At 61.5% G+C, this 56,894-nt stretch carries 55 protein-coding genes and 1 pseudogene (2 of these 56 cut by a window edge); 32 read left to right on the top strand and 24 right to left on the bottom strand.

Annotated features, from left to right (window positions below; all coding sequences use genetic code 11):
- Positions 1–452: the 3' portion of a tRNA uridine-5-carboxymethylaminomethyl(34) synthesis GTPase MnmE gene (mnmE, locus tag DU490_RS01635; RefSeq protein WP_114572597.1), read on the top strand. The gene continues 919 nt to the left of window position 1, outside the view; 452 of the gene's 1,371 nt are visible here — the last part of the coding sequence; its start codon lies beyond the left edge, outside the window; it ends in the stop codon at positions 450–452.
- A gap of 11 nt (positions 453–463) precedes the next feature.
- Here the strand turns inward: mnmE and DU490_RS01630 are convergent, their stop codons facing one another.
- The 4 genes from DU490_RS01630 to rdgB all read right to left on the bottom strand — a co-directional run bounded on the left by DU490_RS01630 (position 464) and on the right by rdgB (position 4,028).
- On the bottom strand, positions 464–1,327 hold the full coding sequence (locus DU490_RS01630) for a 23S rRNA (adenine(2030)-N(6))-methyltransferase RlmJ (protein ID WP_114572596.1): 864 nt from the start codon (positions 1,325–1,327) through the stop codon (positions 464–466).
- A gap of 176 nt (positions 1,328–1,503) precedes the next feature.
- Positions 1,504–2,184 (bottom strand): OmpA family protein, encoded by a 681-nt coding sequence (locus DU490_RS01625; RefSeq protein WP_114572595.1) that lies wholly within the window; start codon positions 2,182–2,184, stop codon positions 1,504–1,506.
- Between the two features lie 27 nt (positions 2,185–2,211).
- Positions 2,212–3,417, bottom strand: a complete 1,206-nt coding sequence (hemW, locus tag DU490_RS01620; protein WP_114572594.1) for a radical SAM family heme chaperone HemW — start codon at positions 3,415–3,417, stop codon at positions 2,212–2,214.
- Positions 3,417–4,028, bottom strand: a complete 612-nt coding sequence (gene rdgB, locus DU490_RS01615) for an RdgB/HAM1 family non-canonical purine NTP pyrophosphatase (protein ID WP_181869923.1) — start codon at positions 4,026–4,028, stop codon at positions 3,417–3,419. The genes hemW and rdgB overlap by 1 nt, the downstream gene beginning before the upstream one ends.
- 706 nt (positions 4,029–4,734) lie before the next feature.
- Between rdgB and DU490_RS01610 the strand changes: the two genes are divergently transcribed.
- On the top strand, positions 4,735–5,406 hold the full coding sequence (locus tag DU490_RS01610) for a response regulator transcription factor (RefSeq protein WP_114572592.1): 672 nt from the start codon (positions 4,735–4,737) through the stop codon (positions 5,404–5,406).
- A 382-nt stretch (positions 5,407–5,788) separates the two neighbouring features.
- On the opposite strand, the gene hemL is transcribed toward DU490_RS01610, so the two are convergent.
- The 4 genes and pseudogenes from hemL to DU490_RS01595 form a co-directional block, all read right to left on the bottom strand.
- Positions 5,789–7,078, bottom strand: a complete 1,290-nt coding sequence (gene hemL, locus DU490_RS17280; RefSeq protein WP_220270436.1) for a glutamate-1-semialdehyde 2,1-aminomutase — start codon at positions 7,076–7,078, stop codon at positions 5,789–5,791.
- A 252-nt stretch (positions 7,079–7,330) separates the two neighbouring features.
- Positions 7,331–8,125, bottom strand: a pseudogene (locus DU490_RS17275) (hydroxymethylpyrimidine/phosphomethylpyrimidine kinase); the annotation flags it as partial.
- 1 nt (position 8,126) lies between these two features.
- Complete coding sequence (gene hemJ, locus DU490_RS01600) at positions 8,127–8,558, bottom strand: protoporphyrinogen oxidase HemJ (protein WP_114572590.1); 432 nt, start codon at positions 8,556–8,558, stop codon at positions 8,127–8,129.
- A 68-nt stretch (positions 8,559–8,626) separates the two neighbouring features.
- Entirely contained in the window at positions 8,627–10,384 is a 1,758-nt protein-coding gene (locus DU490_RS01595) for a chloride channel protein (protein WP_258801107.1), read from the bottom strand.
- A 149-nt stretch (positions 10,385–10,533) separates the two neighbouring features.
- Between DU490_RS01595 and argC the strand changes: the two genes are divergently transcribed.
- The 16 genes from argC to mgtE all read left to right on the top strand — a co-directional run bounded on the left by argC (position 10,534) and on the right by mgtE (position 26,169).
- A complete protein-coding gene (argC, locus tag DU490_RS01590; protein ID WP_114572588.1) occupies positions 10,534–11,568 on the top strand; it encodes an N-acetyl-gamma-glutamyl-phosphate reductase in 1,035 nt (344 codons plus the stop codon).
- 443 nt (positions 11,569–12,011) lie between these two features.
- Positions 12,012–12,365 (top strand): iron-sulfur cluster insertion protein ErpA, encoded by a 354-nt coding sequence (erpA, locus tag DU490_RS01585; protein ID WP_114572587.1) that lies wholly within the window; start codon positions 12,012–12,014, stop codon positions 12,363–12,365.
- A gap of 699 nt (positions 12,366–13,064) precedes the next feature.
- Complete coding sequence (mnmG, locus tag DU490_RS01580) at positions 13,065–14,960, top strand: tRNA uridine-5-carboxymethylaminomethyl(34) synthesis enzyme MnmG (protein ID WP_114572586.1); 1,896 nt, start codon at positions 13,065–13,067, stop codon at positions 14,958–14,960.
- Positions 14,957–15,622, top strand: coding sequence for a 16S rRNA (guanine(527)-N(7))-methyltransferase RsmG (gene rsmG, locus DU490_RS01575; RefSeq protein ID WP_114572585.1), 666 nt, complete (start codon positions 14,957–14,959; stop codon positions 15,620–15,622). Before mnmG ends, rsmG begins: the two co-directional genes overlap by 4 nt.
- A gap of 28 nt (positions 15,623–15,650) precedes the next feature.
- Positions 15,651–16,421 carry a ParA family protein gene (locus DU490_RS01570; RefSeq protein ID WP_114572584.1) on the top strand — a complete coding sequence of 257 codons (771 nt, stop codon included), beginning with the start codon at positions 15,651–15,653 and terminating at the stop codon, positions 16,419–16,421.
- Between the two features lie 52 nt (positions 16,422–16,473).
- Positions 16,474–17,388 (top strand): ParB/RepB/Spo0J family partition protein, encoded by a 915-nt coding sequence (locus DU490_RS01565; RefSeq protein ID WP_114572583.1) that lies wholly within the window; start codon positions 16,474–16,476, stop codon positions 17,386–17,388.
- A gap of 207 nt (positions 17,389–17,595) precedes the next feature.
- A complete protein-coding gene (locus DU490_RS01560; protein ID WP_114572582.1) occupies positions 17,596–18,000 on the top strand; it encodes an ATP synthase subunit I in 405 nt (134 codons plus the stop codon).
- A gap of 12 nt (positions 18,001–18,012) precedes the next feature.
- The gene (gene atpB, locus DU490_RS01555; RefSeq protein WP_114572581.1) at positions 18,013–18,840 is read left to right on the top strand and encodes a F0F1 ATP synthase subunit A; all 828 of its coding nucleotides are present in this window, start codon (positions 18,013–18,015) and stop codon (positions 18,838–18,840) included.
- Positions 18,841–18,905: 65 nt separating this feature from the next.
- A complete protein-coding gene (gene atpE / locus DU490_RS01550; RefSeq protein WP_010625958.1) occupies positions 18,906–19,133 on the top strand; it encodes a F0F1 ATP synthase subunit C in 228 nt (75 codons plus the stop codon).
- A 73-nt stretch (positions 19,134–19,206) separates the two neighbouring features.
- Complete coding sequence (locus DU490_RS01545) at positions 19,207–19,677, top strand: F0F1 ATP synthase subunit B (protein ID WP_043518308.1); 471 nt, start codon at positions 19,207–19,209, stop codon at positions 19,675–19,677.
- Positions 19,678–19,689: 12 nt separating this feature from the next.
- On the top strand, positions 19,690–20,226 hold the full coding sequence (locus DU490_RS01540; RefSeq protein WP_114572580.1) for a F0F1 ATP synthase subunit delta: 537 nt from the start codon (positions 19,690–19,692) through the stop codon (positions 20,224–20,226).
- Positions 20,227–20,242: 16 nt separating this feature from the next.
- Positions 20,243–21,787 carry a F0F1 ATP synthase subunit alpha gene (gene atpA / locus DU490_RS01535; RefSeq protein WP_114572579.1) on the top strand — a complete coding sequence of 515 codons (1,545 nt, stop codon included), beginning with the start codon at positions 20,243–20,245 and terminating at the stop codon, positions 21,785–21,787.
- 69 nt (positions 21,788–21,856) lie between these two features.
- Entirely contained in the window at positions 21,857–22,738 is an 882-nt protein-coding gene (gene atpG, locus DU490_RS01530; RefSeq protein WP_114572578.1) for a F0F1 ATP synthase subunit gamma, read from the top strand.
- A gap of 65 nt (positions 22,739–22,803) precedes the next feature.
- Positions 22,804–24,180: a F0F1 ATP synthase subunit beta gene (gene atpD / locus DU490_RS01525; RefSeq protein ID WP_114572577.1), complete on the top strand. Its 1,377-nt coding sequence runs from the start codon at positions 22,804–22,806 to the stop codon at positions 24,178–24,180.
- A 25-nt stretch (positions 24,181–24,205) separates the two neighbouring features.
- Positions 24,206–24,634: a F0F1 ATP synthase subunit epsilon gene (locus DU490_RS01520; RefSeq protein WP_114572576.1), complete on the top strand. Its 429-nt coding sequence runs from the start codon at positions 24,206–24,208 to the stop codon at positions 24,632–24,634.
- Between the two features lie 161 nt (positions 24,635–24,795).
- Positions 24,796–26,169: a magnesium transporter gene (mgtE, locus tag DU490_RS01515; RefSeq protein WP_114572575.1), complete on the top strand. Its 1,374-nt coding sequence runs from the start codon at positions 24,796–24,798 to the stop codon at positions 26,167–26,169.
- A 17-nt stretch (positions 26,170–26,186) separates the two neighbouring features.
- Here mgtE and DU490_RS17385 read toward each other — a convergent pair whose 3' ends face one another.
- A complete protein-coding gene (locus tag DU490_RS17385; RefSeq protein ID WP_258801105.1) occupies positions 26,187–26,309 on the bottom strand; it encodes a hypothetical protein in 123 nt (40 codons plus the stop codon).
- A gap of 163 nt (positions 26,310–26,472) precedes the next feature.
- On the opposite strand from DU490_RS17385, the gene DU490_RS01510 reads away from it, so the two are divergent.
- The 4 genes from DU490_RS01510 to glmS all read left to right on the top strand — a co-directional run bounded on the left by DU490_RS01510 (position 26,473) and on the right by glmS (position 31,669).
- Positions 26,473–27,270: an undecaprenyl-diphosphate phosphatase gene (locus tag DU490_RS01510; protein ID WP_114572574.1), complete on the top strand. Its 798-nt coding sequence runs from the start codon at positions 26,473–26,475 to the stop codon at positions 27,268–27,270.
- A 44-nt stretch (positions 27,271–27,314) separates the two neighbouring features.
- Positions 27,315–28,379 carry an FAD:protein FMN transferase gene (locus DU490_RS01505; protein ID WP_114572573.1) on the top strand — a complete coding sequence of 355 codons (1,065 nt, stop codon included), beginning with the start codon at positions 27,315–27,317 and terminating at the stop codon, positions 28,377–28,379.
- Between the two features lie 79 nt (positions 28,380–28,458).
- Entirely contained in the window at positions 28,459–29,826 is a 1,368-nt protein-coding gene (gene glmU, locus DU490_RS01500; RefSeq protein WP_114572572.1) for a bifunctional UDP-N-acetylglucosamine diphosphorylase/glucosamine-1-phosphate N-acetyltransferase GlmU, read from the top strand.
- Positions 29,827–29,836: 10 nt separating this feature from the next.
- Positions 29,837–31,669, top strand: coding sequence for a glutamine--fructose-6-phosphate transaminase (isomerizing) (gene glmS / locus DU490_RS01495; protein WP_114572571.1), 1,833 nt, complete (start codon positions 29,837–29,839; stop codon positions 31,667–31,669).
- A 31-nt stretch (positions 31,670–31,700) separates the two neighbouring features.
- Here glmS and DU490_RS01490 read toward each other — a convergent pair whose 3' ends face one another.
- A complete protein-coding gene (locus DU490_RS01490; RefSeq protein WP_258801133.1) occupies positions 31,701–31,979 on the bottom strand; it encodes a phosphatase PAP2 family protein in 279 nt (92 codons plus the stop codon).
- A 646-nt stretch (positions 31,980–32,625) separates the two neighbouring features.
- Positions 32,626–32,826, bottom strand: coding sequence for a PA3496 family putative envelope integrity protein (locus DU490_RS01480; RefSeq protein WP_114572569.1), 201 nt, complete (start codon positions 32,824–32,826; stop codon positions 32,626–32,628).
- Positions 32,827–33,038: 212 nt separating this feature from the next.
- Between DU490_RS01480 and hexR the strand changes: the two genes are divergently transcribed.
- The 3 genes from hexR to DU490_RS01465 all read left to right on the top strand — a co-directional run bounded on the left by hexR (position 33,039) and on the right by DU490_RS01465 (position 37,644).
- Positions 33,039–33,902 (top strand): transcriptional regulator HexR, encoded by an 864-nt coding sequence (gene hexR, locus DU490_RS01475; protein ID WP_114572568.1) that lies wholly within the window; start codon positions 33,039–33,041, stop codon positions 33,900–33,902.
- Positions 33,903–34,177: 275 nt separating this feature from the next.
- Positions 34,178–36,385, top strand: coding sequence for a DNA helicase II (gene uvrD / locus DU490_RS01470; protein ID WP_114572567.1), 2,208 nt, complete (start codon positions 34,178–34,180; stop codon positions 36,383–36,385).
- Between the two features lie 158 nt (positions 36,386–36,543).
- Complete coding sequence (locus DU490_RS01465; protein ID WP_114572566.1) at positions 36,544–37,644, top strand: TRAP transporter substrate-binding protein; 1,101 nt, start codon at positions 36,544–36,546, stop codon at positions 37,642–37,644.
- A gap of 72 nt (positions 37,645–37,716) precedes the next feature.
- Here the strand turns inward: DU490_RS01465 and DU490_RS01460 are convergent, their stop codons facing one another.
- Positions 37,717–38,124, bottom strand: coding sequence for an acyl-CoA thioesterase (locus DU490_RS01460; protein WP_114572565.1), 408 nt, complete (start codon positions 38,122–38,124; stop codon positions 37,717–37,719).
- Between the two features lie 173 nt (positions 38,125–38,297).
- Here DU490_RS01460 and cysZ point away from each other — a divergent pair, with 173 nt between their 5' ends.
- Positions 38,298–39,020: a sulfate transporter CysZ gene (cysZ, locus tag DU490_RS01455; protein ID WP_114572564.1), complete on the top strand. Its 723-nt coding sequence runs from the start codon at positions 38,298–38,300 to the stop codon at positions 39,018–39,020.
- A 132-nt stretch (positions 39,021–39,152) separates the two neighbouring features.
- On the opposite strand, the gene DU490_RS01450 is transcribed toward cysZ, so the two are convergent.
- From DU490_RS01450 to DU490_RS01440, 3 genes are all read right to left on the bottom strand, one after another.
- Positions 39,153–40,523, bottom strand: coding sequence for an aminotransferase class III-fold pyridoxal phosphate-dependent enzyme (locus DU490_RS01450; RefSeq protein WP_114572563.1), 1,371 nt, complete (start codon positions 40,521–40,523; stop codon positions 39,153–39,155).
- 144 nt (positions 40,524–40,667) lie between these two features.
- Positions 40,668–41,561: a 4-hydroxybenzoate octaprenyltransferase gene (ubiA, locus tag DU490_RS01445; protein WP_114572562.1), complete on the bottom strand. Its 894-nt coding sequence runs from the start codon at positions 41,559–41,561 to the stop codon at positions 40,668–40,670.
- Between the two features lie 29 nt (positions 41,562–41,590).
- Positions 41,591–42,157 carry a chorismate lyase gene (locus tag DU490_RS01440; RefSeq protein ID WP_258801104.1) on the bottom strand — a complete coding sequence of 189 codons (567 nt, stop codon included), beginning with the start codon at positions 42,155–42,157 and terminating at the stop codon, positions 41,591–41,593.
- Between the two features lie 113 nt (positions 42,158–42,270).
- Between DU490_RS01440 and DU490_RS01435 the strand changes: the two genes are divergently transcribed.
- The 3 genes from DU490_RS01435 to DU490_RS01425 all read left to right on the top strand — a co-directional run bounded on the left by DU490_RS01435 (position 42,271) and on the right by DU490_RS01425 (position 44,362).
- Positions 42,271–43,431 (top strand): FAD-dependent oxidoreductase, encoded by a 1,161-nt coding sequence (locus tag DU490_RS01435; RefSeq protein WP_114572561.1) that lies wholly within the window; start codon positions 42,271–42,273, stop codon positions 43,429–43,431.
- Between the two features lie 211 nt (positions 43,432–43,642).
- Positions 43,643–43,921: an HU family DNA-binding protein gene (locus DU490_RS01430; RefSeq protein ID WP_010625919.1), complete on the top strand. Its 279-nt coding sequence runs from the start codon at positions 43,643–43,645 to the stop codon at positions 43,919–43,921.
- Between the two features lie 84 nt (positions 43,922–44,005).
- Positions 44,006–44,362, top strand: a complete 357-nt coding sequence (locus DU490_RS01425; protein WP_114572560.1) for a hypothetical protein — start codon at positions 44,006–44,008, stop codon at positions 44,360–44,362.
- A gap of 95 nt (positions 44,363–44,457) precedes the next feature.
- Here DU490_RS01425 and recG read toward each other — a convergent pair whose 3' ends face one another.
- Both recG and DU490_RS01415 read right to left on the bottom strand, forming a co-directional pair.
- On the bottom strand, positions 44,458–46,551 hold the full coding sequence (gene recG, locus DU490_RS01420) for an ATP-dependent DNA helicase RecG (protein WP_114572559.1): 2,094 nt from the start codon (positions 46,549–46,551) through the stop codon (positions 44,458–44,460).
- On the bottom strand, positions 46,548–47,468 hold the full coding sequence (locus DU490_RS01415) for a hydrogen peroxide-inducible genes activator (RefSeq protein WP_114572558.1): 921 nt from the start codon (positions 47,466–47,468) through the stop codon (positions 46,548–46,550). Before DU490_RS01415 ends, recG begins: the two co-directional genes overlap by 4 nt.
- Before the next feature lie 81 nt (positions 47,469–47,549).
- On the opposite strand from DU490_RS01415, the gene DU490_RS01410 reads away from it, so the two are divergent.
- A complete protein-coding gene (locus tag DU490_RS01410; RefSeq protein ID WP_114572557.1) occupies positions 47,550–48,422 on the top strand; it encodes an NAD-dependent epimerase/dehydratase family protein in 873 nt (290 codons plus the stop codon).
- A 132-nt stretch (positions 48,423–48,554) separates the two neighbouring features.
- On the opposite strand, the gene thpR is transcribed toward DU490_RS01410, so the two are convergent.
- From thpR to gmk, 5 genes are all read right to left on the bottom strand, one after another.
- Positions 48,555–49,067: an RNA 2',3'-cyclic phosphodiesterase gene (thpR, locus tag DU490_RS01405; RefSeq protein WP_114572556.1), complete on the bottom strand. Its 513-nt coding sequence runs from the start codon at positions 49,065–49,067 to the stop codon at positions 48,555–48,557.
- An 89-nt stretch (positions 49,068–49,156) separates the two neighbouring features.
- Entirely contained in the window at positions 49,157–49,546 is a 390-nt protein-coding gene (locus tag DU490_RS01400; protein ID WP_114572555.1) for a RidA family protein, read from the bottom strand.
- 62 nt (positions 49,547–49,608) lie between these two features.
- Positions 49,609–51,744, bottom strand: a complete 2,136-nt coding sequence (locus tag DU490_RS01395) for a bifunctional (p)ppGpp synthetase/guanosine-3',5'-bis(diphosphate) 3'-pyrophosphohydrolase (protein WP_114572554.1) — start codon at positions 51,742–51,744, stop codon at positions 49,609–49,611.
- Positions 51,745–51,766: 22 nt separating this feature from the next.
- On the bottom strand, positions 51,767–52,027 hold the full coding sequence (gene rpoZ, locus DU490_RS01390; protein ID WP_043517557.1) for a DNA-directed RNA polymerase subunit omega: 261 nt from the start codon (positions 52,025–52,027) through the stop codon (positions 51,767–51,769).
- Between the two features lie 169 nt (positions 52,028–52,196).
- The gene (gmk, locus tag DU490_RS01385) at positions 52,197–52,811 is read right to left on the bottom strand and encodes a guanylate kinase (RefSeq protein WP_114572553.1); all 615 of its coding nucleotides are present in this window, start codon (positions 52,809–52,811) and stop codon (positions 52,197–52,199) included.
- Between the two features lie 808 nt (positions 52,812–53,619).
- Between gmk and DU490_RS01380 the strand changes: the two genes are divergently transcribed.
- Both DU490_RS01380 and DU490_RS01375 read left to right on the top strand, forming a co-directional pair.
- On the top strand, positions 53,620–54,426 hold the full coding sequence (locus DU490_RS01380) for a MotA/TolQ/ExbB proton channel family protein (protein WP_114572664.1): 807 nt from the start codon (positions 53,620–53,622) through the stop codon (positions 54,424–54,426).
- Entirely contained in the window at positions 54,419–55,255 is an 837-nt protein-coding gene (locus DU490_RS01375; protein WP_181869922.1) for a flagellar motor protein MotB, read from the top strand. The genes DU490_RS01380 and DU490_RS01375 overlap by 8 nt, the downstream gene beginning before the upstream one ends.
- Positions 55,256–55,498: 243 nt before the next feature.
- Here DU490_RS01375 and DU490_RS01370 read toward each other — a convergent pair whose 3' ends face one another.
- Positions 55,499–55,978 carry an AAA family ATPase gene (locus DU490_RS01370; RefSeq protein WP_114572551.1) on the bottom strand — a complete coding sequence of 160 codons (480 nt, stop codon included), beginning with the start codon at positions 55,976–55,978 and terminating at the stop codon, positions 55,499–55,501.
- A 22-nt stretch (positions 55,979–56,000) separates the two neighbouring features.
- Positions 56,001–56,894, bottom strand: partial view of a heavy metal sensor histidine kinase gene (locus DU490_RS01365; RefSeq protein ID WP_114572550.1) — the 3' portion only. 492 nt of this gene lie beyond the right edge of the window; the window shows 894 of its 1,386 coding nt (coding positions 493–1,386); the start codon falls outside the window, past its right edge; it ends in the stop codon at positions 56,001–56,003.

Here is a 56,894-nt window from a genome sequence, read left to right as displayed (position 1 = left end):
CCACCACGACCAACGCCACCGATCCCATGTCGATCTGGCCCGAATTCGTCGAGCGACTTGGCGATCCCGGCCGGCTTACCCTGGTCCGCAACAAGATCGATACCAGCCACGAGATCGCCGGGCTCGAGTTATCCACAGCTACGCCGGTCATCCGGCTCTCGGCCAAGACCGGACAGGGTGTGGATAGTTTGAAGACACACCTGAAGGAGGTGATGGGGTATACCACCACCACGGAAGGCCGCTTCTCCGCTCGTCGTCGCCACCTCGATGCGCTCGACAGGGCAAACCGAGCACTAACCACAGGCGAGGAGCAGTTGAGCGGCTACGGCGCAGGTGAGCTGCTGGCCGAGGACCTGCGCGATGCCCAGCAGGCGCTGGGCGAGATCACCGGTGAGTTCAGTGCGGACGACCTGCTGGGCGAGATCTTCGGCAGCTTCTGCATCGGCAAGTAAGGTCTACCGCCCTACTCGGCTACCCACCACTCGCCACGATGCCGAGTATCAGGACCCAGCAGCGGCTCGATGCGAGTCATGGCTGGTTCCAGCTGCGCCTCGAGCCCCCAGGGCGGATTGACGACCAGCACGCCGCTGCCATACATGCCCCTTGCTTCGCTATCTGGCTCACGCAGGGTCAGTTCGCTGCGCCAGATCTTGCGCAGGCCGCCGCTGCGCAACCGTTCCAGCAGCTCACTGTGGCGACCGGCTGGCAGAAGCGGGTACCACACCAGCATCACGCCGTGCCGTGCCTTGCGCATCGCCGACAGCACGGTCTCGGCCACCTCAGCGTACTCGCTCTTGCGCTCGTAGCTGGGATCGATCAATACGCATAGCCGCGGCGTCGAAACCGGCAATCGCTGCAACAGGCCCTTAAGGCCATCGCCATGGATGCGCTGCGCGTTCTTCGGCAGGCGTTGAAGCGCCAGGTGTTCATGCTCGCCGGGGTGCAGTTCGAACAGGATCATGCGATCCACGCCGCGCAGCTGTCTTGTTAGCCACCAGGGAGAGCCCGGATAGCTGTCCAGTGTTGGCATCCCCTGCCTGCTCGCGCCCAACTGAGCCTCGGCCAGCTGTGACAGCCAGTCACCTATCAGCGGTTCCGCTGCCAGCGCTTGCTTCTCCTGCCAGAGTCGCTGTACCCCCTGGCGATGCTCCTGCAACTTCAGGCTCTCCTCCGATGAAAGTGGGTAGAGTCCGCGCCCGGCATGAGTATCGATATAGGTGATCGGTGACGCCTTACGTAGCAGAAAGCCGATAACGGCAAAGAGAGTCAGGTGCTTGTGCACATCGGCGAAATTACCGGCATGGTAGGCGTGCTGATAGGAAAGCATGGCCACGGGTCCTTGAGGTGGCGAAGAGATGGCGAATCGGCAGGGGCTTCACACCTGGCTGGCAAAGCGACCAGGCACGGCGCCTTGTCAGGCAAGTGACGATTCTTGGCAAAGACTATCGAAAAGGCCCGCCACTGTCAGTGACGGGCCCGGTTCGAGCGGCAGGCATGGCCGGTCTATTGCTGGAATTGGCTCTCGATCGGAGTGAGCGTAATCTCGACGCGACGGTTCTGGGCGCGGCCATCCTCAGTTGTGTTGCTCGCCACCGGCTGGCTTGCGCCATAGCCAGTCATGTAGAGCCGATTACGCGTTACGCCGTTCTGAGTCAGATAGTTGCCGACCGCCTCGGCTCTGCGCTCAGATAGCCGTTGGTTGTAGCCGGCATCACCGGTGCTGTCGGTATGACCAGCGATATTGACCCGCGTGTCGGTGTATTGCGTCAGGATTGAAGAAACGTCATTGAGGGCATTGCGGGCACTCGGGGTCAGTTCGCTGGAGTCGAAGCCGAACGTCACGCTGCTCGGCATGTTGAGCACGATATCGTCGCCACGGCGCTCCACATCGACGCCGGTGCCCCTCATGCTCTCGCGCAGTTGCTGCTCCTGACGGTCCATATAGGCGCCAACGCCAGCACCCGCAGCCGCACCCACCGCGGCACCGATCAGCGCACGATCTCGCCGACTGGTGCTGCCACTGCCCGATAGGGCACCTGCAGCGGCGCCGACTGCCGCACCAACACCGGCGCCGGTCATGGTGCTGGAGCGCTGAGTCTGACCACCGTAGGGGTCCGTCGTGGCACAGCCTATCAGTAGGGCTGCCGCGGCTAGCGGTACAACAAGTCGAAGGGGTTTGAACATGGTTATCTCCGGAAGTCAGGGAGTGATTCATTCAGCGCCGGCATCGGCTTCGCCAATCATAACCAGCAATTCGTTCAAGAATAATAGACCTTGAGGCGATGCCTGCAGTCGCTGGTCATCTTCCACAAGAAGTCCTTTTTTACGTGCCGACAGGAGGCGAGCCTCCAGAGTGCCGAAAGGAAACCCAGTATGCGCCTCCCAGTCCGCCATCGACACTCCTTCCACCAAACGCAACGCATTCATGGCGAACTCCAGCGGCAGCTCATCCTCGACCACCTCGGCACGACCGGCGACGAAGCCGCGGGGATCGTGGCACCGACGCAGATAGGCTTCCGGTTGTCGGGCCTTCCAGCGACGTTCGATATGCAGGCCGCCCTGCACATCGGCGATACTAAGCTTGCCGTGCGCGCCGGCACCGATACCCAGATAATCGCCGAAGCGCCAATAGTTGAGGTTGTGGCGCGACTGCAGGCCCTGCCGGGCATAGGCCGATATCTCGTAACGCGTCAATCCGGCGGCCTCGAGCCGCTCATGCCCGCGATCCTGAATATCCCACAGCACCTCCTCCTCGGGTAGGACAGGCGGGCGTGAATGGAACTCGGTATTGGGTTCCACTGTGAGCTGGTACCAGGAGAGGTGCTCCGGCGAGAGGGAGAGCGCACGATCGAGATCGGCTAGCGCCAGCTCCGGGGTCTGACCCGGCAAGCCATGCATGAGGTCAAGGTTGATGTTGTCGAAGCCAGCATGACGCGCCTCGTCCATCGCCGTCATCGCATCGTTACCGCTGTGGATACGGCCCAGTGACTGCAGTTGGGCATCCTGGAAGCTTTGCACCCCCAGGGAGAGCCGATTGATGCCCGCCGCTCGATAGCCCTGGAACCGGCCACGCTCCAGGGTTCCCGGATTCGCTTCTAACGTCACTTCGATATCCGAGGCCAGGGAGAGCCGGCGGGACAGCATCTCAAACAGCTCCGCATAGAAGCCGGCCGACATCAGGCTCGGCGTTCCTCCACCGATGAAGATACTGGTCAGCTCGCGGCCATATACCAGTGGCAGATCGGCCTCGAGATCCTGAAGCAACGCCGCCAGATAGCGTGTTTCAGGCAATTCGGCGCCATGACCCACACCGTGAGAGTTGAAATCGCAGTAGGGGCACTTGCGCACGCACCAGGGAACATGAACATAGAGCGACAGCGATGGTAGGCTAACGCCTCGCCGAGAAAGCGTGGTCATCACCCTGCCGCCGTCTCGCCCAAGACTGTCACCAGCGACTGGAGTGCCCTTCCTCTATGGCTTAGCCGGTTCTTTTCTTCGGCACCGAGTTCGGCGACGCTCCGGCCTAGCGACGGTAGCCAGAACAACGAATCGTAGCCGAAACCGCCTTCCCCACGAGGCGCTGTCAGAATCTCACCATCCCAGCTGCGCTGCACGATCAAGGGCACCGGGTCGTCGGGATGACGAAGATAAGCCAATACGCACCAGTAGCGTGCCGTACGGCGAGGTGCTGGTATCCCGACCAGCGCCGCAAGCAGTTTGGCATTGTTGCGAGCGTCGCTCTTCGGCTCACCGGCGTAGCGGGCGGAGTAGATACCAGGTTGACCATGAAGGATATCCACCTCCAGGCCGGAATCATCCGCCAGTGCGGGCAAGCCGCTGATGCGGCTCGCCTCGCGTGCCTTGAGCAGGGCATTCTCGACGAATGTCAGCCCCGTCTCTTCGACATCGATCGCCCCGAAATCCGCCTGGGGCCGAACGTGCATCCCGAGCCGGCTCAACAGCTGATTGAATTCCTTGATTTTTCCAGCATTACTACTAGCCAGAATCACTGTTGCTTGACCCGACACAAGGCCACCTCGCAAAGCAAAGACAATAGGACGGAGTATGCCATAGAGAGCATCTGCAAGGTGGAAGAGAAAACAAATGGTGACAATTTCGTAACTCATCTTTACAATATGGCAGCAGCATGAGCCGCTCAGCGAACAGACTAGGCGTGTGTACTCGCCATAGGCTGAGGATGCTGCGTTGAATTGATTAGATTAACCAGAAGGAAAGGCTCTTATACTGCTGTAAATGCATAATGATTAGATGAAATTTATCATCCTTTAATGATTATGCGAAAACAAAAAAGTACCAAAATGGCAGCCACTAATAAACCGATAAAGCTTCTGAAATTGTCTATTGGGACCGAGTCCAGCAACGATGTGTAGCCGGCAGGGTGAGCCAGAATAAGGCCTAATTCCATTTTCATGGAGTAATGGTATTACCATGTCTATACTGCAATTGCGCTCTTGGGGATTTTTGAATTCTTGAGGAAACCCATAGCCAGCATGAAAAAAAAATCATCCTGAAGTGTGGCTCGTTCCGAGGCGGTAACGCAAAAAAACAGCTCATAAATTAATGGCATAAAAAAATATTAGGTAATAGCAATTAGTTATTGCCATATTTACTTTTTTTGTCCGAGACTCCAACAAGGGTTTCGTTAACGTTACGTTACGTTACAGAATCGCACATTACAGAATCACTACAGCTCGCAAAGGGAGGGGCAGCATTATGGACAACATGGATTGTCACGTTCTTCTGGTGACCGACATCAACCCGCAGTCGAAACTATTTATCGAATACATTCAGCAGAAATTCGAGCATGACATCGTTGCCGTCAGCGAAAGCGAGGCTCCGCACATCAATGGTAATCAGCCAATGCTGGTCATTCTCGATCTGGATCATCTTAGCGAAGCCAGCATGCAGCGCTGGCAGGGCATAGCCGATGAGAATGAACAAATCAGTCTCGCTGCGTTCAATGTCCGGGGCGAAGATCATGCCGTCGAACTGCTCTCGACGCTCAACCTCCAGGGCATCTTCTATCGCAATGACAGCATCGAGCTGATCTGCAAAGGCTTGCAGGCCTTGCAGGATGGCAGCCTATGGATGTCCCGGGCACTCATGTCCAGGATGATATTGCTGCTCAGGCGGCAGCAGATGAACTCCTACCGTCCCGCCTGTGGACTGACACAACGTGAGTTGGAGATAATTGGTCTACTTGGCACTGGTGCTACCAATTCGGAAATTGCCGAAAAGCTGTTTGTCAGTGAGCACACGGTCAAGTCACACCTCTATAATATTTTTAGAAAAATCAAGGTCCATAACAGGTTGCAGGCAATGAACTGGGCAAGGAGAAATCTTTTCAGCGTACCGCCAAGTTTTCGCAAGGAAATGAAGCACTGACAAGAAGGTGGGATAGGGCCGAGCCTGACATTGGAGCGGTCATATACTGGCTATGAGTTCCTCTCATGGCTACGTACCAACTGGTAGGACGGTCCACTTACTCGGCATCTAATCTGTTCCGGCAAGACCTGGCAGGCGTTGATTAGGTACGCGAAGTGGCATCGCCGGTAAAGATATCCACAGCCGGTTCCACGCCAACCGCCTGTGGATCAATACCCTACAAGCACTGCCGCTCGACATCCGAGCAGAGCCACCACCAGTGAGTCGACCAGTTCGTCCAGGCTGAGGGGGCCGGGAGCGTGTGATGTCGACGTCACTGATGGCTTGGCCATGATGATAGCGCCTCGAAAACAGGCCCTCAAAACGATTGCCCAGCTCTCGGTCAGCCTTGACGCACCTGGTCGAAGGCCTTGACCGCGGCATCTAGGGTCACCTGGATGTCTTCCGGGCTGTGGGCGCTGGACATAAATCCTGCTTCATAGGCCGATGGAGCCAGATAGATGCCTTCATCAAGCATCGCCGAAAAGAATCGGCGAAAAGAATCGGTATCGCAGGCAGTAGCCTGGGCAAAATTGTCGACTCGCGACTGCCCGGTGAAGAAGAGTCCGAACATACCGCCAGCACGCTGTGTAATCATATCGACACCGGCCGCATCGGCACGTTCCTGGAGGCCATGGCAGAGCGTCTCCACCCGCTGTGCCAGCGCATCATGGAAACCCGGTTCACGCAGCTTGGTCAGTAGCGCGATACCGGCAGCCATGGCCAGCGGGTTGCCCGAAAGGGTGCCCGCCTGATAGACCGGCCCCAGTGGCGAGATCTGCTCCATCACCTCGCGCCTGCCACCGAAGGCCCCCACCGGCATGCCGCCGCCGACAATCTTGCCCAGGCAAGTCAGATCAGGGGTAATGTCATAATTCGCCTGGGCACCACCCATGGCGACCCGGAAGCCTGTCATCACCTCGTCGAAGATCAACACGCTGCCGTTTTCGGTACAGACCCGACGCAAGGTCTCCAGGAAGCCCGGCTGCGGCGGAATGCAGTTCATGTTGCCGGCCACCGGCTCCACGATGATGCAGGCGATCTCGCTGCCGATCTCCTCGAAGCAGGCCTCGACGGCATCGAGATCGTTGTAAGAGAGAGTAATGGTATGCTCGGCCAGCGAAGCGGGTACGCCAGGTGAGCTGGGTTCGCCATGGGTCAGGGCGCCGGATCCGGCCTTGACCAGCAGCGAGTCGGAGTGGCCATGATAGTTGCCCTCGAACTTGACGATCTTGTCGCGACCGGTGAAGCCCCGCGCCAGGCGAATCGCCGACATGGTGGCCTCGGTGCCGGAATTTACCATGCGCACCATCTCGATAGAGGGGATCATGTCGCAGATCAGATCGGCCATGGTGGTCTCGATGGCGGTCGGGGTGCCGAAGGAGAGGCCATTATCGAGCCGATCCCGCACGGCGCCGAGCACGTCGGGGTCGGCGTGGCCGGTGATCATCGGTCCCCAGGAGCCGACATAATCCACATAGCGCTTGCCTTCCACGTCATAGAGATAGGCCCCCTGTGCCCGTTCCATGAAGACCGGTGGCCGATGCAAGCCCTTGAAGGCACGAACCGGGGAATTGACGCCACCGGGTATGTGGCGGCAGGCCTGTTCGAAGAGCTGTGCGGATGTGGTCATGAAAGCCTCTTTGCTGTCGCTGAAACGAAGGTCGAAAGGATCCCCGCCTGAACCGTCCAGGCTGTGGATAGAATCTTGGATAACCTTGTTGCGAATGTTGAATAACCGGTGATCTACGGTCATATCGCGTGTACGGGTCATCTCTCCGGTCATTTTGTCTGTCCCCGTGGCACCTGGCCAGCACCAACGGCCGTCAGACAGCCTATTCTTGCTGCCAGTCAAGTCGGCAATGGGGTTGCCGCAACTGCCCATGCGCCGTGGCAATGACTGGTGCCTGCCCGGACACCATCCATCGGCCAATGCCTGCCAGGTAAACGACTGAGCCTGTTCGCAGGCTAACAGTGGCGGCTCTCCCCCCGCCAACCGTGCCGCCAGCGCTGCGGCAAGGGTACAGCCCGAACCATGATAGCGCTCCGACAGCCGGGGCCAGCGCCAGCGAAAACGCTGTTCACCTGTGTAGAGTACCTGTTGGACCTGATTGGCTGGCACCCGCTGGTCGGGGTCATCGGTACCCGTCACCAACAGCGCACGGCAGCCTAGGCCGAGCAGTCGCTCCACCCGGGCAGAGTCGTCATTCGCCTCGCTACCCGCCAGCCGAGCCAATTCCAGCCGATTGGGTGTCAGAATATCCACAAGCGGCAGCAGGCGAGCGCGGAAAGCGTCCAATAAAGCGGCTGTGGATAACTCACCTCCTCCCCCCGCCTTGAGCACCGGATCTACCACGACCGGCACCCCGGGGTAAGCACGTACGATATCCACCACCGCATCGAGCACATCCACACTCGCGATCAGGCCCACCTTGATGGACGCAATGGAGAACTCGTCAAGGGCGTTGGCCATCTCGCGGATCAGCCGTGCCTCGACTGGTACCACCCGTTCAACATCTCGGCAGTTCTGCACTGTCAAGGCGGTCGGAATGGTAACGCCCCAGCCACCGCAGGCCACCACGGCTTCACTGTCGGCGACCAGTCCGGCGCCACCGGTTGGGTCATGACCCGCCAGAATCAGCACGACGGGAGGGGTAGGCTGTTGAGCGCTGTCACTCATGTCAGAACGGCTTGAGTACGGCAAGGATCACGATGACCAACAGAGCGATTACCGGCAATTCATTGAACCAGCGGAAGAAGACATGACTACGGTGACAGCGGCCGGCGGCAAACTGTTTCAAGTAAACCAGGCAGACATGATGGTAGATGACCAGTAGCACCACCAACAGCAGCTTGACGTGCATCCAGCCCATGCCGAGCCAGTGCGGCATCAGGTAGAGCATCCAGGCACCCAGCCCCAACACGGCGATCATGGAGGGGGTCATGATGCCACGATAGAGCTTACGCTCCATCACCGTGAAGTAATCGATGGCCTGCTGCTCACCCTTTTCACGAGCCATGGCATGGTAGACGAAGAGCCGCGGCAGGTAGAACATCGCCGCGAACCAGGTAATCACGGCAACGATATGCAGAGCCTTTAGCCACAGGTACATGGGGTCTCCAGACAGGGCGAGTCGATGAAGTATCGACCATGTGAGCGAATGACGACTTGAGCGGACGCCTACTTCAGCGAATAGTAACGTTCGATGGCGCCGCGTGTGATGATACCCGAAATCCGCTTCTGCTTCGGCCGATGTCCGTGCTCCACGAAAAGCGCATCCACCGCCTGATCGTTAAGCCGCTCGAAGGCTTCCGATAGCGTGGCCTGCAGATGAATCGGTGCCATCTCCAGGCGTTGGCCAGGTACCTCAAGCAAGTCGATCAGCTCACTTGCGGTTTTGACCGCCTCTGCCAGTTGCTCGTCCATCAGCGCCCGGGCCAGATCTGCCGCCTTGAGCGCCAGGGTTGGTTTGTCATCGGTCGAGCGCATGATCAGTATCCATACCGGCTTGGCATCGAGCAGGGCGCGAGCCTGATCCCTGGTCACCATACGTTGGGTACGCACCAGGCTGCGTTCCATCACAGCCGGCACCGACACCCGGGAGAGGGCTTGCATCAGTGGCTGTTGCAGGGGATGCAGACCCTGACGGGTCACGCTGACGAAGAAGCCGTCACAGCGACATAGCTGCCGGGCGGTCAGCCCCGATACAACCACTGCCAGCATGCCAGGCAAAATGATGTTGGGATTATGGGTGAGTTCGAGTAGCGCCATCAGGGCAGCAAGCGGTGCCTGCAGCACCGCACCCATCATCGCCGCCATGCCAAGCATGGCATAGAAACCCGGCTCGGCGGCCAGCGGCGGCCACAGCTGGGACCCGACCAGACCGGCAAGGGCTCCCGCGGCGGCACCCACAACCAGGATCGGACCGATGATGCCGATGGGAATACCGCTGGCCACGGTAAGGCCGGTTAGCAGCAGCTTGGCCACCACCAAGGCGAACAGGACATCCACGGCCAGGTGACCGGTGAGTGACGCATCCAGGCTGTCATAGCCGATTCCCTGTACCTCGGGATACCACCAGGCCACGCCGGCCGTAGCCACTGCTACGAGCATCAGTCTCAGCCAGACCGGCAACCTCCTGATGGCGGGACTCTTCGCCACATGGATGAAAATGCCGGCCAACAAGCCAACGAACAACGCCGTGACCACGATCCAGGGCAGGTTCATCAGCGACCCCATGCTGACGCTGGGCACCTGGAAGGCCGGTTCCGAACCGTAGACCAGCATGGCAACCAGCGCGCCCATGGTGGAGGCCAGGATCACCGGCATGAATCCAACGATGGTGTACTCCAGCATCACCACTTCCATGGCAAAGATGACCCCAGCAATGGGCGTGTTGAAGGAGGCCGAAATTCCCGCCGCGGTGCCACAGGCCACCAGCACGCGCAGGCTGTTGTGAGGCAGCCGCAGGCGCTCCCCGATGCCACTGGCCGCCGCCGCACCGAGGTGTATCGCGGGGCCTTCACGGCCCGCCGACAAGCCACCGATCACCGATATCACCCCCACCCACCACTGGTTGATCCAGTTACGCAACGGGAAACGGCCTTGGTGATAGGAGAGGCGTTCGATGACATGGCCCACCCCCATCTTGCGAGCGGCCGCAGGCTGACGCCACAGGAAGATGCCGATGATCAGTACTGCCAGCAGTGGCAGGGACGAGCGCAGCAGCGGCGAGAGCCCCTCGAAGTTCTCGGGGTCGCCGTCGGGCATGAAGGTCAATGCCCCCAAATCAAGCAACAGCCGGAACCCAACCATCACGGCCCCTGTCAACAGTCCCGAGAACACCCCCAGCACGCATAGCTGGGGCAGGGCGTCCACATTGGCCAACTTGCGGCGAAAGCCTTCCAGGGTAAGGTCGGGCAGCGACGGCAACGGCACGGCGATATTCCTGTGCGATGAGTTTCCAGGGGCGGCTGGGAGGCAGCCCTCTCTCTTGTGTATCATATCTACACGGAGCGGTCCCAGTGCCAGGGCTCTCTACAGTACAGCAGGCCAATCTCCAGACGGCCCAACAAGAGGAGTCCATCGTGATCAAGGTCGGAATCGTCGGCGGCACCGGTTATACCGGCGTCGAACTGCTCAGGCTGCTAGCTCAGCACCCAGAGGTCGAGGTCGAGGCCATCACCTCACGATCCGAGGCGGGCATGGGCGTCAACGAGATGTACCCCAACCTGCGCGGCCATTACGATGACCTGGCCTTCAGCGAGCCCAATGCCGAGCGGCTGGGGACCTGCGATGCAGTGTTCTTCGCCACACCTCATGGTGTGGCCCACGCCCTGGCTGGTGAATTGCTGGCCAAGGGCACCCGTGTCATCGACCTCTCCGCGGACTTCCGCCTGCGTGACGCCGAGGAGTGGGCGAGCTGGTACGGTCAACCCCACGGTGCACCGGAACTCCTCGATGAAGCCGTCTACGGGCTGCCCGAGATGCACCGTGAGCGCATCCGCCAGGCACGCCTGATCGCCGTGCCCGGCTGCTATCCCACCGCCGTGCAGCTCGGCCTGCTGCCGCTGCTCGAAGCCGGCCTGATCGACACAGGCCATGTCATCGCCGACTGCAAGTCCGGTGTCACCGGCGCCGGCCGAGGTGCCAAGGTGCCGTCACTGATGGCCGAGGCCAGCGAGTCGATGAAGGCCTACGGTGCCGCCGGCCACCGCCACCTGCCGGAGATTCGCCAGGGCCTTGGCGACGCTGCCAGAGGGCCGGTGGGGTTGACCTTCGTGCCGCACCTGACGCCAATGATCCGCGGCATCCATGCGACCCTCTACGGCAGGCTGACCCGTGACCCCGGCGATCTGCAAAGCCTCTTCGAGAGCCGCTTTTCTGCCGAGCCCTTCGTCGACGTCATGCCGGCCGGCAGCCACCCGGAGACCCGCAGCGTCAAGGGTGCCAATGTCTGCCGCCTGGCGGTCCATCGTCCGGGCGACGGCGACACCGTGGTGGTACTGGCGGTGATCGACAACCTTGTCAAGGGAGCCTCCGGACAGGCAATTCAGAACCTCAACCTGATGTTCGGATTCGACGAGCACGCAGGACTCGCCGCGCCGGCACTGATGCCCTGATCTCATCACCCTGAACGTATAGGGCACCGAGGCAAGGGCGCAGAGGAGGTCCTACGCCAGGGGTGAGGAGCACTGCTCCGAACGGGCTGGCCATGGATGGCCAGCACCGGTCCTGCAAGCGAAGAGGGACGCGAGAGCGAAGCAGCGCGTCGGTAGCGTACAGGGATGTATTCACAGCGCCTCCTCGTAGTCCTTTCCTCGGAATAGTCCGAACGGCTCATCGAATAGTTGACCCTTTTGCTAGGGATTGGGGATAATCCCCTGTTACCCATTCATTCAGCTCAAGGAAATGCTGAACAAATCGGCGAACGTGATGAAACGCAAGGCGCACGGAGCGCAAGAACCGGAGCATATGGGGTATATGTGAGGATTCTTAGCACCTCGCAACGCAGCGATTCGCTCGTGCAGCCATTTGAGCGGCGTTTCCGCAGGGGAGGATGCCCATGAGCGGCGCAGAAACCTTCGTGCCCACTCCCATGATGCTCTCCGACAGTGCCAGAAAACGACTGCAGGCGCTCATCGCAGAGGAAGGCAAACCGGGACTCAAGCTACGGGTCTACGTGACCGGCGGTGGCTGTTCGGGCTTCCAGTATGGCTTCGACTTCGCCGAGGATGTGGCGGATGACGATGCCCTGATCGAGTTCGATGACGTGGCCTTAGTGGTCGACGAGCTCTCCTACCAGTATCTGGTCGGGTCCACCGTGGATTACGAAGAGGGCCTCGCTGGCGCCCGCTTCCTGGTCCAGAACCCCAACGCCACCACCACCTGTGGCTGCGGTGCTTCCTTCATGGTATAGCCCTGATCCAGGGCCTTATCGGGAACCCCCTCTCTTCGATGTCTCGCTTTTCGGGATTCTAACCATGTTACATGGGGTGAATCCCATGAAAACCACCTACGACAAGTTCCACGCAACGTGCTTAGACGAAGTCCCCGACGCCAAATGAAGTGACCTTTCCATACGGTGGAACGTCGAGGAAGTGGTGAAAAAGGCCCTGTCGGGTTATCGACAGGGCCTTTTTCGTGGTGTGGGTAAGTATTTTCCCGCTGGTTCGCTTTTCGCCCGGAAAGCCCCGCCACAAGGGCTTTCATTGCCCTTATACCGGCTTGTTTACAACAATGGTAACAAGACAGGTAGCCGCCGGTGGACAAGCGGTGCAAGATTTCGCCTGTGCGTAACTTGGCATTTCATCCACAGGCTCGTCACCGGTCGCCCTCAGGAGGCACGCCGCTTCTCACGCCACTAGTCAACAATCTAAGAAGTTGAAAAATAGTAGATAAATACAGTTACCCACAGATTTTGTCCACACTAGTAGTAACAACATCAACAGAACTACCTTTAAATCATTCTATTTATTTTATAGAAAAACTGAAGATCGCGTTCTCTCGGGCTACCCCATGTGGAAAACCCCTGACGCTTACCCACAGGAGGTTTATACTGCCAGGCTGATTTTCGTCCCTTACGCAATATCCGCGCTCAAGCGCAATGAGGTGTACCTTGGATTACCCCGACCGCTTTGACGTTATCGTCATCGGCGGCGGCCATGCGGGAACCGAAGCCGCTCTGGCCTCTGCTCGCATGGGCTGTCAGACCCTGTTGCTGACCCACAACATCGAAACCCTGGGGCAGATGTCCTGCAATCCTGCCATCGGCGGGATCGGCAAGAGTCATCTGGTCAAGGAAATCGATGCCATGGGCGGTGCCATGGGCCTGGCGACCGACCGGGGCGGTATCCAGTTTCGTGTACTCAACGCTCGCAAAGGCCCTGCGGTGAGGGCAACACGAGCCCAGGCCGACCGGGTCCGCTACAAGGCGGCCATTCGCGGCATGCTGGAAAACCAGCCAAACCTGACGCTGTTCCAGCAGGCTGCCGGCGATCTGATCGTCGATAACGACACCGTTCGTGGCGTAGTGACCGAAACCGGCATTCGCTTCCTCGGCGAAACGGTGGTGCTTTGCACCGGAACCTTCCTCGGCGGCGTGATACATATCGGGCTCGACCAGAGCCGCGGCGGTCGCGCCGGGGATCCCCCCTCCAATACCCTGGCCCAGCGGCTGCGGGCGTTGCCCTTTCGGGTCGATCGGCTCAAGACCGGTACCCCCCCGCGCCTCGATGCCAAGAGCATCGATTTCTCGGTGCTCGAGGAGCAACCCGGTGATACGCCGACCCCGGTGATGTCCTACCTGGGGAACCGCGAGATGCAGCCACGTCAGGTGAGCTGCCACATCGCTCATACCAACGAGCGCACCCACGAGATCATCCTCGCCAACCTGGATCGTTCGCCAATGTATTCCGGCGTGATCGAGGGCGTCGGGCCGCGCTACTGCCCGTCGATCGAGGACAAGGTTCACCGCTTTGCCGACAAGGCTAGCCATCAGATATTCATCGAGCCGGAAGGGCTCGACACCAATGAGCTCTACCCCAACGGGATCTCCACCTCGCTACCCTTCGATGTGCAGCTGCAGGTGGTACGCTCGATTCACGGGCTGGAAAACGCCCATGTCACCCGGCCCGGCTACGCCATCGAGTACGATTTCTTCGATCCCCGCGACCTGAAGCACTCGCTGGAAACGAAATTTATCCACAACCTGTTCTTCGCCGGCCAGATCAACGGCACCACCGGCTACGAAGAGGCCGGCGCCCAGGGCCTGCTGGCCGGGCTCAACGCTGCCCGCCGTGCCAGGGGACTGGACGCCTGGTGGCCACGCCGCGACGAGGCCTACCTTGGCGTGCTGGTGGACGATCTGATCACCATGGGCACGAAAGAGCCCTACCGCATGTTCACGTCACGAGCCGAATACCGGCTGCTGCTGCGCGAGGACAATGCCGATCTGCGCCTCACCGAGGCCGGCCGCAGGCTCGGCCTGGTCGACGACGTCCGCTGGACGGCTTTCGCCACCAAGCGGGAGGCCATCGAGCGCGAGAGCGCCCGGTTCGCGGCAACCTGGGTACATCCCGGCACCGCCGCCGCCGAGGCCATCGCCGAGAAGACCGGCAAGGCGCTTACGCGCGAATACAGCCTGATGGACCTGCTCAAGCGTCCTGAGCTTGGTTATGACGATCTCGCCGACATGGGCGGAGAGCCGGTGACAGACGAGGCGGTGGCCGAACAGGTGCAGATCCAGGCCAAGTACCAAGGCTACATCGACCGCCAGCAGGACGAGATCGACCGGCTCAAGCGCCACGAAGCGACGCCGCTGCCGGCCGAGCTCGATTATGACCGGGTCGAGGGTCTCTCCCACGAGATCCGTCAGAAACTCGGCGAGGCGCGACCGGCGACGCTGGCCCAGGCGTCACGGATTTCCGGCGTTACCCCGGCGGCTGTTTCCATCCTGCTGATTCACTTGAAGAAGCGTCGACTCCTCGATGACAGCCGGGTAGCCAACGGATGACGACGGACACGACCACAGCGGTAGAAACGCAGCTCGATCAGGGCCTCAACGCCTTGGGCATAGTCGTAACGTCTGCACAGCGCAAGCAGCTGCTGGACCTGGTGGGGTTGTTGCACAAGTGGAATCGCGCCTATAACCTCACCGCGATACGCTCACCCGAGGAAATGGTGGCCAAGCACCTGCTCGACAGTGCCGCCGTGCTGCCTTTCGTGACCGACGAACCACTGCTCGACGTGGGGTCGGGGCCGGGGCTCCCGGGGCTCGTGCTGGCGATCCTCAAGCCCCGGCTTGCGGTCACGCTGCTCGACAGCAACGGCAAGAAAGTGCGGTTTCAGCGTCAGGCGGTGATGGAACTCGGACTCGGCAACGTCACTCCGGTTCAGGCTCGGGTCGAGTCCTTCGAACCGCCCGAGGGTGGCTATGCCCAGGTCGTCTCCCGGGCCTTTGCCAGTCTTGGCGACTTCGTGTCGCTGACCCGGCACTTGCCCTCGCCGACAGGGCGCTGGCTGGCGATGAAGGGGCCGGCAGTCGATGACGAGCTGGCCGGGTTGCCCGACGCAGTGTCGATCCGTGAGCGTCATGGCCTGACGGTACCCTTCACGACGGGAGTTCGTCAGTTGTTGATCGTCGAGCGATCCGATTCCAACCCTGGCCGCCGGTGAGCGTGCCATCGACGCAAGGATGTCGCCCGTGACCCAGATAATCGCCTTGACCAACCAGAAGGGTGGCGTGGGCAAGACCACCACCGCCGTCAACCTGGCCGCCAGCCTGGCGGCGCTGGATCGTCGCGTGCTGCTGGTTGATCTGGACCCGCAGGGTCATGCCACCATGGGCAGCGGTATCGACAAGCACAGCCTGGACGGCAGCGTGCTCGACATGCTGCTTGGCGACAAGAGCGCACTGGAGGTGATGCTCGACTGCCCCGCGGCAGGCTATGCACTGCTGCCGGGCAACGGGGATCTCACCGCTGCCGAGGTGGAACTGCTCGATCGCTCCGAAGGGCGGGAACGCTGTCTGATCGAAGCCCTGAAGCCGGTCGCCGATGAGTACGACGTGGTGCTGATCGACTGTCCTCCGTCGCTCAACATGCTCACGGTCAATGCCTTGACCGCGGCCGATGGCGTGCTGATTCCCCTGCAGTGCGAATTCTATGCCCTGGAGGGCCTTTCGGCGCTGCTCGACACCGTGGAGCAGATCAAGGATCGGGTGAACCCGGGGCTGGCCGTCTACGGCATCCTGCGCACCATGTTCGACTCACGCAACAGCCTCACCCGTGATGTCAGCAAGCAGTTGCGAGACTATTTCGGTGAAACCCTGCTCAAGACCACCATTCCGCGTAACGTGCGCGTGGCCGAGGCACCGAGCCATGGGTTGCCGGTGACTAAGTACGCTCGCTTCTCGCGAGGCAGCCAGGCCCATCGGGTACTGGCCAAGGAGCTGATACGCCGGCTGTCGCTGTAACGCTGCCGTACCACTGTCGTAACCTGCTCGTTGTAATGATGAGGGACTATAAATGACGCGAAAACGCGCCCTGGGCCGCGGCCTGGATGCCCTGATCGGTGCCGGTGCCCGCCGCCGCGAGAGCCTCGAGCTGCCCGAGGTCGAGATACAGGCCTTCGAGGAAGGTGAGGTACCGCCCGCAGCGGTTGCCGAGGACCGCCTCGAGCGACTGCCGCTTGGCCAGCTGTCTCGTGGCAAGTACCAGCCACGCCGGGACATTCAGCCCGAGGCGCTGGAAGAGCTCGCCGACTCGATCCGTGCCCAGGGGGTCATGCAGCCCATTGTGGTGCGGCCCATCGGCGAGGCGCGCTACGAGATCATCGCCGGCGAGCGGCGCTGGCGTGCCGCCCAGTTGGCCGAGCTCGACACTATTCCGGCGGTGATCCGCGAAGTCAGCGACGAAGTCGCCCTGGCCCTGGCGCTTATCGAGAACATTCAGCGAGAGGATCTCAATCCCGTCGAGGAAGCCATGGCGCTCAAACGGCTGCTCGACGAATTCGCGCTCACCCAGCAGCAGGTAGCGGACGCCGTCGGCCGTTCCCGGGCACAGGTGGCCAACCTGCTGCGGCTGTTGACCTTGGATCCCGAAGTGCAGACCCTGCTCGAACGCGGCGACCTGGACATGGGGCATGCCCGGGCCCTGCTGGCGCTCTCCGGTGCCAGGCAGCGCAAGGCCGCTCATGAGGTGGTCAACAAGGATCTGACGGTTCGCGATACTGAGGCGCTGGTCAAGCGCCTGGTGAACGGCGAACCGGCGAAGACCGAGGCGGCCGCAACCAGCCCCGACGTGGCCCGCCTCGAGAACCGGCTAGGCGAGGTGCTCGGGGCGCCGGTCAAGATCCAGCACGGTCGCGGTGGCAAGGGCCGGGTCACGATCCGCTATTCGAGCCTGGATGAGCTCGACGGCATTCTGGAACACATTCGCTAGCCGATGTGAAGGCGCCGTCCCGGGGTACGAATGTCGACAATCCTTGCACCTTTGGTCGCAAAGTCGCACCATTCGGCAGCAAAAGCGCGTTGTTTGGTTGAAGGCTCAGAGGCGCTTCCCTATAATCCGCCGTTGTTTGCCTGAGTGTCACGCTCGGTACAGCCGGCACCCGAACCCTGCCAAGACAGGGCAGGAAATGTCGACAGGATGCACAGACACGTTGCCACAAGGCGCCGGCGCCTGGATTTCACCCGCCTGTTCCTGGCCCAGGGTCTGGCTACCCTGACCGTAGCGTTGCTGGCTGGCTTGCGGCATGGTCACGAGGGGGTACTGTCTGCCCTGCTCGGCGGCGCGGTCAGCCTGCTGCCCACGCTCTATTTCGTCTGGCGTGGATTGCGCATCCGGGATGGCCGACGCCCGCGGGTCAGCGTAATGAATCTCTATCAGGCAGCGATGGGCAAGTTCGGTTTGACGGTAGCACTGTTCGTGATCGTCTTCGTCACAGTGCCCCCCTCAAACCCAGCTTTTTTCTTTGTCGCATATGTGGCGGCTCAACTCATGCACTGGCTCACACCCTGGCTCTTGCGTGACCGGCCGACCCACCGAACCTGAGGTAAGCAGCGTATGGCAGCAGATAATGAAATATCCGCCATCTATTACATACAGCACCACCTCCAGAACCTGACCTTCGGCAGGCATCCCGAGAATGGCTGGTCGCTTGCCAGCACCTCCGCCGAAGCCACCGAGATGGGTTTCTGGGCCATTCATCTGGATACCATGGGCTGGTCCATCGCCATGGGTGTGCTGTTTCTGGGGCTGTTCCACAAGGCCGGCCGCATGGCCACCACCGGCGTCCCCGGCGGGCTGCAGAACGCTGTCGAGATGGTCATCGAGTTCATCGAGAACCTGACCCGCTCCACCTTCCACGGCAAGAATCCCCACATCGCTCCGATAGCGCTGACGCTGTTCATGTGGATCCTGCTGATGAACAGCTTGAAGATCCTACCGGTCGACTACCTCCCGGAGCTGTTTGGTCGCCTGGGCTTCGAATACATGAAAATCGTGCCCACCACCGACGTCAATGCCACCCTGGGCATGGCGCTGGGCGTGTTCTGCCTGATCGTCTTCTACAGCATCAAGGTCAAGGGTGCCGGAGGCTTCGCCAAGGAGCTCTCGCTGACGCCGTTTAACCACTGGCTGCTGATTCCTTTCAACCTGATCCTCGAGATCGTCGGCCTGATCGTCAAGCCGATCAGCCTGGCGCTGCGTCTGTTCGGCAACATGTTCGCCGGCGAGGTGATCTTCATCCTGATCGCGCTGCTGCCGTTCTGGGCGATCTGGCTGTTGGATGTGCCCTGGGCCATCTTCCATATCCTGGTAGTCTCGCTGCAGGCCTTCATCTTCACGACGCTGTCGATCGTGTACCTGAGTGCCGCTCACGAGCACCACTGAGCCAAGCAACCTTTGCAAACGCAGTAACTTGAACCTGACCTCAACGTAAAACTAGGAGCAACATCATGGAAATCGTCTACCTTGCCGCCGCCATCATCATCAGCGTCAGCGCCCTGGCAACCGGCATTGGCTTCGCCATGCTGGGCGGCAAACTGCTCGAGTCGACTGCCCGTCAGCCCGAGCTTGGCGACCAGCTTCAGACCCGTACCTTCATCATGGCCGGCCTGCTCGACGCCGTGCCGATGATCGGTGTTGGTATCGCGATGTACCTGATCTTCGTCGTTGCCGGTTAATGACAGCACCGAGCGCTGAGGCGCTCGGTTCGCTTCTATCCGGTCGCCACGAACCCGTCAGAGGTACATACCCGTGAATATCAACATGACGCTTATCGGGCAAACGATCGCCTTTGCGATCTTTGTCTGGTTCTGCATCAAGTACGTGTGGCCGCCGATCAGCTCCGCGCTCCACGAGCGCCAGAAGAAGATCGCCGATGGCCTCGACGCAGCCAGCCGGGCTTCTCGCGACCTCGAGCTTGCTCAGGAGCAGGCCGCTCAGACGCTGCGCGAGACCAAGGAGCAGGCCTCCCAGATTCTCGACCAGGCGAACAAGCGTTCCAGCCAGATGATCGAGGAAGCTCGCGAGCAGGCACGTGCCGAAGGCGAGCGCCTGGTGGCCGGTGCCCGCGCCGAGATCGATCAGGAAATCAATCGCGCCAAGGAAGAGCTTCGTGCCCAGGTGGCGTCGCTTGCCATCGTCGGTGCCGAGCGTGTTCTGGAAGCCTCCATCGACGAGAAGGCACACCGCAAGCTGTTAGATAAGCTTGCTGCCGAACTGTGAAGGAGGTGACCCATGGCGGAAACGTCTACTGTCGCACGACCCTACGCCAAGGCGGCTTTCGAGTATGCGCGGGACCACAAGGCGCTTGAAGCCTGGTCTGACATGTTCGTCAAGCTGGGCCAGGTCGTCGCGGAGCGTGATGCTCAGAAATTGATCGCGAGCCCCAAGATCGCCAACGACCGCAAAGTCGACATGGTCATCGAGGTCGCCGACATCAGCGTGGATGATGCTGGTCGCCGGTTCCTCGAAGCCCTGGGTGACAAGGGGAGGCTATCGGCCTTGGGTGCCATCGCCGAGCAATTCGAGCGCCTGCGCGCTGACCACGAAAAACGCATCGACGTCACTGTGGTCACGGCCTATGCGCTCGATGACACGCAGCAGAACAAGCTCGCCGGCGCGCTCAAGAAGCGGCTGAATCGCGAAATCTCCATTACCACTCAGGTGGATCCGAAACTTCTCGGAGGCGTCGTCCTTCGCGCCGGCGATACCGTCATTGACGGGTCGGTGCGCGGTCGACTGAATCGCCTCTCTGAAGCCCTTATCGCCTGAGTCTGAGGGACATGGCATGCAGCAATTGAATCCTTCCGAGATCAGCGACATCATCAAGCAGCGTATCGAAAAGCTGGATGTCGCATCAGAAGCCCGTAATCAGGGCACCATCGTCAGCGTCTCCGACGGCATCGTGAAGATTCACGGTCTCGAGGATGCGATGTTCGGTGAAATGATCGAATTCCCCGGCAACATCTTCGGCATGGTGCTCAACCTGGAGCGCGACTCCGTGGGCGCCGTGGTACTGGGTGACTTCCTGCAGCTGGAAGAGGGTATGACCGCCAGCTGTACCGGTCGTATCCTCGAGGTGCCGGTGGGACCCGAACTGATCGGCCGCGTGGTCGACCCGCTGGGCACCCCCATCGACGGCAAGGGCGACATCGACGCCAAGATGACCGACGCGGTGGAAAAGGTCGCCCCTGGCGTCATCACCCGTCAGTCGGTGGACGAGCCGATTCAGACCGGTCTCAAGTCGATCGACGCCATGGTGCCAATCGGCCGCGGTCAGCGTGAGCTGATCATCGGCGACCGTCAGATCGGCAAGTCGGCGATCGCCATCGACGCCATCATTAACCAGAAGGGCAAGGGTGTCACCTGCGTCTACGTGGCCATCGGTCAGAAGCAGTCGACCATTGCCAATGTGGTGCGCAAGCTCGAAGAGCACGGTGCCATGGATCACACCATCGTGGTCGCCGCCGGCGCCGCCGATCCCGCCCCGATGCAGTTCCTGGCCCCCTATGCGGGCTGCACCATGGGCGAGTATTTCCGCGACCGCGGCCAGGACGCCATGATCGTCTATGACGACCTGACCAAGCAGGCCTGGGCCTACCGTCAGGTCTCCCTGCTGCTGCGCCGTCCGCCGGGCCGCGAAGCCTATCCGGGTGACGTCTTCTACCTTCACTCGCGTCTGCTCGAGCGTGCCGCTCGCGTCAATGTCGAGTACGTCGAGAAGTTCACCAACGGTGAAGTGAAGGGCAAGACCGGCTCGCTGACCGCGCTGCCGATCATCGAGACCCAGGGTGGCGACGTCTCGGCGTTCGTTCCGACCAACGTGATTTCGATCACCGACGGTCAGATATTTCTCGAAACCGACCTGTTCAACTCGGGTGTTCGTCCGGCCATCAACGCCGGTCTGTCGGTATCGCGGGTGGGTGGTTCGGCCCAGACCAAGATCATCAAGAAGCTGGGTGGTGGCGTGCGTCTGGCACTGGCCCAGTATCGCGAGCTGGCGGCGTTCTCGCAGTTTGCCTCCGATCTGGACGAAGCGACCCGCAAGCAGCTCGAGCACGGTCAGCGCGTCACCGAGCTGATGAAGCAGAAGCAGTATTCGCCGCTGTCCGTGGCCGAGATGGGGGTGACCCTGTACGCCGCCAACGAAGGCTTCCTGGATGATGTCGAGGTCAACAAGGTGCTGGATTTCGAGCGTGCGCTGCACGACTACATGAAATCCGAACATGCCGAGCTGCTCGACAAGATCAACCAGACCGGCGACTACAGCAGCGAGATCCAGGAAGGCTTGAAGTCGGGTCTCGAGAAGTTCAAGGCCACTCAGAGCTGGTAATTCCGCCGGCCCACCCCTTGCGGGTGGGCCCTGGACATCTTCTGAGGGGCAAGAACGAGGTAGATCGCTATGGCAGCTGCAAAAGAGATACGCACCCAGATCGGGAGCATCAAGAATACGCAGAAGATCACCAGCGCCATGGAAATGGTGGCTGCATCCAAGATGCGTAAGGCACAGGATCTGATGAGGGCCAGTCAGCCCTACGCCCGTCAGATCCGCAACGTCGTTGCCCATATTGCCGACGCCAACCCCGAGTATCGTCACGAGTACATGATCGAGCGTGATGCGAAGCGGGTCGGCTATATCGTGGTCTCCACTGACCGCGGCTTGTGCGGCGGCCTGAACGTCAACCTGTTCAAGGCCGTGCTCAGGGATGCCAAGGCATGGCGCGACAAGGGCGCAGAGCTCGATTTCTGCGCTCTGGGCAGCAAGGCCAGCGGCTTCTTCAAGAGCTACGGGGGTAACCTGGTGGCGGCGAAGAGTGGGCTGGGTGAGTCGCCCGAGGTCGAGGATCTGATCGGTAGCGTCAAGGTCATGCTGGATGCGTATGACGAGGGGCGCCTGGATCGGCTGTTCGTGGTGTACAACGAGTTCGTCAACACCATGACGCAGAAGCCGGTGGTCAGGCAGATATTGCCCCTGTCTCCCGATATGGGAGCAGAAACGCATGATGACGACAACAAGCGTCCCGGTAGCTGGGACTACCTGTATGAGCCGGATGCCAAGGCGCTGCTCGATAGTCTGCTGGTTCGTTTCATCGAATCGCAGGTCTATCAATCGGTGGTCGAGAATGGCGCCTGCGAACAGGCAGCGCGAATGATCGCCATGAAGAGCGCTACTGACAACGCCGGCGGTCTGATCGACGACCTGGAGATGGTGTACAACAAGGCCCGTCAGGCCGCCATCACCCAGGAGATCTCCGAGATCGTTGGTGGCGCCGCCGCCGTATAGCGCCAGGGGAGGGATTGCCCTCCCGGCATGCAGGTTTCATTTTCAGGTATTTGAGAGGAACCAAGATGAGCGGACGTATCGTACAAATCATCGGCGCGGTGATTGACGTAGAGTTTCCGCGGGACGATGTTCCCAAGGTCTACGACGCGCTGAAGGTCTCGGAAGTCGAGACTGTGCTCGAAACCCAGCAGCAGCTGGGCGACGGCGTGGTGCGCACCATCGCCATGGGCTCCACCGAGGGTCTCAAGCGTGGCATGGAGGTCACCAACACCGGTGCTGCCATCTCCGTGCCCGTGGGCAAGGAGACGCTGGGTCGCATCATGAACGTGCTCGGTGAGCCGATCGACGAGGCCGGTGACATTGGTGAGGCCGAGCGCATGCCAATCCACCGCAAGCCCCCGACCTATGCCGAGCAGGCGGCTTCCAACGAGCTGCTCGAGACCGGCATCAAGGTCATTGACCTGGTCTGCCCGTTCGCCAAGGGCGGCAAGGTCGGCCTGTTCGGCGGTGCCGGGGTGGGCAAGACGGTCAACATGATGGAGTTGATCCGCAACATCGCTACCGAACACAGCGGTTACTCCGTGTTCGCCGGTGTGGGTGAGCGGACCCGTGAGGGTAACGACTTCTATCACGAAATGACCGAATCCAACGTTATCGACAAGGTATCGCTGGTCTACGGTCAGATGAACGAGCCGCCGGGCAACCGTCTGCGCGTGGCATTGACCGGCCTGACCATCGCCGAGAAGTTCCGCGATGAAGGCCGCGACGTGTTGCTGTTCGTCGACAACATCTACCGCTATACGCTGGCCGGTACTGAGGTCTCCGCACTGCTGGGCCGTATGCCCTCGGCGGTAGGCTATCAGCCGACCCTGGCCGAGGAGATGGGCGTCCTGCAGGAGCGCATCACCTCCACCAAGACCGGCTCGATCACCTCCGTCCAGGCCGTCTACGTGCCCGCGGATGACCTGACCGACCCGTCGCCGGCGACTACCTTCTCGCACCTGGACGCCACCGTGGTACTGGCGCGTTCCATCGCCGAGTTGGGCATCTATCCGGCCATCGATCCGCTGGACTCTACCTCGCGCCAGCTGGACCCACTGGTCGTCGGCGAGGAGCACTACGATACCGCCCGCGGCGTGCAGAACGTGCTGCAGCGCTACAAGGAGCTCAAGGACATCATTGCAATCCTGGGCATGGACGAGCTGTCCGATGAGGACAAGCTGGCCGTGTCACGGGCGCGCAAGATCCAGCGCTTCCTGTCGCAGCCGTTCTTCGTGGCCGAGGTGTTCACCGGTGCTCCCGGCAAGTACGTGTCGCTGAAGGACACCATTCGTGGTTTCCAGGGTATCCTCGGCGGCGAATACGACGATCTGCCGGAGCAGGCCTTCTACATGGTGGGCAGCATTGACGAGGCCGTCGAGAAAGCCAACCAGATGAAGTAAGGCCGTCCACCAGGGGGACTTCGCTATGGCGAACAGCTTCAAGTGCGAAATCGTCAGCGCCGAAGAGGCGATCTTCTCGGGTGAGATCGAGCAGCTCGTCGCTTCCGGCATGATGGGTGACCTGGGCATCCTGCCTGGGCACGCTCCATTGCTGACCGAGCTTCAGCCAGGTCCGATTCGGGTGATCCACGGCGGTGGCGCGGAAGAGAATTTCTACGTCTCCGGCGGCTTCCTCGAAGTGCAGCCGGATGTGGTCACCATCCTCGCCGATGCCGCTTCACGGGCCGGCGACCTCGATGAGGCCGCCGCCGAGGAAGCCCGTCAGCATGCGCTGAAGGCGTTCAACGAAAAGTCGTCGGAGCTGGATTACACCCGCGCCGCCGCCGAACTCGCTGAAGCCGTGGCTCAGCTGCGTACCATTCAGCAACTGCGCAAGAAGGCCGGTAAGGGCTGAACCTGGCCATTACCGTGTAAAACGCCCCTCGAACAGTGTTCGAGGGGCGTTTTTGTCTCTGCTATGATGTCGTCCATGCGTCGGGTCGCTCCCGAACCGTCCTCATATGCCCCGTGCTGGTAAAAAGTCTTAGACTTTCGTGGCGGCGCTAGGAGATGCCCATGTCACTGAACGAAACGCTTCAGGAACAGAAAGATACGCTCTTGGAGGCTCTCCAGGCAGAGCAAAGGGAGCGCCTTGATGAGCTGCTTCCCGAACTGCGTGCCGCCGACCTGGCGGAGATTCTAGAGGATATCGCCGAGGAGGAAGATGATCTTCCCCTGGTGCTGGGATTGTTGGACTGTCTGCCGATCGAGCGCCGGGCCAATGTGCTGGGCTACCTGCCGGGCGACGAGCAGTTGGAGATCGCCGAGGCGATCTCCGACGACATGCTGCTGTTGATTCTCGAGGAGATGGGCTCGGACGAGCGGGTCGACCTGTTCAACCTGCTGGGCGAAGACCGGCGCGAAACCCTGCTGCGGCGCATGGCGCGCCAGGAGCGCGAGGACCTCAAGCGACTGGCAAGCTACGAGGAGGGCACTGCCGGGGCGATCATGACTTCGGACTACGTGGCGATCCCCAGCGGCATGACGGTGTCCCAGGCGATGATGCGGGTGCGGCAGACCGCACCGGACGCCGAGACCGTCTATCAGCTCTATATCATCGATGCGGATGGCCGGTTGGCGGGTACCATGTCGCTGCGTCAACTGATGGTGGCCAGACCCGGGGCCCAGGTCGACGACCTGATGATCAAGGATGTGATCAGTATCTCGGTCGATGAGGAGCAGGAAGAGGTCGCCCGGTTGATATCCCGTTATGACCTGCTGGCCATGCCGGTCACCGACCACGATGAGCGGCTGGTGGGCATCGTCACTCACGATGACGCCATGGACGTAGCCGAGTCCGAGGCCACCGAGGATTTCCACAAGGGGATGTCCATCGGTCAGCTCGAGGATGGCGTCAGCCGGGTGCCGATCTGGAGCCTTTATCGCAAGCGGGTAACCTGGCTGGTATTGCTGGTGTTTGCCAACCTCTTCTCCGGCGCCGGCATCGCCTACTTCGAGGACACCATCGCCGCCCAGGTGGCGCTGGTGTTCTTTCTGCCGTTGCTGATCGGTAGTGGCGGTAACGCGGGGGCCCAGGCCGCCACCCTGATGGTGCGGGGTATGGCTACCGGCGATGTCGGAGTCAAGGACTGGAGCAAGCTGCTCGGTCGAGAGCTATTGGTGGCGGGGGCGCTGGGGCTGACCATGGCGGTGGCGGTCGCCCCCATCGGGGTGATGCGCGGTGGTGAGGCGGTGGCCATGGTAGTCGCCATGAGCATGGTTACCATTGTGCTGTTCGGCAGCCTGCTGGGCATGTGCCTGCCCTTCGTGCTGGAGCGGTTCAAGGTGGACCCTGCCACTGCATCGGCGCCACTGGTAACCACCCTGATCGATGCCTGCGGCGTGGTGATCTATTTCACCATTGCCACGGCGATCCTGACAGGACTTTGAGCGCTGTCGGCCACGGACTATTCGTCATCGTTGTACCGCGTCCACAGTGAGCGAATCACGAAGATCAGGATGACTGTCAGCAGAATCGTGAAGGGTATGGCGATGAGCAGGACGGCTGGCTTGATCATCTCGGCGGCCATGGGGGCTCCGTTGGCAGCGGTGGACAGGGGGGAAGCATAGCCTCCCGGAGCGGCGGGGGCGTGTCAACCGTCGGTCGGGCGTGTATCCTCTTGAACGTTTCATCCCTGCGTCTGGCGGACGCCACTGCCGCTGCGCACGACTTCTCAGTCAGGAGACCGCCACATGGATTGGCTTCAGGTCGCCATACTCGCTCTCGTTCAGGGACTGACCGAATTCCTGCCGATTTCCAGCTCCGCCCACCTGGTTCTGGTACCGGTGCTGACCGAGTGGGAGGATCAGGGGCTGGCCTTCGATGTTGCCCTGCATATGGGCAGCCTCGCGGCGGTAGTGGTCTATTTCCGCCTGGATCTAGTGCGCATGGGCGATAGCGTGATGGACTACGTTCGCGGTCGTGGCCTCGATGCGGATGGGCGGCTTGCTGCTTGGGTGCTGCTGGCCACCTTCCCCGTCGGGCTCGCCGCCCTGCTCTTCAAGTCACCCATCGAGACCGTGATGCGTTCACCGCTGGTGATCGGCATGAGCCTGATCGGCTTCGGGCTCCTGCTGGGGTATGCTGACTGGAAACGGCGCTCCGGGAGAAGTGAGTACCAACTCACGCTTAAGGATGCGCTCCTGATAGGCGGGGCCCAGGCGTTGGCGCTGATACCGGGAACCTCGCGCTCGGGTATCACCATCACCGCGGCGCTGCTGTTGGGGATGAGCCGGGAGGGTGCGGCACGTTTCTCCTTCCTGATGTCGATTCCGGTGATCGTGCTGGCCGGTGGCCTTGAGATCAGCGAACTGATCCGGGACCCCGAGCCCATCGCGGTTTCTGCGCTGCTGGTGGGGGCGGTAATATCCGCTATCAGCGCCTATGTCTGCATTCACTATTTTCTGACATTCATCAAACGGATCGGTATGCAGCCCTTTGTGGTCTATCGAATCATTCTGGGCCTCTGGCTGCTATGGGTCTTCTGGTAGCCGCAAGGCGAAATCGTGCTGTTCTCGAGGAGAGCTTCATCATCATGCGTCGACTTCCCCGTCTTCTTGTCTCTGCGGTGCTGCTGTTGCTGGTGGTGGGCTGCTCCGAAAACGATCGTCCTCTGGAGTCACCGGTACTCCTCGAAGGCGCCATCTTCGGCTCCTTCTATCAGGTCACGATTGCCGGCTCACTGACCCAGGGAGACGCGCAGCGGCTCGAGGAGGGGCTGGTTGAGGTTCTTGAGGGCGTGGATGCCGCCATGTCGATCTACCGCGAGGACTCGGAGTTGATCGCCTTCAATCAGGCGCCGGTCGGTGAATGGCAGCCGCTCTCCAATGAACTGATCGAGGTGCTGGCGATCAGTCAATCGGTGGCCGAGGCGAGCAACGGAGCCTTTGACGTGACCATCGGCGGGCTGGTCAACCTGTGGAGCTTTGGCTCCGAGGCCCGCCCCCGGGAGGTTCCGGACGAAGAGACGCTGAACGAACGCCTCGCCGAAGTGGGTCCGGACAGCATCGAGATCGACGAGAATGGCCTGCAGGCACGGCGGCTGCGCGATGTCTTCGTCAATCTTGGCGGGGTGGCCAAGGGGCATGGCACCGACCGGGTTGCGGCTTACCTGGATGGAGAGGGCGTCGAACACTACCTGGTCAACCTTGGTGGTGACCTGATCGTGCGTGGCTATCGTGATACCGAGAGCCAGCCTTGGCGCATCGGTATCGAGGCGCCGCTGGTCGATCGCCAGGAAGCACAGCATATCCTGCCGCTGGAAGCGATTTCGGTGGCCTCCTCCGGGGACTACCGCAACTACTTCGAGGAGGAGGGCCGGCGCTACTCGCATACCCTCGATCCGCGCACCGGTCGGCCCATCGACCATCGCCTGGCGTCGGTCACTGTGGCGCATCCCTCCAATGCCTGGGCGGATGCCTGGGCGACCGCATTGATGGTGCTGGGCGAAAAGGAGGGCATGGTACTGGCCAGGGAACAGGATCTCAAGGTGTTGATGTTGATCCGCGAGGAAGGCGGCTGGGCCAGCGTTGCCACGGCTGCCTTTGCCGATCATTTCGGCCAGTTGCAGATGGATGAAATGGACATAGAGGTTCGCTAACGATTCACCCGGGCAGCGCCGGACGGTGTCATCCGTTAGACTGTAGCGATACGGAAAAAACCAAGGATAAGGAGTCAAGATGACCCTCGACGTGGTGATTCTGGCCGCCGGGCAAGGGACGCGAATGCGCTCGCAACGGCCTAAGGTACTGCACCGGCTGGCCGGCAAACCGATGGTGTGTCATGTCATCGATACCGCCCGGCGGCTCGAGGTCGATCACATGCACGTGGTGATTGGCCATGGCGCCGATCAGGTACGCCATGCACTCGGCGAATATCCCGTGCGCTTTGCCCTGCAGGCGGAACAGAAGGGAACCGGTCATGCGGTAGCCCAAACTCTTGATGCGCTCGGCCGGGGCAAGGTGCTGGTGCTGTATGGCGACGTTCCGCTGATTCGTCACGAGACCCTGTCGGCTTTGCTCGACCTGGTCAACGAGTCGCGCATGGGCCTGCTCACTGTGACCCTCGACGATCCCGGCGGCTATGGCCGTATCCTGCGCAACGACGACGGAGAGGTCGTGGCTATCGTCGAGCAGAAGGATGCCAACGAGCACGAGCTGTTGGTGCGTGAATGCAATACCGGAATCATGGCCATGACCGCCACACAGCTGAAGCGCTGGCTCCCCCGGCTCTCGGCCGATAACGCCCAGGGTGAATACTACCTGACCGACGTGATAGCCATGGCGGCGGCCGACGGTGTGGCGATCGCCACCGCACAGCCTGCCAACCCGCTGGAGGTCGAGGGGGTCAACAACCGCCTGCAGATGGCGCGGCTCGAGCGGGCGCACCAGGCTCGCATCGCCGAGCAACTGATGTTCCAGGGCGTGGCCCTGCTGGACCCGGCGCGGCTCGATGTGCGCGGCCGGTTGACCTGCGGCCACGATGTGGAAATCGACGTGGGCTGTGTCTTCGAGGGTGATGTCGAGCTTGGTGAAGGTGTGCGCATCGGCCCCCACTGCATGATTCGCGACAGCCATATCGGTGCTGAATCGGTGATCGAGGCCCATAGTGTCATCGACGGCGCCGTGATCGCCGGGCGCAACCGTATCGGACCCTTCGCTCGGCTGCGTCCCGGCTCGCGCCTGGCGGTGGGTGCCAAGGTGGGCAATTTCGTCGAGACCAAGAACGTCGAGGTGGGGGAGGGAAGCAAGATCAACCACTTGAGCTATGTGGGAGACGCCTGCCTGGGACGCGACGTCAACGTCGGCGCGGGCACCATCACCTGCAATTACGACGGTGCCAACAAGCATCGCACTGAGATCGGCGACGGGGCCTTCATCGGTTCCAATACCGCTCTTGTGGCGCCGGTCAGCGTTGGCCGTGGCGCCACCGTGGGCGCCGGGTCGACGATCAGCAAGGACGTGGCCGACAATGCACTGGCTGTCTCCCGAGGCCGCCAGATCGCCAAGGCAGACTGGCCGCGTCCCACCAAGGCAAAGGATTACTGAGGAAAGCGCGATGTGTGGAATCGTTGGTGCCGTTGCCCAGCGCAATGTGCAGAATATCCTGCTCGAGGGGCTGCGGCGCCTGGAGTATCGCGGCTATGACTCGGCCGGCATGGCAGTACTCGACTCGCAGGGGCTGCAGCGCTGCCGGGCGCTGGGCAAGGTAGCGGCACTTGAGCAGCGGCTTGGCTGCGAGCCGCTATCCGGTCACTGCGGCATCGCTCACACCCGCTGGGCCACCCACGGTAAGCCCAGCGAGGCCAATGCGCACCCCCACGCCTCGGGCGAGCGGCTCGCGGTGGTGCATAACGGCATCATCGAGAATCACGAGAGACTGCGTGACGAACTCAGGGAATCCGGCTATGTCTTCGAGTCACAGACTGATACCGAAGTGGTGGCCCACCTGCTGGAGCGTGAGTATCGTCGGGGCGATGGCCTGCTGGTATCGGTTCAGCGAGTACTGAAGCGGCTGGAGGGTGCCTATGCCCTGGCGGTGATGCATGCTGACGAGCCTGATGTCATCGTCGGGGCGCGCAAGGGCAGCCCCCTGGTAGTAGGGGTGGGGATCGACGAGGCCTTTCTGGGTTCGGACCCTCTGGCCTTGCTACAGGTCACCGATCGCTTCATCTACCTGCAGGAGGGCGATGTCGTTCGCCTATCCGATGGGGGTCGCATCGATGTCTTCGATGATCGTGGCCAGGCAGTCGATCATGAAATTCATACATTCGAATACGCCGACGGTGCCGCCAGCAAGGGCAACTACCGCCACTTCATGCAGAAAGAGATCTTCGAGCAGCCGGCGGTGATCGCCGCGGCACTGGAAGGCCGGTTGGGCGACAAGTCGGTACTGGTGGAGAGCTTCGGCCCCGGAGCCGAGGCGCTGTTCGAGCGTGTCCAGCAGATCCATATCGTGGCCTGTGGTACCAGCTATCATGCCGGGATGGTGGCGCGCTACTGGCTGGAGCGCTATGCCGGTATTCCGGTTCAGGTGGAGGTGGCTTCCGAGTATCGCTACCGGACGGTGGTCGTCCCCGAAGGCACCCTGTTCGTGACGCTGTCACAATCCGGCGAGACCGCCGACACCCTGGCTGCGCTGCGCTTCGCCCGCGAGCAGGATTACCTGGGAAGCCTGGCGATTTGCAACGTGCCGGGCAGTTCGCTGGTGCGGGAATCCGATCTGACCCTGATGACCCAGGCCGGTCCCGAGATTGGCGTGGCCTCGACCAAGGCGTTCACCACCCAGCTCACCGGCCTGATGCTGTTGACCCTGGCTCTGGGCAGGATCAAGGGGCTTTCCTCTGCTCTCCAGGAAGAACTGGTGGCCGGGCTGCGCAGCTTGCCCCGGCTGGTGTCGCAGGTGTTGAAACTGGATGACAAGATTGAGTCGCTGTCGACGGCCTTTGCCGAAAAGCACCATGCGCTCTTTCTTGGCCGGGGCGTGCATTTCCCCATTGCACTGGAAGGCGCACTGAAGCTCAAGGAGATCTCCTATATCCATGCCGAGGCCTATCCCGCCGGTGAGCTCAAGCACGGGCCCCTTGCCCTGGTGGATAGCGAAATGCCGGTTATCTCGGTGGCGCCCAACGACGAACTGCTCGACAAGTTGAAGTCCAATCTCCAGGAAGTGCGAGCCCGTGGCGGCGAACTGTTCGTCTTTGCCGACGAAGCGGTGGGGCTGGAAGAGGAAGAGGGCATACGCGTGCTCAGACTACCCCATGTGCATGATGCCCTGGCACCGATTCTCTATACCATTCCGCTGCAGCTGTTGAGCTATCACGTGGCGGTACTCAAGGGTACCGACGTGGATCAGCCGCGCAACCTGGCGAAGTCCGTTACCGTCGAATAGCCCCCTGACGGCGCCGAGCTCGACAGAGGACTCAGCGCCTCACCCAGCCTCGGGCAATCAGCGGCGCGAAGAGCAGGTGGTAGAGTCGTCTCGCGACACGATGATAGAAGGGCAGTATCAGCCAGTTGTGGTTGGCCCCAACCAGCAGGGCCATTGCTGCGGCCAGCAGGGTGGCGCCCAGCATGTCCTGGGGAAAGTGAACGCCGAGGAAGAGGCGTGCCCAGGCTACGGGCAGGGCCAGCAGCAGCAGGTATCGGCCGATGCGCCGGGTCTTACCGTGCAGCACCAGGCTGAAGGCCATGGTCAGCATGATCGTCAATTAATACGTCCGAAAAGCGCAAGGTTGAGATTCGTTTCCATGGGTTACCACTGAGCGTCGAATGTCGCCTTCGGTTGGATCTCCGGCAGGTGCGGGATGATTTCTTGCCTTGTACCATCTGTTGATAACTCTTGGCGGCAACCGCCTAATTCTCGCCTATTGACCACTTTTTACATGGCCGGTCAATGATCATTTTGGTCTGATTCTGGCTCGATGAGAAAGGCCGAGAAGCCCATTACACGTGTTTTCCACGGGGAATCCGCCTCTGATTTGCTTTTTCGTTCAGTTGTTCGAGCTGCGTCATTTCCCAACCGGGTAGCGTGGCGCTACTTGTGGATAAAACAGGGGAAAACTCTTTTTAACCTTGTCCTCGCGGCGGATAACCGTCGTTGCGCTTCATGGGCAGAGCCCTCATGCGCCTCTTGTTAATACCCATTTCCTTGCAGCCCAGAGGGCCTTCGTTGGAAAAGGCAGTCGCTGCTCTTGGGAGACGGTCTGGTATGTCGTGGCGCGCTATATTACGCCGTTGGGCGTGATCTTGGTGTTCATCAACAGCTTGCTGGGGTAACAGGTCCCCGAGCCCCGCTAGACGGGGCTTGAGCGAATTCCTTGGACGGTCGCCGACAGGCGGCCGTCGTCAATGCTTTTCGTCTTCGGCTAGATCGGCGATGTGCCGTTCCAACTGTTTGAATTCGTTGTGCAGTTCGATGCCGCGACGCGCCCTAAGGTTGCGCTGAGCGGCGGTACGTGAGCGTCTCTCGTGTTCGGCGACTTTCAAGCTCATGAAGATGTCGAGTAGCTCACTCTTGACCGAAGTTACGCGTTCGATCTTGCTCATGACCGACTCTCCCTCTACTTCTTTTTCGTATCGTCTTCCTTACCGCTGTCGGTATGCCGGCAGCCAGCACGATGGCACCCCGACATTTCTACTATACCTTACTTGACAGGATGATGACTAAGTGGGCCATTTCACGCAACGTGGCCGAAATTCCATATCGGCTTCGTGATGGGGCATACTGAGCCCTGCGATTGCCAACCAAGGAGTTCAGCGTGAGCCGCGCCCTGTTCGATGAAATGAGACGCCGCATGGAGCACTTTCGTCGCTCCGAGCAGAAGGTGGCGCGCTACGTTCTGCGCAATCCTGACGAAGTGATCCATATGCGCATCGTCGATCTGGCGACCGAGGCCAAGGTCAGCGAACCCACCGTGGTGCGGTTCTGCCGGGCGCTGGGCTGCAACGGCTTTCAAGACTTCAAGCTCAAGCTGGCACAGATGCTGGCTTCCGGCAGTCAGTTCGCCCAGTTCTCGATGAACGATGACGACTCGGTGGCCGAATTCTCCCAGAGCATTTTCGACTCCACCGTGGGCACCCTGCTGTCGGTGCGCGATCGGATGGACAACGAGGCCCTGAGCCGGGCCATCCAGGCGCTGGCCATGGCCAATCGGGTGGAGTTCTACGGTTTTGGAGCATCGGGGGCGGTGGCCTTCGATGCCCAGCACAAGTTCTTCCGTCTGCAGATTTCCACCGCCGCTTACGCCGACCCGCACATGCAGAACATGTCGGCGGTGACCCTCAAGGAGGGCGATGTGGTCGTGGCGATCTCCCAGACTGGCCGGACCCGGGCGCTGGTAGCCAGTGTGCGCCTGGCACGCGAGGCCGGTGCCACGGTGATTGGCCTGTGCCCCAGCGGCTCGCCGCTGGCCGAGGAGGTGACCCTGCCGCTGTATATCGACGTGCACGAGGATACCGAGATCTACACCCCGATGAGCTCGCGCATCGCCCATCTGGTGCTGGTCGACGTGCTGGCGGTAGGGGTAGCCAAGACCCGCGGCCCAAGGCTTGCCGAGCAGCTAAAGGCGGTGAAGAAGAGCCTGACGCCGCTAAGGTTTCCGGAGCAGGAAGGCAAGCCGTAGCCCAGCGTTGGGGATAACACTGCGGCCTCCGCCAAGGCGCCTGACGGCGCCAGTCGCGATGGAAACCAGCGCTCCAACAGCGATCCTCTCCACCAATGGTGCCACGCACTGTCGGAGGAAGCTTCAGCTCACGACTGGAGGCCGAAGGACTCCCGGCGGTGTTGCCGGTGCTTGACGTTAACCACTGACGTTGCCGCCTCCGCCAGCCACCTGCCGAGTCGTCTTCAGGATATGCTAAGCTGAGCGCTCATTTTTCGAGCGGCAGTACCCTTCCCATGGACGACGTCACGGCGATTCTCGATCAGTTGAACCCGGCCCAGCACGAGGCGGTCAGTGCTCCCCAGGGCAACATGCTGGTGCTGGCCGGGGCCGGCTCGGGCAAGACCCGGGTATTGGTGCATCGCATCGCCTGGCTGATGCAGGTCGAGGGCCTGTCGCCCTACGCCGTGCTCGCCGTGACCTTCACCAACAAGGCGGCCCGTGAGATGCGCACCCGCCTTGAGGCGCTACAGGGACTGTCGCTGCGCAACGTCTGGGTCGGTACCTTCCACTCCATTGCCCATCGGTTGCTGCGTACCCACTGGCAGGACGCCCGCCTGCCCCAGCACTTCCAGATCATCGACTCCGACGACCAGCTGCGCCTGGTCAAGCGCCTGCTCAAGGAGAATCACGTCGATGACGAGCGCTATCCGCCGCGCCAGGTGCAGTCATTCATTTCCGGCTGCAAGGAGGAGGGGCTGCGGCCGCACCAGGTGGATGCCCATGGCGATGCCTACCTGGCACAGATGGTGGATCTCTATGAGCGCTATCAGTTGACGTGCGAGCGCGGCGGGCTGGTCGACTTCGGCGAGCTGCTGCTGCGCAGCCTGGAGCTGCTGCGCGACAACCCGACGCTGCTGGCCCACTATCAGGAGCGCTTCGGCCATGTGCTGGTCGACGAGTTCCAGGACACCAATACCCTGCAGTACGCCTGGCTCAAGCTGCTCTCCGGCATGAAGACACCGATGACGGTGGTCGGCGACGACGACCAGTCCATCTACGGCTGGCGCGGTGCGCGGGTAGAGAATATCCGCCGCTTCGAGCAGGAGTTTCGCGATACCCGTACCGTGCGCCTGGAGCAGAACTACCGCTCCACCAGCGCCATACTTGAAGCCGCCAATGCCCTGATCAGCCACAATGCCGATCGCATGGGCAAGGAGCTGTGGACGGCTGGCAGCCGCGGCGAGCCGATCTCGCTCTATGCCGGCTTCAACGACCTGGATGAGGCGCGCTTCATCGTCGATACCATCAAGGAGAAGGTCGACGAGGGCTACCATCGCCGCGAGATCGCCATTCTCTACCGCTCCAACGCCCAGTCGCGGGTGCTGGAAGAGACCTTGATCCGCCAGGGGATGCCCTATCGCATCTACGGGGGCCATCGCTTCTACGAGCGCCTCGAGATCCGCAATGCCCTGGCCTACCTGCGTCTGCTGCTCAATCGCGATGACGACGCCTCGCTGGAGCGCATCATCAACGTGCCGGCCCGGGGCATCGGCACCCGCACCGTGGAGATTCTGCGCGAACGAGCCCGTCATGCCGACGTCGCGCTGTGGCAGGCCCTGCATGACGGGCTTGCCGACGCGTCGCTCAAGGGGCGCGCCGGCAACGCCATTCAGGTGTTCGCCGACCTCATCGAACGGTTGGACAACGAGACCGCCGGCATGTCCTTGCACGAGATCATCGCCCATGTGATCGAGCATTCGGGCCTGGTCGAGCACCACCGCAATGAGAAGGGCGAGAAGGGGCAGGCGCGGGTCGAAAACCTAGAGGAGCTGATCAATGCCGCCCGCGCCTTCACCCAGGGCGAGGTGCTCGAGCCGCCGGAGACGGGAGAGGGCGGCGTGGCACTGGAGGCCTTTCTCTCCGAGGCGGCGCTCAACGCCGGCGAGCATGCGGCCGACGAATTCGAGGATAGCGTGCAGCTGATGACGCTGCACTCCGCCAAGGGGCTGGAGTTCCCGGTGGTGTTCATCGCCGGGGTTGAGGAGGGTTTGTTTCCCCACAAGATGTCGTTGGAGGAGCCCGGGCGTCTCGAGGAGGAGCGCCGGCTCTGCTATGTGGGCCTGACCCGGGCCATGCGCAAGCTCTACCTGACCTATGCCGAGATCCGGCGCATGCACGGTAAGGAGACCTTTCAGCGGGCCTCGCGCTTTCTGCGCGAGATCCCCGACGAGTACATGGAAGAGGTACGTCTGCGCGGACAGATCTCCCGTCCGGTCACGGCGATGCGCCCGGCGGTTGGACTCTCACGCCAGACCTCGGTCAACGGCGGTGGCGATCTCCCCAGCCTCAGCCTGGGGCAGCGGGTCCAGCATCCGGTGTTCGGCGAAGGGGTGATCCTCAACGCCGAGGGCGACGGGGAGCGAGCCCGGGTCCAGGTCAGCTTCGAAGGTGATGGTGACAAGTGGCTGGTGTTGGGGTTTGCCAAGCTCACCCCGCTATAGGGAAACGCCGCGTTACGGCTACGCTACCTGGGTACGTTGACGTCTACGTCAAAAAGCGCGCTTGCTGCCTAATTTGTCCTTACGCATACTCTCAGGCGGACACATCGCGCAGCCATAAGACGCGAATCAGAATAATCACCCTTGGAGTCACGTACGCCATGCAACGTCGTTTTTTCCTCAAGAACAGTCTCAAGACCGTCGGCCTCGGTGCCGCCGGCCTCGTGACAGCCACTTTCGTATCCACGGCCAGCGCGCAGGAGACCATCACCTGGGACATGGTCACTTCCTGGCCGACCAACTTCCCCGCCCTGGGCACCGGTGCCAATGACTTTGCCGAACGCATCGAGACGCTCTCCAACGGCCGCATGCGTGTGCGCGTTCACGGCGCCGGTGAGCTGGTTCCGGCAATGGAAGTCTTCGATGCCGTCGCCGCCGGTACCGCTGAAATGGGCCACTCCGCTGCCTACTACTGGCGAGGCAAGGTCGCTGCGTCACAGTTCTTCACGGCGGTTCCCTTCGGCATGAACACCACCGAAACCAACGCCTGGCTCTACTATGGCGGCGGCCAGGAACTATGGGACGAAATCTACGCCAAGCACAACCTCAAGCCCTTCCCCGTGGGCAACACCGGTGCGCAGATGGCCGGCTGGTTCAAGGAGGAGATCAACTCGCTAGAGGACATGCAGGGGCTCAAGCTGCGCCTGCCTGGCCTGGCTGGTGAAGCCATGAATGGCATCGGCGTCACCACCGTCAACATGGCGGGCGGTGAGATATTTACCTCAATGCAGACCGGTGTACTTGACGCCGCCGACTGGGTCGGTCCCTACAACGACATGGCTTTCGGCCTGCACCAGGTCGCCGACTATTACTACACTTCACCGTGGAACGAGCCCACTGCGGTACTGGAGGGAACCGTCAATCTGGATGCCTGGAATGCACTGCCCGATGATCTCAAGGCGGTAGTGACCGAGGCGGCCCGAGCCTCCAACCTGGCGATGATCAGCGAGTTCGCCTATCGCAACGCCCAGGCTCTGGACACCCTGGTGGAAGAACACGGTGTCCAGCTGCGCACCTTCCCCGATGATGTCGTCGAGGCGCTCTACGAGTCTTCGCAGCAGGTCATTCAGAATCAGGTGGAGAACGATCCGGATTCCGCCAAGGTCTACGAGTCCTACCAGGCCTTCCAGAATCTGGTACGTCCGTTCCACGACGTGGGTGAATTTGACTACCTCCAGACCCGTGAGAACCTCAGGGACTGATCGCACAGGATAAAGAGAAGAGCGACAGGGGCGCCATATGGCGCCCCTGTCGCTTTTGGGGTGCTGCTCGGCTCAGCTAGCCTGGTGAACCGAGCGGATCCGCCCCTTATCATCGAGTGCCACCATCACGAAGCGAGCCTCGGTGACCTTGTGGAGTTCGTCCCCATCGCGCTCGTGGGGTTGGCGTATCCATACCTCCACGTCGATCTTGACCGAGCTATGGCCGATCTCGCGGACGGCGGTAAAGATATTGACGGTTGACCCCACTCGTACTGGGCACAGGAAGTCCATGGCTTCGATGGCCACGGTGGCAGTACGGCCATGGGCCTCCCGGCCGGCGGCCAGCTCGGCTGCCTGGTCCATGTGGCTGACCAGCCAGCCGCCGGGTATGTCGCCATAGAGATTGGTGTCCTGGCGAGAGGCCAATAACTTGAGCGTCAGCTGGCCTAGGGGGGCGGGCACATCGTCGAGGTCGGTCATGAGTATCGTCTTCTCGGCTTGTTGTTGTCGGTGGTCGGTACAGGTCGGAAAGCGATGAATAATATTGCGCTGCAGCGCGCCTGTGCGCCATCTTATACGGCAAGGTCCCCCTTGCTCCAGCCTTGCGACAACCTGTCGCCCAGGGCCACCCCTCTCACAACGAGGAAAAACCGATGCTGGATGCCTTTTCGGCGCTGGTCCGTGGTACTCGGCTGGCCTATGCACCGGGCATGCGTCGTTACGTCTTCGTGCCTATCGGCGTCAACATGCTGGTGTATGGCCTAATGCTTTACTACGTGGTCACCCATTTCGGCAGTTGGCTCGACGGTTGGATGGCGATGATTCCGGGCTGGCTCGAGTGGTTATCGTGGCTGATCTGGCCACTGTTCGTGTTCAGCCTGGTGTTGATTATCTTTTTCACTTTTACCTTGGTGGCTCACCTGATAGCCGCCCCCTTCTATGGCTTGCTGGCCGCCAAGGTGGAAGTGCTGGCCACCGGGCGGCCGCCGCTGGACGACAGGGGGTTGGCCAGGACTGCGGTGGATGCACTGGGGCGCGAACTGGTCAAGCTCGGCTACATCCTCCCCAGGATGGCGTTGCTGTTCGTGGTGAGCTGGATTCCCGCCATCAACCTGATCGCTCCACTGCTCTGGCTCCTGTTTTCCGCCTGGATCATGGCCATCACCTATCTCGACTATCCCATGGACAACAACAAGGTCAGTTTCGCCGACATGCGGCGTCGTCTGTCATCTCGGCGATGGCCGACGCTGAGTTACGGGGCTTGGGTTACGCTGATCACCTGGATCCCGCTGGCCAACCTCTTTCTGCTTCCCGGCGCCGTGGCCGGTGCGGTGCTGATGTGGGACAGTCACTATCGGGGCCTGCCAGCCTCCTGACCCTGATGTTTGCCGGGCAGGGGGCGATCGAAATCCATGCGCGGTTCAGAGTGCCAGCGATGGCAGTGCCGATGCAGGGGAATTGGTGTATCGGCACTGCCACTGAAGAAACTGGCTAGCCCTGCGGTGCCCTTAAATCAGGCAATCGAGGGTCAAGGCCACGGCGTCGAAGAGCCGTTCGAGCTCCACTTCCGTAGAGCCGAATGGTGGGCCGAACTGAAGGGTGTCGCCGCCGTAGCGCACATAGAAACCCGCTTGCCAGAGCGCCATGTGGGCATCGCGAGGCCGTACGGTGGGATCGCCGTCACGGGGAGCCAGCTGGATCGCCCCGGCCAGCCCGTGGTTGCGGATATCCACCACGTGGGGCCGTCCCTTGAGGGCGTGGAGCTTCTCCTCGAACACCGGGGCAATGGCGCGAACCTGGCCGGGGAAGTCCTCCCGCTCGAGCAGGTCGAGGGAGGCTAGGGCGGCGGCACAGGCCACAGGATGAGCGCTGTAGGTGTAGCCGTGGGTGAATTCGATGGCGTGCTCGGGACCGCCGGCGTGCATGAAGGTATCGAAGATCTCGCCGGAGGCGATCACCGCGCCCATGGGTACCGCACCGTTGGTGAGCTGCTTGGCAATATTCATCATGTCCGGCGTTACGCCGAAGGCCTCGGCACCGGTGGTCGCACCGCTGCGGCCGAAGGCGGTAATCACCTCGTCGAAGATCAGCAGGATGTCGTGAGCGCTACAGATCTCGCGTAGGCGATCGAGATAGCCCTTCGGCGGCACGATGACTCCGGCTGAGCCCGACATCGGCTCGACGATCACCGCGGCGATATTGGATGCATCGTGCAGGGCGATCTGGTCGAGCAGGGCATCGGCGAGCTCGGCGCCGCTGTCGGCTTGGCCACGGGTGAAGGCGAGATGTGGCTGCAGAGTGTGGGGCAGGTGCGCCACGTCGAGCAGTTGCCCGTAGTGCTTCCGGTTGCCGCCGATCCCGCCGAGGCTGGTACCGCCGACGTTGACGCCGTGATAGCCCTTGGCACGTCCGATCAGTCGGGTCTTCTCCGGGCGCCCCTTGAGCCGCCAGTAGGCTCTGGCCATTTTCACCGCGGTGTCGGCGGCATCGGAGCCTGAATTGGTGAAGAAGACGTGATCGAGGCCGGCAGGGGTCAAGCTCGCCAACTTCTCGGCGAGTTCGAAGGCCAGTGGGTGTGCGACTTGAAACCCCGGGGCGAAGTCCAGGCTACTCAACTGGCGGGCCACCGCCTGCTGGATCTCCAGCCGGTTATGCCCCGCGCCACTGGTCCATAGGCCCGACAGCGAGTCGAACAGTCGTCGACCGCGATCATCGATGAAGTAGCGGCCTTCGGCGCCGGTGATCATGCGCGGATTGGCATGAAAGTCGCGATTGGAGCTGAACGGCATCCACAGGTGCCGGTTGAGCCCCGGATATCCCGCTACCGCTTCGCGGCCGGCGGATGAGGTTGTGGCTTGCTGGGTATCGACCTCGTGCATGGTCCTGTCCTCTGCTGCTTGTCGGGCGTTGTTCACGCGCGTTATGCATACAGCATGGACTGGAATAAAAGTTTATAAAATCAAACAATACTATCCTTGACGTCAGAAAGGTGATACGTGACTGGCGGTGGCACCTAGCCTGTTTCAGCCGTTCAGCGTGGGCCAAAGGCTGAGGACGATGCCGGCGAACACCAGCAGGCCCGACCAGTGGTTGTTGAGGAATGCCTGGAAGCAGCGATCGCGATCCCGGGTACGAATCAGGGTCTGCTGATGCAGGAATGTGCTGCCCATGGCCGCCAGGCCCAGCCAGAAGAAGAGGCCCAGTCCCAGGTGCAGGCCGGCCCAGGCCAGCAGGGCAAGGGTGGCCACCTGCAGCAGGCCGATCATCAGCCGGTCGGCACGGCCGAATAGCACGGCGGTGGACTTGATACCGATACGCAAGTCGTCGTCGCGGTCGACCATGGCGTACTCGGTATCATAGGCCACGGTCCAGGCCACATTGGCGCAGAACAGCAGCCAGGCCTCCACCGGCACGTGGCCCAGCACGGCGCCGAAGGCCATGGGAATCGCCCACGAGAAGGCGGCACCGAGGAACACCTGGGGCAGGTGGGTGTAGCGCTTCATGAACGGGTAGATGAAGGCCAGTACAACCCCGACCAGTGACAGCATCACCGTAAACAGGTTGGTGAACAGCACCAGCACGAAGGCCGCCACGACCAGCATAAGGAACAGCGCCTGAGCCTCGCCCTCGCTGATGCGGCCGGTGGCCAGGGGCCGGTTCTTCGTGCGCTTGACGTGGCCATCGAAGTGACGGTCGGCGTAGTCGTTGACCACACAGCCGGCCGCCCGCATCAGATAGACGCCAGCGATGAAGATCAGCAGTACCTTACGTCCGGGAATGCCCTCGGCGGCCACCCACAGTGCCCAGAGGGTGGGCCACATCAGCAGCCAGGTTCCGATGGGCCTGTCCAGGCGCATCAGGTGCAGGAAGTCGGGTACGCGTGCCAGGCCGGTGGGATGCAGCAGGGATCGATCCATCGGAGCCTCCTCAATCGATGGTGCTCATCCTAACGTGAAGGCAGCGCCAGATCATCTGCCATTGCGTCGAGGAAGAACTCCTGCACCAGAACGGCAAAGCGGCCATGGCGGAATACCGAGCGACGGCCCCAGGGGCCTCTCTGGCTATGGAAAGGGGGGGGAGAGGCTGTTACCTCGATGGGGCTGCGCTCCAGGCCTGGCTGACGAAACAGCCAACTGCCCAGTGAGCGCTCCCCGAGTCGGTCAAGGCGTTGCCCCCGCAGTTGTGCAAGCGGCACCACCGAGCGCGCCACCACCCAGGGGCGTTCATCCAGGCAGAGTGCCACTTCGCGCAGCCAGGCGAGGCGACCGACGGGCAGACCAAGGACCCTGGCTTCGTCGGGGCGTGGCCGGCCGAGGCGCTGGTCGATCAGGCGCACACGGAAGGTCCTTTCACCCCCGGCCTCGATCAATCGGGCGGTAAGGGAATCCCGCGAGGCGACCCAGGCCCACCAGGCCGGGCTCATGGCCGGTTGGCCAGCCGCCAGCGGCCGCCAGCTTACGGTTCTCGGGGTCAAGCGAATGGGGTCGCGGTGCACCGCACGTCTCCGGGTCACCTTGCTCTCCAGGTCGATCGAGGGTCGCATAGTGTAACATGCGGTTCCGACTCGATTCCCTGGATTGGGTGGCATCAAACGCATGCCAGCCCTGCGATACGGCAAGGAGTTCCATGACCGCTCCCCTTATCATTATCGGTTCCGGCATGGCGGGCCTTGGCCTTGTCCGGCAGGTTCGCGCCCGGGATACGGCGCGTGCCATCACCCTGATCACCGCCGATCGTGGCGAGGACTACGCCAAGCCACTGCTCTCCACCGGCTTCGCCAAGCGCCTGCCGCCGGATAGGCTGGCCACCCGATCAGCGCTGGAAGTGGCCGACCAGTTGGGGGTAGTGATGCGTACCCATACCTGGGTGGAGGGCATCGACATGGAGGCCCGTGCGCTGCGTATCGGTGAAGAGCGCCTGCTTTGGAGCGAGCTGGTACTGGCCACCGGGGCGGCGCCGGCAGTGCCTTTCAAGGTTCCTGAAACAGTGGCCGAGCGCGTCTTCACGATCAACGATCTCGACGACTATCGTCGATTCCACGCTGCGTTGGAAGCATTGGGCCGCCGGGCCCGAGTGGCTATCATCGGCGCGGGTCTGGTGGGCTGCGAATTCGCCAATGACCTGATTGCCGGTGGGCATGAAATCACCCTGGTGGCGCCCGAGAGTACGCCGCTGCCGCGGCTGCTGCCCGAGCCGCTGGGACGTGCCTTGGGAGATGCCTTTGTCGACGCTGGCATGACGCTACAAATGGGGCGCAGCCTGAACGCGTTGAATAGCGTCGGCAGTGATATTGGCGTCACGCTCAGCGGTGGCAACCGGCTTGAGGCCGATCTGGTACTGGTGGCCACGGGGTTGAGGCCGCGAACGGAACTGGCCGCATTGGCAGCCATCGAGGCCGACGTGGCGGGTATTCGGGTGAATCGTCGATTGGCTACCTCGGCACCCGGAGTGTACGCCTTGGGGGACGTGGCTTGTGTCGATGGGATCAACGCCATGTACGTACAGCCGCTTCAGGCCAGCGCCAAGGCGCTGGCGCGCACATTGACTGGCGAGCCATCCGAAGTGGCTTATGGTGCCTGGCCTATTCTGGTCAAGACCCCGCTGCTGCCAGTCGTGGCACTGCCGCCGCCCCGGCCACCGGCGCGCTGGCGAATCGAAGGGAAAGGCCGCGACCTGGTGGCTTTTGCCGAGACACAAGACGAACGTTTGATTGGTTTTGCGTTGACAGGGAGCTGCGTGCGACGGAAAGTTGAGCTGGCGCGAGCGACACCGACATTGCTAGGCTAGGGGCGTCGGCGCCACTGTGGGTCGCCTGGCCAGCAGGCGACGACAGCGCCACCTCGCATGGCGATTTCCGGGGAGCAAGGGTTTCATACGTAGCATATCAAGGGCTTCACACTCGGAAGTTGCAGGCAGTTCATGCCTCATGAACTGATCGCGCGGATAACAACACACCGGCGCCCAGCGTCGGGACATAGCCAATACCAGGAGGGGCTTTATGCGCAAGCCAGAACTTGCTGCGGCAATTGCCGAGCGTGCGGAACTTTCGAAGGACAAGGCGAGCCAGGTACTCAATGTCATTCTCGACGAGATCACCGGTAGCGTGGCTCAGGGGCAGGATGTCTCACTGATCGGTTTCGGGACGTTCACCGTGCGCGAGCGAGCCGCCCGCACCGGCAAGAACCCGCAGACAGGCCAACCCTTGGCCATCCCGGCCAGCAAGACCGTGGCTTTCAAGCCCGGCAAGGGGCTAAAGGATGCTGTCGGCAAGGGCTGACGCCACGTTGAGGGTTTCCGTGGCGCGGCCTGCCGTTGTTGCAGGCCGCAATTCCCTCCTCTTCCTGTTCGAAGCGGGGTTGCCATGAAGCTGCGACTCATGCTGTGGCTGCTGGGTTTTCTACTCAAGCGTGCCCTGCGCCGCAAACCGCGTTTTCGCCAAGCCCTGACCGAGATGCGTAGCCTCGACTGGGGGATCGCCACCGAGACTCTCTCCATTGCCCGTCATTACCGCATGTCGCCGCGGGGCATAAAGACGGGGGCGGGTCTGCCCGTGGACCTCGACCTGGAGTTACGCTTCGAGGACGAGGCAACTGCCATCAAGGTGCTTCGCAAGCCGACCCAGAAGGCCTTTCTCGATGGCATGATGGCTGGCACCGTGCGCCTGGTCGGCGATTCCGGTGACCTTAACAAGCTGCAGAAGCTGTTGAAGCACTTGTAGGCCGCCGTTCAGCATCCTGACGCTTGACCGAGTCTCGCAGCTTTCTCGAAGGCATTCGTTTCTGCCTTACCCGTCAATGATCCATGGACAAGGTATCAAACCTGTCCATAACGCCCTGCCTGTTCGCCCAGCCAGCGCCGAATCAACGGCAGGCTGGCCTCGGGGTGGTTGGCGAGCAGCGCCTCGGCCAGTGGCGAGACCCGTTCCAGCAGGTCTGCGTCGCGTTCCAGGTCGGCGATCTTCATCTGGGCGAGCCCCGTCTGGCGGGTGCCCAGCACCTCGCCGGGGCCGCGCAGCTCCAGGTCCTTCTCGGCGATGCGAAAACCATCGGTGGTCTCACGCATGACGCCAAGTCGTTCTCGGGAGTTGGCCGAGAGCGGGCCGTGGTAGAGCAGTACGCAGAAGCTCTCCGTGGAGCCCCGCCCGACCCGGCCTCGCAGCTGGTGAAGCTGCGATAGCCCCAGTCGCTCTGGATTCTCGATGATCATCAGACTGGCGTTGGGCACATCGACCCCGACCTCGATCACCGTGGTGGCCACCAGTAGGTCGAGTTCGCCGGCCTTGAAGGCGTCCATGACTGCGGCTTTCTCCGTCGCTTTCATGCGCCCGTGGACCAGGCCGATGGCCAGTTCCGGCAGTGCCTCACCGAGCTCTGCGTGGGTCGCCTCGGCGGCCTGGCACTGCAGGGCTTCCGATTCTTCGATCAGGGTGCAGACCCAGTAGGCCTGTCGGCCCTCGGCGCAGGCATGGCGGATACGTGCCACCACGTCGGGGCGGCGATCGTCGGGAACCACAACCGTCTTGACCGGGGTGCGCCCCGGGGGGAGCTCGTCGATTACCGAAACGTCCAAGTCGGCATAGGCGCTCATTGCCAGGGTGCGGGGTATCGGCGTGGCGGTCATGACCAGTTGATGGGGAGTCAGGCCGCCGGCCTCGCCCTTTTCGCGCAGCGCGAGTCGCTGGTGCACGCCGAAGCGGTGCTGTTCGTCGACGATGGCCAGGCCCAGGCGCTGGAAATGCACGTCGCCCTGGAACAGGGCGTGAGTACCCACCACCATGCGGGCCCGGCCATCGAGGATGGCGGCCTTGGTATCCAGCCGTGCCTTGCCCTTGAGTTTGCCGGCCAGCCATGCCACTTCGATCCCGAGCGGCTCGAACCAGGCGCGAAAGGTACGGTAATGTTGTTCGGCCAGGATCTCTGTGGGTGCCATCATCGCCGCCTGGCAGTCGCCGGCGATGGCTGACAGCGACGCCATGGCCGCCACCACCGTCTTGCCCGAGCCGACGTCACCCTGGACCAGGCGCAGCATCGGCATCTCGAGGGCCAGATCGGCGCCGATCTCATCGAGCACGCGGCGCTGGGCACCGGTCAGCGAGAAGGGCAGTTGGGTGAGAAAGCGTGCTTGCAAGCTTCGCCCGCTGGGTAGCGTCGGGGCACCATCCTGCTGAATGCGCAGACGTACCGCGCGCAGGCTGAGTCGGTGAGCGAGCAGCTCCTCCAGGGCCAACCGTCGGCTGGCGGGATGCAGGCCGCTCGCCAGTTGATCGGGGTCGGCATCCGGTGGAGGCTGATGCAGTACCTTCAGGCAATGGTGCAGCTCGGGGAGACTGAAGCGCTGTCGCAGCGATTCGGGTAGCCAGTCGGGCAGCGCCTCGGGGGTGGCGTCGAGTTTTGCCAGCGCCTGCTCGATCAGCGCTCGCAGTCGAGTCTGGTGCAATCCCTCGGTAGTGGGGTAGATCGGCGTCAGGTGATCCTCCACGGGTGGGGCGTCATCGCTCAATAACCGATATTCGGGATGATAGATCTCGAGCCCGGTAGCACCGGCCCGAGCCTCACCGAAGCCGCGTATCCTCGCACCCGGATGGAACTGCTGCTGTTGGGCCGGTGAAAAATGGAAAAAGCGCAGGCTGAGGATGCCCGAGCCGTCGCGAAGCCGCACCAGCAGACTGCGACGCCGACCGCGCACCACTTCGCTTGCCATGACCTCCCCTTCTACCACGGCCTCATGCCCGGCACGCAGGGTGCCGATGGGCGTGATACGGGTACGGTCCTGATAGCGCAGCGGCAGGTGGAAGAGCAGGTCGGCCACGTATGCCACGCGCAGTCGGGCCAGCTTCAGCACCAGCGCCTCGCCAACGCCTTTGAGAGAGGTGACCGGCGAGTCGAGTCCGTTTGTGTCAGCGTTCATGCCGTCTCGGGGAGTGCCTCATGACACTGTGTAATGGCATTGGTCACGGCATCGATGGCGCGCGGTCGAGGGAAGCTGGCGCGCCAGGCGATGGCCACGGTGCGCGAGGGTGCCGGGGCGCTAAACGGTCGGCTGGTAAGCAGGCCGGTCTCGTAATGGACAGTACCGATGGCCGAGCGGGGCAGTACCGTGATGCCGAGCTTCGAGGCCACCATATGGCGGATGGTCTCCAGGGAGCCGCCTTCAGCTGTCAGGGTATTGTTCGGACTGTTGAGCTTGTGGCTGATCGCCGGACACGCCTCGAGTATCTGGTCGCGGAAGCAATGACCCTCACCGAGCAACAGCAAACGCTCGCTGAGAAGGTCCTCCTTGTCGATGTGCTCGCGCTGTGTCCAGGGATGGTCGGCGGGGATCAGCACCTCGAATTCCTCGTCGTAGAGCGGCTTGGCGACGACATCGGTTTCGTTGAAGGGCAGTGCGATGATGATGGCGTCGAGCTCGCCACTCCGCAGTTTGTGCCGCAGGCTGGCGGTGAAGCCCTCCTCGATATAGAGCGACATCTGCGGTGCGCTGCGGGCCAATTCTGGGACCAGGTGCGGAAACAGGTAGGGGCCGATGGTGTAGATGGCGCCGATGCGCAGAGGGCTCGCCAACTGGTCCTTGCCGGCATTGGCTAGCTCCTTGATCATTTTGCTCTGCTCCAGCACACGTTGGGCCTGCTCGACGATCCTCTCACCCATGGGCGTCACCTGGACGGTTGACTTGGATCGTTCGAAAAGCGCAACCTCCAGTTCTTCCTCAAGTTTCTTGACCGCCACCGACAGGGTCGGCTGGGAGACGAAGCAGCGCTCGGCGGCGCGGCCGAAGTGGCGCTCCTGGGCCAAGGTTACGATATAGCGAAGTTCTGTTAGAGTCATGGTTGGTGCCCGCTGGGCATCCTCTCGGACGATAGATGTATGGATTTCAATAGGGACTTTTTATCAGGGGGCGAGAGAAAGGTGAAGAAAACGACACTGATTCTAGGTTGTGGTGACATCGGCACGGTGCTGGGCGGCGAGCTGATCGCGGCCGGCCACCGGGTTATCGGTGCTCGACGTGGTGTATCGGCACTGGAGGGCAGCGGTATCGAGCCTCTGGCGCTGGACCTCAGCGACGAAGCCGCCCTTGCCAAGCTGCCCAACGCCGATTTCGTGGTCTACGTGCTCAGCGCCGACCGCTTCGAGGAGGCCGCCTATCGTGCCGCCTATCTCGATGGACTCCAGGCGGTGCTGCGTACCTACGAGCGGCGCGATAGCACACCGCAGCGAATTCTGTTCGTCTCCTCTACCAGCGTCTATAGCCAGAGGGAAGGCGAGCTGGTGGACGAAGACAGTCCTGCCGAGGCGCCCGGCTTCTCCGGCGTGATGATGCGCGAAGCGGAACAGGCTCTGAATGATAGCCCGATACCTGGCACGGCGGTGCGCTTTTCCGGTATCTATGGCCCGGGGCGTGACCGCCTCATCCGTCAGGTATTGGAAGGCCGCATCGCGCCGGCGTCCCCACCCATGTATTCCAATCGCATCCATCGCGACGACTGCGCCGGCGTGCTCAAGCACCTGATCGAGCTCAGCGTGGCAGGAAAGCCGCTGGAGAATCTCTACCTGGCCAGCGACTGCGCCCCGGACCCTCTGTATGAAGTGATGGCCTGGATGGCAGGAAAACTCAAGGTGGAATCCACCGAAGTGATCCAGGCGCCGCTGCGCAAGCGTGCTAGCAAGCGCTGCGACAATACCCGCCTGCTGGAGACAGGCTACAGGTTCCGTTATCCCAGCTACCGTGACGGCTACACTCAGGTCATGAAAGAAGGCGGCTTCCTGCCTGAGCCGGTCTAGATCGGTTCACTGGTCGCATACGGTATCAGAGCGCACCGTGATAGCCCGGGGTCAATACCTCGAAGCCATTGTTGGGCTGCTCTGGTGCTAATAACTGGCGAGCCAATCAATTGTGCGCTTCATCCTTGATATTCAACCCTGCGATACGGCCAGGGTGCGGTAACGTGCCCCGCGTTCATCGGTAAAGGACTGGATCAGCGCTACTTGACTATAGGGCCACGTGAGGTTGATGGAGGGAAGGTCTTGCAGCCGGTTCGTGATGGCGCGTCGCAGCAGGGTGACATGGTGAACGAATTTGTCGGGTCGGCCGGACCAACCGCAGGCCTCCAGGCCTTGCCAGAGCTCGCGATGCAGCTCTCCTAGCGCCGGGTCGGATGCCTGGCTCCCGATCCAGACGATACCGGGGCGCTTGAAGCAGCCCCAGCCGTCGAGGCGACATTTGCCCGGTATAATGGCAAGGCTTTGTACCCAATTGACGAGCGTTGTGGCCTGCGCCTCTTCCACTTCGCCGATAAATGCCAGCGTCAGGTGCAGGCTCTCGTCGGGCATGCGTCGCCCGCCGCAGCGGGCGTGGGCGATGTCGGCTAGCTCCCCGAGCTCCCTGCGCAGCTCGGGCGGTGGCACCAGGGCAATAAAAAGTCTCATAGTCCTGTTTCGGAAAGAGGTGGATTTGCGTTACGAGCGAGCACCGCCGGCGGCCAGGATATCGAGCGCAGTAGCAAATCCGCCCTTTCCTAGTCGCCGATGACCATAACGGCTTCCGCCTCGAACTGGGCGTCCTTGGGTAGCGCCTTCACGCCCACCGCGGCACGGGCCGGGTAGGGCTTATCGAAAAACTCTTCCATCACCTGGTTGACGATGGCGAAGTTGCTCAGGTCGACCAGGTAGAGGTTGATCTTGACGATCTCGCCCAGCGAGCCGGCGGCCTCTTCGCAGACGGCCTTGAGGTTGGTGAAGACCTGGCGGGCCTGGGCCTCGAAGTCGTCGGAGACCAGCTCCATGGTGGCCGGGTCGAGGGGGATCTGGCCGGAAAGGTAGACGGTATTGCCGGCCTTGATCGCCTGGGAGTAGGGCCCGATGGCGGCGGGTGCCTTGTCGGTGTTGATGACTGCCTTGTTGCTCATGGAGGGGTACCTTCTGTTCGTTGTGAATGAAAAGCGGGGGCAGTGAGCAGGTCGATGGGAGTTCAGTTGCCGACGCGGGTGATCTTGCCGACCTGCGAGAGGTTGCGGATACGCTTGATGATGCGGGCGAGGTGCACGCGGTCACGCACCGCCAGGGTCAGGTGGACGATGGATAGTCGCACGTCGCGCTCCTCGATGCCGATGCGCTCGATATTGGCATCGGCGTCAGTGACCAGGCTGGCCAGCTCGGCAACCAGGCCGCGGCGACTCTCTATCTCCAGGCGCAGCGCCACGGGGAAATCTTCATCGATCTCCGCGGACCACTCCAGGGCGAGCAGCTTGTCGGGGTCGCTCTTCAGCTCGGCGAGATTACGGCACTCGGTCCGATGCACCACGATACCCTTGCCCACCGATAGGTGACCGATCACCAGGTCGCCCGGCAACGGATGGCAGCAGCGGGCGAACTTGATCACCATGCCTTCGGCACCGCTGATCACGATGGGACCCTGGGGCTGAAGGCTACGCTGGCTGCCGTCGGTGCCCTCGCCGTGGAGGGTGTCGACCAGGTGCCTGGCGACCACATAGGCCAGGCGTGCTCCCAGTCCGATGGACTCCAGCAGGCTCTCCTCGTTCTTCAGCGATAGGGCTTCCAGTACTTGAGGCAGGACCGACTCCGGGAGCTCCTCCAGGCTGGTTTCGAATTCCCCCAAGGCCTTGTTGAGCAGGCGTCGGCCCAACTGCACGGCTTCGGTATGCTGTTGGTGCTTGAGCGCGTGACGAATCGCTGAGCGGGCCTTGGCGGTGATCACGAAATTGAGCCAGGCAAGATTGGGCTTGGCACCGGGGGCGGTGATGATTTCCAGTGTCTGGCCGCTCTCCAGGCGGGTGGAGAGCGGTGCCAGATGTCGGTCGATGCGACAGGCGATGCAGTTGTTGCCGATATCGGTGTGCACGGTGTAGGCGAAGTCGATCACCGTGGCGCCCTGGGGCAGTTCCATGATGTCGCCGCGTGGCGTGAAGACATAGATGTCGTCGGGAAACAGGTCGTTCTTGACGTGCTCGATGAACTCCAGCGAATCGCCGGCGTGGCGCTGCATTTCCAGCAGGCCCTTGACCCACTCCCGGGCACGGGCGTGGCTGCCCTCGGCGATGGGATGATCGGTCTGACCAGCCTTGTAGAGCCAATGGGCGGCGATGCCGTTATTGGCCATGGCTTCCATCTCGCGGGTGCGGATCTGCACCTCGATGGGCATTCCGCCGCTGCCGAACAGGGTGGTATGCAGGCTCTGGTAGCCGTTGGCCTTGGGAATGGCGATATAGTCCTTGAAGCGTCCCGGCACCGGCTTATAGAGGTTGTGCACCACACCAAGGATACGGTAGCAGCTGTCGACGTCTTCGGTGATGATGCGAAAGCCGAATACATCCATGATCTCGGCGAACGGCTTGCGCTGGTCGCGCATCTTCTTGTAGATCGACAGTAGGTGCTTCTGGCGGCCGATCACTGTGCCGGATAGCTGCTCGTCGTCGAGGCTCTGTTGCAGCGCGTGCTGGATCTGACGGATCGCCGAGCGACGGTGGCCTCGGGCGCTGGAGACGGCGCGTTTGATACGCTCGGCGCGCATCGGGTGCAGTGCCTGAAAGGAGAGGTCCTCGAGCTCGACGCGTATGGTATTGATGCCGAGCCGGCTGGCGATTCGGGCATAGATCTCGAGTGTCTCGCGGGCAATACGTCGCTTTTTCTCGGGGCGCAAGGCGCCCAGAGTGCGCATGTTGTGCAGGCGATCGGCGAGCTTGACGATAATGACGCGGATATCCCGCGACATCGCCAGCACCATTTTCTGGAAGTTCTCTGCCTGGGCGACCGCCTTGTCCTCGAAGGTGATCTGGGTCAGCTTTGAGACTCCATCGACCAACTCCGCCACCGGCTTTCCAAACTGCTCGGCAAGTGCCTCCTTGGAGACGCCGGTATCTTCGATTACATCGTGCAGCATGGCCGACATCAGGCTTTGATGGTCCATGTGCATGTTGGCGAGGATATTGGCCACTGCCAGCGGGTGGGTGACGTAGGGCTCGCCAGAACGCCGCCGCTGGCCGTCATGGGCCTGCTCAGCGTAGTAGAAGGCGCGCTTGACCTGCTGGATCTCGTCGGGAGGTAAATAGCCGCCGAGTCGGTCGGCCAGGTCGTCGATGGTGAACATTAGCGCGCCTTGAGTGCTTGCCTTACTCCTCGATGGCGATGCCCGGCTCGCCCTCATGGCGAATTCGAACCGGCGCCTCGATCGGCTCGTCCAGTACGCTCTTGTCGACCAGGCCAGCGGCGATCTCGCGCAGGGCCATCACGGTGGGCTTGTCATTTTCCCAGGGCAGCAGGGCGTCGCGGGAGCCGCGAGCGAGTTGACGAGCGCGCTGGGTGGAGATCATCACCAGCTTGAAGCGATTCTCGACGTTTTCCAGACAATCTTCGACGGTGACACGCGCCATGTAGGTATTCCCGAAAAAGCTGTGGATTTCCCGACCGTAGCCGGAAATTCGAAATGGAACAGGACAGACTAGATTACTCGACGCCCGGCATCCCTGACAAGCGCCCGCGCCTGGGGGTCAGGACAAGCGCCCGCGCCTGGGGGTCAGGACAAGCGCCCGCGGCTGGGGGTCAGGATAACAGCGCCGTCAGTAGGGGGCCGTGCTCCTTCTGCACTCGCTCGAGGCTCAAGCGCCGGCTGATCACTAGCGACTGCAGTTCGCGCAGGGCGGTGGTGAAGTCGTCGTTGACCACCAGGTAGTCGTATTCGTCGTAATGCGACATCTCGCTGACCGCATCGCGCATGCGCCGAGCGATGGTGGCGTGTTCGTCGGTGCCGCGGCTGGCCAGGCGGCGCTCCAACTCGTCGCGAGAAGGTGGCAGGATGAAGATCGAGACCGCGTCGTGCAATTGCTGGCGCACCTGGCGAGCGCCCTGCCAGTCGATCTCGAGGATCACGTCCTGTCCGGCATTGAGCATGGTTTCCACCGCGGGGCGCGATGAGCCGTAATAGTTGTCGAACACCTGGGCGTATTCGAAGAACTCGCCGCGCTCGATCATCGCCTCGAAGGCCGCCACGCCGATAAAGTGATAGTTCACTCCGTCCACCTCGCCGAGGCGTTGGCTCCGGGTGGTATGCGACACCGAGACCTGGATACCGTCGAGGCTTTCGATCAGCTCGCGCACCAGGGTGGTCTTGCCGGCGCCGGAGGGCGCGGAAACGATGAAGAGCGTACCTTGTGGCATGACGAAGCATCCGTATTGAGTGGCTGTGGCTGCAACCTACCTGACGCGAATTCGAGCCGACATGAGACACGCCGGCTCACTCACCCTATAGTCTGGATCTGAAAATAGGACATAATGATTTTTCATAATACGAACAATCGGTTGCTGGAAAATACAGCCGTTATTCGCGATTTTACACCCTAATGTACTGCTGAGATTGCAGGATGCTACCCAGGTCAGGCAAGAAGCTCGCTATAGAGAGAATTGGTGGCATTCTACTTAAGCGCTGCCGAAGTGGCTATCTGGTGAAGGGGCGTGCCGATTCGCCTGAAAGTTTTTTCCGCACTCAGCGAGATCTATCCTGGGGCATCTGTTCTGGTCAAGCCCCAATGGACATTTTTAGGCTCTTCGACGTTTCATGGGGTCTTGGCTGGCTGACTTTCCCGACGAATCCTAATCCAGGCATGACATCACCTTAGGCTTTCGGTACTGTCGGGCTAACAAATTAGCGCTTCCAGCGCTAAGTTCGCTTGGTGGAACGAAGTCATGTCTAGTGAACGTGACGCTGGCATTTGGATGTGGGTCAACCGTAGTGGCTGCACAACCGCATGGTGGTGGCACTCGAGCCTCCACCCGAGCCTCCGCCCTTCCAATGGCATTTTCGAAGAGCTTGCGTTGTCGAAGGATTCCGTCGAGGCGATTAAAGTATTTTTCCGCGCGGTCGATAGTACTGCTGGATTGATCTTCGTCAGGTCAAAACCCCTTCGATATCGTGTCGCTTCTCCCCGTGGACGATGCATGACGGCCCCGGAAACCATAAATGAAGAGAATGGATCTAGCCACGGTACTTGGCATGTTCGGCGCCATTGCGATGGTGGCCGCAGCGATGTCCCTGGGTGCCTCTCCGATGATCTTCCTCAACCCTATCAGTCTGCTGATTGTGGTGGGGGGAAGCCTCATGGTGGTGCTTTCCCAACTGCGCTTCTCCGAGTGCCGAATGGCCCTGTATGCCGCAAGCCGAGCGTTCAAGCATAGCCTCCCTGATACGGCTTCTACTATCGAGGAGGTGTTGGAGATTTCCAAGCTGGCTCGCAAGCGAGGTTTGCTGTCACTGGAGGATTTCGAGGCCAGTTCTCGCTATCTCAAGCAGGGGCTGCAGATGCTCGCCGATGGCTTCGCGCCCGAGGTGGTCAAGGACGTTCTCGACAAGGAGCGCCTGATGACTCTCGATCGCAATCAGGCCGGGGCCAGGGCTTTTACTCTGCTCAACGAAGTGGCCCCGGCCATGGGCATGATCGGGACCTTGATCGGGTTGGTGCAGATGCTCGCCAATATGGATGATCCTTCATCCATTGGTCCGGCCATGGCGGTTGCTCTCTTGACGACCCTGTATGGAGTGTTGATCGCCAATGTCATCGCCAAGCCTATTGCCGAGAAGCTCGATGCGCGCATGCATCAACAGGAGAAGCTGCAGGTTCTGTGGACGGATGCTTTGCTGGCTATTCAAGAGGGCAAGAATCCGCGTGTCGTCGAACAGATGCTGATAGCCTACCTGCCTGACGAGGTGCGCGATCGTCGCAAAGCCAAGGAAGCCAACCCAGACGAGCCAATGCCTGGGGAGGAGCCTAATGCCTAGACGAGGGCGCAAGCACGGACTGATACCGCCCTGGATGGTAACCTATGCTGATCTAATGTCGCTGCTGCTTTGCTTCTTCGTGCTGCTGCTCTCGTTTGCCGAGATCGACCTGATTCGTTTCAAGCAGCTGGCTGGCGAGATGAAGAAAGCGTTCGGGGTGCAGCGGCAGGTTCCGGCAGAGGCGATTCCCATGGGCACTAGCGCGGTTTTTGACCGCTTCTCACCGGCAGAGCCTGAACCGACTCTTCGCGATGAGGTTCGGCAAATCACTAGTCTTGAGCGCCCGCGCCATGATACTCACCGAGAGCAGGTGAGGGCTCGCGTTGAGCAGCGTGTTCGGGAAATTCATCTCAATATCGAGGATGCGTTGAGCTCCGCCATCGATGCAGGTGGTGTGCGAGTCGAGCGTGATGGCGCCAACGTATTGATTCGTATCGATGAGCAGGGCACTTTTCCCTCTGGTTCTGCCCAGGTGACCGGTGACTTTTCCGCTCTGTTGCATGAGCTCTCTGATATTTTGGTGTTTTCTCCTGGGAATATCGCCATCGATGGACATACCGATGATATTCCCATCCGCAGTTCCCGGTTTCGTAGTAACTGGGATCTCTCGGCGATGCGGTCGGCCACTGTGGCAAATATCCTGCTGGAAAACGAGGGCCTCGAACCGTCACGGTTGACGGTGATGGGACATGCCGACACCCAGCCACTGGCACCCAACGAGACTGAGCAGGCCAGAGCACGCAACCGCCGTGTGGAGATCACTCTGCAGCTTGGGGACGCGGTTGAGCGTGAGGTATTGGCTGCCATGTTTCCACTTTCGGAGGGTTAGCCTGCATATTGCACCAGTGTCGCGAGTTCGTCCTGCTGGGTGATCAGGCGGCCTTTACAGCCGCCTTTTTCATTCCTGGTGTAATTTTCGGGCTAGGAGCCTGTCGGGCTTGACCGATCGTCACGAGAGATTTGGATTTCGAGACAAGTTTATCGATCTGATGAGGCGAATAGCCCGCTATTTAACGAATCAGGCTCCTAGCTGGTGGGGCTGCGCCGACATGGCCGCTGTTGCAGGCTGCCGTCAGCCCCTGACGTCAAATTGCAGTACGCCGGTCACCTCCGAGAATGTCACGCGCATCTGCCAGTTGCCCGACATGGGGAGCGGGGCCACGGTGGCAAAGCTGTCACGACCGGTCTGTTCGGCGGTCACAGTGAGCGACATGTCATGGTCGGGCATGACAAAGGTAATTGGAACTTGCATAGGCTGCTGGGGCGGATTGCCATCGGGCCCGCGCAGTTGGAAGAACAGTTGCGCCTGCCGCTCGGCATCGATCACGACGCTGCCAGTCATGCTCCACCGGTGCACGGTACCGGAGAAACGCACCCCGCCGCGCTCTGCTCCCGGTTGGGTGGGTACCGGACCTTCGACCAGCAGTGTCGTTTCATCCCCCGCCATGAACGGCATGGCCAAGAGCACGGCCAACATCAGGAAGAAGGGGATGCCGACGGCCAGGGCGACCAAGCGGGCAGAGCGATCGGGTTTACTGTGGTTAGCAGGCATTGAGTCATTCCTCTATGGACATTCAGGGCCTGCCGATGAGCGGCAGGGCAAGGGTAAAGTAGGTGAAGCCATCCTGCGAGATGACGGTGATATCGCCGCCATGCGCCTTGACGATCGATCGGGTTATGGCGAGACCGAGGCCAGCGCCTTCGCCGTGGTGGCTGCGGATGTTGTCGGCGCGGTGGAAGCGTTCGAACAGTCGTGGCAGTTGGTCGGCGGGAATGGTTTCGCCGGGATTGCTGACGGTCAGTTGTGCCATGTTCTGGGTCGGGGTAATCGTGATCTCGATGGTGCCACCGGCGGGGGTGTGTCGTACTGCGTTGGAAACCAGGTTGGAGAGGGCGCGACGCAGCATCAAGCGGTCGCCAGTTACCTTGGCGTGCCCAGTTAGCTGGAGATCGACGCCTTTTTCTTCGGCGAGAGCCTCGTAGAATTCCAGTAATGCCCCGGCTTCCTGCTCCAGCATCACCGTCTCGGCCGGGTTCGGCAGCAGGCCGTGGTCAGCCTTGGCCAGGAACAGCATGTCAGCGATCATCCTGGCCAACCGTTCGAACTCTTCCAGGTTGGAGTGCAGCACCTCGCGGTATGCCTCGGCTGAGCGCGGACGCGACAGCGCCACCTGGGTTTCGGTCAACAGGTTGGAGACGGGGGTGCGCAGCTCATGTGCGATGTCGGCGGAGAAATCCCTGAGACGTTTAAAATCGGCTTCCAGGCGGTCGAGCATGCCGTTGAAGGCGCTGACAAGTGCCAGCATCTCGGGCGGGGCATCGCGCTCGGAGAGTCGTTCGCCGAGGCGGTCGGCGGAGAGCTGCCCGGCCGTGCGAGTGACGCGCCTTAGAGGTGACAAGCCGTTGTGCACGGCCAGCCAGCCAAGCAGCGCCGCGATGAGTGTCGCCATCGCAATGCCTGTCCACAG

Source organism: Halomonas sp. DQ26W (assembly GCF_003339685.1).
Taxonomy (GTDB): Bacteria; Pseudomonadota; Gammaproteobacteria; order Pseudomonadales; family Halomonadaceae; genus Halomonas.
Note: the sequence above shows the minus strand (reverse complement) of the source record. Positions and strands in the feature narration are given on the sequence as shown.

Coding starts and splice junctions, on each gene's coding strand:
- DU490_RS01630 (WP_114572596.1), bottom strand. CDS start 1,327: ATGCTTTCCTATCAGCACGCCTACCATGCCGGTAATTTCGCCGATGTG.
- DU490_RS01625 (WP_114572595.1), bottom strand. CDS start 2,184: ATGTTCAAACCCCTTCGACTTGTTGTACCGCTAGCCGCGGCAGCCCTA.
- hemW (WP_114572594.1), bottom strand. CDS start 3,417: ATGACCACGCTTTCTCGGCGAGGCGTTAGCCTACCATCGCTGTCGCTC.
- DU490_RS01610 (WP_114572592.1), top strand. CDS start 4,735: ATGGACAACATGGATTGTCACGTTCTTCTGGTGACCGACATCAACCCG.
- hemL (WP_220270436.1), bottom strand. CDS start 7,078: ATGACCACATCCGCACAGCTCTTCGAACAGGCCTGCCGCCACATACCC.
- hemJ (WP_114572590.1), bottom strand. CDS start 8,558: ATGTACCTGTGGCTAAAGGCTCTGCATATCGTTGCCGTGATTACCTGG.
- erpA (WP_114572587.1), top strand. CDS start 12,012: ATGAGCGGCGCAGAAACCTTCGTGCCCACTCCCATGATGCTCTCCGAC.
- rsmG (WP_114572585.1), top strand. CDS start 14,957: ATGACGACGGACACGACCACAGCGGTAGAAACGCAGCTCGATCAGGGC.
- DU490_RS01565 (WP_114572583.1), top strand. CDS start 16,474: ATGACGCGAAAACGCGCCCTGGGCCGCGGCCTGGATGCCCTGATCGGT.
- DU490_RS01560 (WP_114572582.1), top strand. CDS start 17,596: ATGCACAGACACGTTGCCACAAGGCGCCGGCGCCTGGATTTCACCCGC.
- atpB (WP_114572581.1), top strand. CDS start 18,013: ATGGCAGCAGATAATGAAATATCCGCCATCTATTACATACAGCACCAC.
- atpE (WP_010625958.1), top strand. CDS start 18,906: ATGGAAATCGTCTACCTTGCCGCCGCCATCATCATCAGCGTCAGCGCC.
- DU490_RS01540 (WP_114572580.1), top strand. CDS start 19,690: ATGGCGGAAACGTCTACTGTCGCACGACCCTACGCCAAGGCGGCTTTC.
- atpA (WP_114572579.1), top strand. CDS start 20,243: ATGCAGCAATTGAATCCTTCCGAGATCAGCGACATCATCAAGCAGCGT.
- atpG (WP_114572578.1), top strand. CDS start 21,857: ATGGCAGCTGCAAAAGAGATACGCACCCAGATCGGGAGCATCAAGAAT.
- atpD (WP_114572577.1), top strand. CDS start 22,804: ATGAGCGGACGTATCGTACAAATCATCGGCGCGGTGATTGACGTAGAG.
- DU490_RS01520 (WP_114572576.1), top strand. CDS start 24,206: ATGGCGAACAGCTTCAAGTGCGAAATCGTCAGCGCCGAAGAGGCGATC.
- mgtE (WP_114572575.1), top strand. CDS start 24,796: ATGTCACTGAACGAAACGCTTCAGGAACAGAAAGATACGCTCTTGGAG.
- DU490_RS17385 (WP_258801105.1), bottom strand. CDS start 26,309: ATGGCCGCCGAGATGATCAAGCCAGCCGTCCTGCTCATCGCCATACCC.
- DU490_RS01510 (WP_114572574.1), top strand. CDS start 26,473: ATGGATTGGCTTCAGGTCGCCATACTCGCTCTCGTTCAGGGACTGACC.
- DU490_RS01505 (WP_114572573.1), top strand. CDS start 27,315: ATGCGTCGACTTCCCCGTCTTCTTGTCTCTGCGGTGCTGCTGTTGCTG.
- glmU (WP_114572572.1), top strand. CDS start 28,459: ATGACCCTCGACGTGGTGATTCTGGCCGCCGGGCAAGGGACGCGAATG.
- glmS (WP_114572571.1), top strand. CDS start 29,837: ATGTGTGGAATCGTTGGTGCCGTTGCCCAGCGCAATGTGCAGAATATC.
- DU490_RS01490 (WP_258801133.1), bottom strand. CDS start 31,979: ATGCTGACCATGGCCTTCAGCCTGGTGCTGCACGGTAAGACCCGGCGC.
- DU490_RS01480 (WP_114572569.1), bottom strand. CDS start 32,826: ATGAGCAAGATCGAACGCGTAACTTCGGTCAAGAGTGAGCTACTCGAC.
- uvrD (WP_114572567.1), top strand. CDS start 34,178: ATGGACGACGTCACGGCGATTCTCGATCAGTTGAACCCGGCCCAGCAC.
- DU490_RS01465 (WP_114572566.1), top strand. CDS start 36,544: ATGCAACGTCGTTTTTTCCTCAAGAACAGTCTCAAGACCGTCGGCCTC.
- DU490_RS01460 (WP_114572565.1), bottom strand. CDS start 38,124: ATGACCGACCTCGACGATGTGCCCGCCCCCCTAGGCCAGCTGACGCTC.
- cysZ (WP_114572564.1), top strand. CDS start 38,298: ATGCTGGATGCCTTTTCGGCGCTGGTCCGTGGTACTCGGCTGGCCTAT.
- DU490_RS01450 (WP_114572563.1), bottom strand. CDS start 40,523: ATGCACGAGGTCGATACCCAGCAAGCCACAACCTCATCCGCCGGCCGC.
- ubiA (WP_114572562.1), bottom strand. CDS start 41,561: ATGGATCGATCCCTGCTGCATCCCACCGGCCTGGCACGCGTACCCGAC.
- DU490_RS01435 (WP_114572561.1), top strand. CDS start 42,271: ATGACCGCTCCCCTTATCATTATCGGTTCCGGCATGGCGGGCCTTGGC.
- DU490_RS01430 (WP_010625919.1), top strand. CDS start 43,643: ATGCGCAAGCCAGAACTTGCTGCGGCAATTGCCGAGCGTGCGGAACTT.
- DU490_RS01425 (WP_114572560.1), top strand. CDS start 44,006: ATGAAGCTGCGACTCATGCTGTGGCTGCTGGGTTTTCTACTCAAGCGT.
- recG (WP_114572559.1), bottom strand. CDS start 46,551: ATGAACGCTGACACAAACGGACTCGACTCGCCGGTCACCTCTCTCAAA.
- DU490_RS01415 (WP_114572558.1), bottom strand. CDS start 47,468: ATGACTCTAACAGAACTTCGCTATATCGTAACCTTGGCCCAGGAGCGC.
- thpR (WP_114572556.1), bottom strand. CDS start 49,067: ATGAGACTTTTTATTGCCCTGGTGCCACCGCCCGAGCTGCGCAGGGAG.
- DU490_RS01400 (WP_114572555.1), bottom strand. CDS start 49,546: ATGAGCAACAAGGCAGTCATCAACACCGACAAGGCACCCGCCGCCATC.
- DU490_RS01395 (WP_114572554.1), bottom strand. CDS start 51,744: ATGTTCACCATCGACGACCTGGCCGACCGACTCGGCGGCTATTTACCT.
- rpoZ (WP_043517557.1), bottom strand. CDS start 52,027: ATGGCGCGTGTCACCGTCGAAGATTGTCTGGAAAACGTCGAGAATCGC.
- gmk (WP_114572553.1), bottom strand. CDS start 52,811: ATGCCACAAGGTACGCTCTTCATCGTTTCCGCGCCCTCCGGCGCCGGC.
- DU490_RS01380 (WP_114572664.1), top strand. CDS start 53,620: ATGGATCTAGCCACGGTACTTGGCATGTTCGGCGCCATTGCGATGGTG.
- DU490_RS01375 (WP_181869922.1), top strand. CDS start 54,419: ATGCCTAGACGAGGGCGCAAGCACGGACTGATACCGCCCTGGATGGTA.
- DU490_RS01370 (WP_114572551.1), bottom strand. CDS start 55,978: ATGCCTGCTAACCACAGTAAACCCGATCGCTCTGCCCGCTTGGTCGCC.